Genomic DNA, 55,756 nt, shown 5'->3' with positions numbered 1-55,756 from the left:
TTCGGCCTGCGACAGTTTCGCCATGCGTAGTGACATCATCACGGGCGGCGTTTTTCCTGACTACGCGCTGCCCGACCAGACCGGCACCGTCCGCCGGCTGAGCGAACTCCAGGGCGACGACCCGATGATCCTCACGCTGGCCCGGGGCCACTATTGCCCGAAGGAACACCAGCAGCATCTCGACCTGGCGTCGTTCCAGTCGAAGGTCGACGTGGCCTACACCCAGATCGCCACGATCATCACCGACGACCACCACACGATGCAGGAGTTCCGGGCGTCGGTGGGTGCGCACTGGACGTTTCTGTCCGACCCGGGCCGCACGGTGCAGCAGGACCTCGACATCCAGGAATACACCGACCCCGAGAACAACCCGATGATCCCGCACACCCTGGTGCTCAAGCAGGGGCTGATCGTCCACAGTGTCTACAACGGCTACTGGTTCTGGGGGCGGCCGTCGCTCGACGACCTCTGGCGCGATCTGCGGCAGGCGACCAGCGAGATCCGGCCCGACTGGGACCTGGCCACGCCTGGGCTACGTGCGGCCTGGGATGCCGGCGACCGCTCCAAGTTCCACGGGTACGACCGGAAAGCGAAGAGCTAGGTCAGGCCGAACAGTGGCAGGCAGGGCGCGAGGCCCGTCATCGTGACCGGTGGCCGGTCGAGCGCCGCCCAGCGCTCGCGGGTCAGCCGCAGCCGCTGGGAGACCACGACGTCGCCGTGCAGCAGGTCGCGGGTGATGCCGTCGTCGGTGTAGCCGAGCTTGCGGGACACACCGATCGGGGCCGGGTTGTCGACGAACGACGCCGTCACCGCGTCGGTCGCGGACAGGCCGGCGAACGCCAGGTGCAGCACCGCGTGCCGCATCGCCGTGCCGATCCCGCCGCCCTGGTGGCCGAGCCCCAGCCAGGACGACGTGGCGACCTCGCGGAGCAGCGCGAACGACGACGCCCGCAGGCTCTGCACGCCGATCGGCACACCGTCGGCGAACACGCCCAGGCCGAGATACCAGTTCTCCGGGGTCCATTCACCGCGGCCCGACCACGCCGACTGGATGACCCACCGGGCCCGTTCCGCCGGCGGTAGGTCGGTCCACGGGGTCAGGAACGTGCGCGCGCCGGACTTCTGCACGCCCTCCGCGGCGACGGAAGCCAACACCGGCAGCTCGGCGTCGGTGGGCAGCCGCAGCTCGACCGCGCCTACCTGGATCCGCAGGCCGAACAGCGGCCAGTGCTCAGCGAGCACGGACCGCTCCGGCCGCCACCGCCGCCGACAGCGAATCGCGCCAGTCGGCCATGGGCGACAAACCCGCGGAAGACCATCGATCATGACCCAGCACGCTGTACGCCGGTCGCGGTGCCGGCCGGACGAAAGCGGCGCTGGTCGTCGGGCGGATCCGCGCCGGGTCGAGCCCGGACAGCTCGAAAACCGCCCGCGCGAAGCCGAACCAGGTGGTCGCACCGGAAGCCGTGCCGTGGTAGATGCCGGCGGGCGCCGACGGCGCGGCGGCCAGCGCGACCAGTTGCCGCGCCAGCTCGAGCGACCAGGTCGGCTGACCGCGCTGGTCGTCGACCACGTCGAGGGTCTCGCGGGCAGCCGCCAGCCGCAGCATCGTCGCCGGGAAGCTGTTGCCGTGCTCGCCGTAGAGCCAGGCCGTGCGGACCACGTAGCCCGACGACGGCAGCAGCGACAGGACGGCCTGCTCGCCGACCAGCTTGCTGCGACCGTAGGCGTTGACGGGGGAGGGCGGCGCCGACTCCGGGTAGGGCGCGGACGCCGACCCGGACAGCACATAGTCGGTGGACACGTGGATCAACCGGGCGCCCGAAGCGGCGCACGCCGTTGCCAGGAAAGAAACGGCCGTCCCGTTGAGGGCCGTCGCCGCATCCTCGGCGGTCTCGGCGCCGTCGACGTCGGTCCACGCGGCCGCGTTGATCACCAGGTCGTGCCCGGGCACCGCCGAGGCCACCGCCGCCGGGTCGGTCACGTCGAGATCCGCACGCCGGGCGGCGGAGACCGTGAACGCGGGCGACGCGGACAGCACCGAGACCAGATCCGACCCCAGCATGCCGCCGGCGCCGGTCACCAGGACCTTGGTCATCGGGCCGCGGCCGCCTTCAGCGGCTCCCACCACGAGCGGTTCTCCTTGTACCAGGCCACGGTCGCGGCGAGCCCGCGGTCGAGGTCGACGCTCGGCGCGTACCCGAGCTCGCTCTGGATCTTGGCAATGGACAGCGAGTAGCGGCGGTCGTGGCCCTTGCGGTCGGCCACCGGCACGACCTGGTCCCAGGACGCGCCGCACGCCTCCAACAGCCGCTCGGTGAGCTCCTTGTTGGTCAGCTCGGTGCCGCCGCCGATGTGGTAGACCTCGCCGGCCCGGCCCTTGTCCTGCACCAGCGCGATGCCGACGCAGTGGTCGTGCACGTGCAGCCAGTCGCGGACGTTGCCGCCGTCGCCGTAGAGGGGCACCGTGCCGCCGTCGAGCAGGTTGGTCACGAACAGCGGGATGACCTTCTCCGGGAACTGGTAGTGCCCGTAGTTGTTGGAGCAGCGGGTGACGACGACGTCCATGCCGTGGGTGCGGTGGTAGGCCAGCGCCAGCAGGTCGGAGCCGGCCTTCGACGCCGAATAGGGCGAGTTGGGCGCCAGCGGCCAATCCTCTGTCCAAGATCCGTCATCGATCGACCCGTAGACCTCGTCGGTCGAGACGTGGACGAACCGGCCGGTGCCGTGCCGCAGGGCCGCGTCGAGCAGCGTCTGGGTGCCGAGCACGTTGGTCGTCACGAAGACGCCGGCGCCGTCGATCGACCGGTCCACGTGGGACTCGGCCGCGAAGTGCACGATCACGTCGTGGTCGCGGACCACCTCGTCGACCAGCGCGACGTCGCAGATGTCGCCCTCGACGAAGCGCAGCCGGGGGTCGGCGGCGACCGGCGCGAGGTTGGCCCGGTTGCCCGAGTAGGTCAACTTGTCGAGCACCGTCACCGCGCTCGGTGCCAGGTCGGGCCCCGACCCCGGGGTCAGCAGCATGCGGACGTATTCCGAACCGATGAACCCGGCGCCGCCGGTCACGAGGATCCTCACGGGTTCCGGAGTCTACGCGACGGGCACCACCCAGTAGGCTGCCCGCCGTGCGAGGGATTCTTCTGGCTGGCGGCACAGGATCGCGGTTGTGGCCGATCACGATGGCCGTGTCGAAGCAGCTCATGCCGATCTTCGACAAGCCGATGATCTATTACCCGCTCTCCACGCTGGTGATGGCCGGGATCGACGAGATCCTGATCATCACCACGCCCGACGACCAGGCGCAGTTCCGCCGGCTGCTGGGTGACGGCAGCCAGTTCGGGCTCAAGCTGCGATACAAGGCGCAGGCCCGGCCGGAGGGGATCGCCCAGGCGTTCCTGCTCGGCGAGGAGTTCATCGGCGACGAGTCGGTGGCCCTGATCCTCGGCGACAACATCTTCCACGGCGGCGGCCTGGGCCGTCAGCTTGGCGACACCAGCCCGCTGGTCGGCGGCCGCGTCTTCGCCTATCCGGTGGCCAATCCCCGGGAGTACGGCGTCGTCGAGTTCGACGCCGACGGCAAGGTGCTCTCGATCGAGGAGAAACCGGTCAAACCCAAGTCGCGGTACGCCGTACCCGGCCTGTATTTCTACGACAACCGGGTCGTGGAGATCGCCAAGGGGCTCAAGCCGAGCGACCGGGGCGAGTTGGAGATCACCGCGGTCAACGAGGCCTACCGCGAGTGGGGCGAGTTGACCGTGACCGTGCTCGACCGGGGCACCGCCTGGCTCGACACCGGCACGTTCACCTCGATGATGCAGGCCGCCGACTACGTCCGCGTGATCGAAGAACGGCAGGGCCTCAAGATCGGCTGTGTCGAGGAGGTGGCCTGGCGCGCCGGGCTGATCGACGACGCCACCCTGCGCGACCTGGCCGGCCCGCTCACCAAGAGCGGCTACGGCGACTACCTGTTGAGCCTCCTGGCCGAGAAGGCGGAAAACGCATGAAGACCCGTGAGCTGGGCATCGAGGGCGCAGTGGAGGTCACCCCGCAGCAGCACGGCGACCCGCGCGGACTGTTCCTGGAGTGGTTCAAGGCCGAGACGTTCGAGGGCGTGACCGGCCACCCCTTCACCCTGGCCCAGGCCAACATGTCGGTCTCCGCCCGTGGTGTGGTCCGTGGCGTCCATTTCGCCGACGTGCCACCGGGGCAGGCCAAGTGGGTCACCTGCGTGCGCGGCGCCGTGGTCGACGTGGTGGTCGACATCCGGGTCGGCTCTCCGACCTTCGGCCAGTGGGAGGCGGTCCGCCTCGACGACGTCGATCGGCGGGCGGTCTATCTCCCCGAGGGGCTCGGCCACGGCTTCTGTGCGCTGACCGACGACGCGACGCTGGCCTATCTCTGCTCGACCGGCTACAACCCGGCGGGCGAGCACACCGTTCACCCGCTCGACCCGGAGTTGGCCATCGAGTGGCCGACCGCGGTGCCGATCCTGTCGGCCCGTGACGAGGCGGCCCCGTCGCTCGCGGAGGCCAAGGCGGCCGGGCTGTTGCCGGACTACGAGACCTGCCGGGCGTACCTCCGCTCCCGAAAACCAGACGAACCGGGCGTCTAACGTACGCCATGAATGTTTTCGGCCATCGCGAAGATGACCGGGCGTCGCGGCACTGACCACCGATGGGTTTTGCCGGCTAGTGTCTTGCTATGGAGCGGCGAATCTTCGGGCTCGAAACGGAATACGGCGTCACCTGCACCTACCGCGGGCAGCGCCGGCTGTCCCCGGATGAGGTGGCGCGCTACCTGTTCCGGCGGGTGGTGTCGTGGGGCCGATCGAGCAACGTGTTCCTGCGCAACGGCGCGCGTCTCTACCTCGATGTCGGATCCCACCCCGAATACGCCACGCCCGAGTGCGACTCGGTGGCCGACCTGGTCGCACACGACCGGGCCGGCGAGCGGATTCTCGAGGGGCTGCTGGTCGACGCCGAGAAGCGGCTGCACGACGAGGGCATCGCGGGCGAGATCTATCTCTTCAAGAACAACACCGACTCGGCCGGCAACTCCTACGGCTGCCACGAGAACTACCTCGTGTCCCGGCACGGCGAGTTCGGCCGCCTGGCCGACGTGCTGATCCCGTTCCTGGTCACCCGGCAGCTCATCTGCGGCGCCGGCAAGGTGCTCCAGACCCCGCGCGGTGCGGTCTACTGCCTGTCGCAGCGGGCCGAGCACATCTGGGAGGGCGTCTCCTCGGCGACCACCCGCTCCCGGCCGATCATCAACACCCGCGACGAGCCGCACGCCGACGCCGAGCGCTACCGCCGGCTGCACGTGATCGTCGGCGACAGCAACATGAACGAGGTCACCACGCTGCTCAAGGTCGGCACCGCCGACATCGTGCTGCGGATGATCGAGGCCGGCGTGGTCATGCGCGACCTCTCGCTGGAAAACCCGATCCGGGCGATCCGCGAGGTCTCGCACGACGTGACCGGCCGGCGCAAGGTCCGCCTCGCCAACAACAAGGAGATCAGCGGCCTCGAGATCCAGCAGGAATACCTGTCGAAGGCGACCGAGTTCGTCGAGCGCCGGGGCGGCGACCAGACCGCCAAGCGGGTCGTCGAGCTGTGGGGCCGGGTGCTCCGGGCGATCGAGACCGGTGACCTCGAGCCGGTGTCGCGCGAGATCGACTGGGTGACCAAGCTGCGGCTGATCGAGCGCTACCAGGACAAGTTCGACCTCCCCCTGTCCCACCCCCGGATCGCGCAGATGGACCTCGCCTACCACGACCTGCGGCGTGGGCGCGGGCTCTACGGGCTGATGGAGAAGCGCGGCCAGGTCGACCGGGTCGCCACCGACCTGGAGATCTTCGAGGCCAAGGAGACCCCGCCGCAGACCACCCGGGCGCGGCTGCGCGGCGAGTTCATCCGGCACGCCCAGGAGAAGCGCCGCGACTTCACCGTCGACTGGGTGCACCTCAAGCTCAACGACCAGGCCCAGCGCACGGTCCTGTGCAAGGACCCGTTCCGGGCCTACGACGAACGGGTCGAGCGGCTGATCGCGAGCATGTGACGCGTCCGGGTAGTCTCTGGGCACCATGAGCGTCCACCACCAGCAGCGCGACGACGCGCCCGACGCCACGGCCGCACGCCGGGCCGGGCTGTCCATGCCCGAGACGCGCCCCGACGTGATCAAGCAGGGCTGGCTGCAGAAGCGCCGGCAAAAGGTGATCGAGGAAGTCGAGCGCAACCGCCGGGGCGACTACCGGGTGCCCACCTGGGTGCTGGCGGTCCTACTGGGCGCCGTGCTCGCCGGCTGGCTGTTGCTGATCTTCCTCAACGACTAGCTGGGCCGCGTGCCGGCCCGCGGCGGCCGCGGTGAGGAAATAGCCGTAGTCGGCGTCGAGGCCGCGGCCCATCGTCGACAGCGGCACGGGTGAGGCCCGCAGCGCCGCGTCGAGACCCTCGGTGGCCACCCGCACGATCCGGTGCCGCACCGACAGGTCGCCGAGCTGCGCCTCCACCCGGGCCGCCAGCCCCGGCGTCAGGCCGTCGGGCAGCGGCAGGTCGCAGGGTGCGAGCGCGACCCGCCCGTACGCCGTCAGGCTGTGGTGGGAGATCCCCTGGTGCCGCTCCCGTGGATCGGCCGCGGAGATCCGCAGCGCGCCGACCGCCCGGCCGCCCAGCACGCCGGTCGCGTTGACCGCCTCGCCGACCGCGACGCCGGAGAACGCCCAGGGCAGCCCCGCGCCCAGGTTGCCCGGCCCCTGCGCCACGATCGCGATGTCGGCGCCGAGCGCGTAGCGGGCCGCGAGCAGCCCGCTGTGGGTCGTGACCGACTCCAGGTCGCCGCCGAACGCCTGACCGACCGTGACCGTGCCGGCCAGCCGGTCGCGCAAGCCGTCGAGGGTGCGGGAGAACCACGCCGGCAGCGCGCCGCCGTCGGTCATCACGTAGGCGATCCGCGTGTCGGGGTGGTCGGCGTGGATGCCGGCGACCACCGCGGGCAGGGCCGAGTGCAGGTCGGCGGTGACCACCGGCATGCCGCCCAGCGTCTCGGCGGCCGCGATCGCGGCGTGGTGCGGCGACGACGGCTCCTCGACACCGCGCACGATCGCCTGCAACGGGGTGTAGCGGGCCTTGACCACGTGGCCGTCCATGCGGTCGGTGCCGGTGCCCGGCGGGTCGGCGGGCAACCGGTCGGGCAGCGCCACGACCAGCGCGTAGCCGCCGGTGCCGAGGCCCATCAACTGGGCGTTGACGTTGAGCAGCACCCGGTCGCCCGGCTCGGGCTCGCCGACCAGCGCGGGGTAGGCCAGGGCCCGGGTCACCGACCCGTCGACGGTGACCGACAGTTCCACGGCGCCGCGCCAGCGTCGCCGCACCTCCGCGACCACACCGGAGCGCCATCTGACCATGGCAGGAAAGGTTACCGGTCGTCCTCGTCGCGTCCCGCGCGGCGCCGGGTCGGGTCGAGGAACACGTAGCGGATCGACGGGTAGATGCTGATCAAGCGGCGTTCGGCCTCGTCGGCGGCGGCCTCGATGGCCGCCCCGGTTGCCGTGTCGTCGAAGTCGACCTTGGCGGCGACCAGCACGTCGTCGGGGCCGAGTTGCATGGTCAGCAACTGGTGGACGCGGTCGACGGTGGGCACCGCGGACAGTTCCTGGCGCAACCGCAGGTGCAGGCGGCGCGGGACGGACCGGCCGACCAGCAGCGAGACGTTGGCCGCCGAGAGGGTGGCCGCCACGATCAGCAGCAGCACGCCGATGCCGATCGACGCGACGCCGTCCCAGACCGGGTCGCCGGTGGCCTCGGTCAGGCCCAGGCCGGCGGCGGCCAGCGCGAGGCCGATCAGGGCCGCGCTGTCCTCGAGGAAGACCGCCTTGACGGCGGTGTCCGGGGTCGCCCGCAGGAAGCGGAAGGGCGAGGTGCGCCAGCGGGTGGCCTCGCCGCGCACCTGGCGCAGCGCCCGGTAGAAGGAGATGCCCTCCAGGACCGCCGAGACGGCCAGCACGATGTAGCCGACGATGAAGTCGCCGATGTCTTCACCGTGCAGGATCGTCTCGGTGCCGTGGTAGATCGAGAAACCGGCACCGGCGACAAAGGTGAACAGCGCGGCGATGAACGCCCAGACGTAGCTCTCCTTGCCGTAGCCGAAGGGGTGCCGGTCGTCGGGGTCCTTCGCGCCGCGCCGCAGCGCCGTGTAGAGCAGCACCTCGGTCGTGGTGTCGGCGACCGAGTGGGCGGCCTCGGAGAGCAGCGACGCCGAGCCGGTCAGCAGGCCGGCGACGAACTTCGCCACGGCGATCGCGAGGTTGGCGAGGCCGGCGATGATCACCGTGAGGACGGACTCCGACGCCTCGTCGTCCTGGTCGGGGATCGCGGCGTGCCCAACCTCGGGCTCGCCCTCCAGCTCCACGTCGTCGTAGTCGGACGGGCGGTCGGGGTCTTCCGAGGTCACGATGGTCAGGCTATGCCCCGCACGGGTGTGCGCACACGCGTACCAACACTGCTAGCGTCTTGGGAGTGTCGCGGACCCGCACCGAGCGCCTGGTCAACCTGGTGATCTGCCTGCTGTCCACGCGACGGTTCCTGACCGCCGCGCAGATCGCCGCGACCGTTCCCGGCTACGAACACGACCCCGAGGATCCCAAGGACCACGAGGCCTTCCAGCGCAAGTTCGAGCGCGACAAGTCCGAACTGCGTGAGCTGGGCGTTCCGCTCGAAACCGGGGTCGCCAGCGCCTTCGACACCGAGCCCGGCTACCGCATCGCGCGGCGCGACTACGCGCTGCCCGACATCCCGCTGGCGCCCGACGAGGCCGCCGCCGTGGGCATCGCCGGCCGGCTCTGGCAGCACGCCGGCCTGGCCGCCGCCGCGTCGTCGGGGCTGGCCAAGCTGCGCGCCGCCGGCGTCGACGTCGACCCGCAGGCGACCCTGGGCGTCGAGCCGATCGTCCGGGTCGACCCCACCTTCGCGCCGCTGACCGCGGCCGCCCGCGACCGGCGCACGGTGGCCTTCGACTACCGGGTGCCCGAGCAGGACGGCCCGACCAGCCGCCGCCTCCAGCCGTGGGGGGTGGTGTGCTGGCGGGGCCGGTGGTATGTGGTGGGCCACGACCTCGACCGCAACGCGCCGCGCTGCTTCCGGCTCTCCCGGGTGGTCGGCGGGGTCCGGCTCACCGGCCGGCCGGGCGCCTACCAGCCGCCCCGCGACCTCGACCTGATCAGCTACGTCGCCCGGTTCAGCGGGCCGATCGAGCGCACCGGCCGCACCACCGTGCTGGTCCGCAAGGGCCGGGCGGCCGGGCTGCGGCGCTGGGCGCAGGAGACGACGCCGGGGCCCGAGGTCGACCGGGTCGTGCTGCGCTACGCCGACGTTGACTTCATCGCCACCCAACTCGTCGGCTACGGCCCCGACGTGCGAGTGGTCGAGCCGCCCGAGGTGCGCGAAGCGGTGATCCAGCGACTCAAGGAGACCGCGGCCCGCCACGACACCCCGGTGCACGCATGAGCGAGCGAAGCGAGCGCAGCCGGCTCAGTGGCCTGCGGGCACGCCCCGCCGAGCGAAGCGAGGCGCACGCATGACCGCGCCGTTCGGGCGGGGGCCCGCGGTGCGGCCCAGTGCTGACCGGCTCGGTCGGCTGCTCAACCTCGTGCCCTATCTGCTCGCCCGGCCTGGCATCGAGGTGGCCCAGGCGGCCGGCGACCTGGGCGTGACCGAGCGCCAGCTCCGCGAAGACCTCGAGCTGCTGTGGGTCTGCGGGCTGCCCGGCTACGGCCCGGGCGACCTGATCGACATGGCGTTCGACGGCGACCGGGTGACGATCACCTACGACGCCGGCATCGACCGGCCGCTGCGGCTGACCCCCGACGAGGCGCTGGCGCTCGTCGTCGCGCTGCGGATGCTCGCCGAGACGCCGGGGATGGCCAACCGCGACGCGATCGAGCGGGCCCTGGCCAAGATCGAGAATGCCGCCGGCGACCTGGCCGACGCGCCGGTCGCGGTGCGGATGCCGGGCAGCGACGATCGGCTGGCCACGCTGCGCGGCGCCGTCGAGCGGGGCCGGGCGCTGCGGATCACCTACTACGCGCAGACCCGCGACCAGACCACCGAGCGGGTGATCGACCCGATCCGGCTGCTGATGGTCGAGGGCCGGGCCTACGTCGAGGCGTGGTGCCGGCGGGTCGAGGCGGTCCGGCTGTTCCGGGCCGACCGGATCGACGCGTTGGTCGAGCTCGACGAGCCGGCCGCGCCGCCGCACACCGCCGAGCTGCACGACGTCAGCGACGGGGTCTTCACGCCCGGCGCCGAGCTGCCGCTGGTCACCCTCAAGGTGGGCCGCGGCGGTCGGTGGATCACCGAGTACTACCCGTGTGAAGACGTGCGGCCCGACCCGGCCGAGCCCGACGAGTGGGTGGTCTCGCTGCGGGTCACCGACCTGGCCTGGGCGCAGCGCTTCGTGCTCGGCCTCGGCCCCGACGCGACGGCCGTGTCACCGCCCGAGCTGGTCGAGCGGGTGCGGGGCGCCGCCACGGCGGCTCTCGACGCGTACGCGGCGCCGGTCCCCGAAACCATCTAGGCTGTCCGCCGTGGTGCTCTGGATCGTGATCGGCGTTGCGGTGCTCGGCCTGCTCGTGCTGGCCCTGGCCGCCCGCGCGGTGCTCGCCCGCCTGCCCGAGCTGGCCCGCGCGCTGCGCCGGCTCGAAGACCGTCAGGCCAGGGCCCAGGCCCTCGGCGACGAGCTGGCCGTGTTGCAGGAGCGTGCGGAGTCGGTGCGGCAACAGACCGTGGTCACGCAGCAACGCATTGAAGTGATCAAGGCGGCTCGCGGTCGGGCGTGACGCCCTAATTGTCGGCGTCCTACCCGATGTCGACCAACCTTCACCGGCTATTGAGGTCTCCCGGGCAGTGGCGCGGGCCGGTGTCACCCGTAGGATAGTCACGTCACCCCGTTAGCTGATCGACTTTGGAGTTCCCATGGGCGCCGTCAGGCCTTGGCATATCGCCGTCCTCGTGGTCCTGCTGATTCTGCTCTTCGGCGCGAAGCGGCTTCCGGACGCGTCCCGCTCCCTCGGCCGCTCCCTGCGCATCATCAAGGCAGAGACGAAGGGCCTGGTCGACGACGGCAAGAGCGACGACGACCTCAACGAGAAGGCCGACGCGCAGGCCGCTCGCCAGCCACTTCCTCCGGTGCAGGCCTCGCCGCCGCCGGTCGTCGATCCGGTGCAGCGCTCGCGCGACGTGATCTGACGAGGGAGACCTCCTCCGGTCATGGCCGCCATCTCCCTGCGCCGTAAGGGGCCGACCGAGTTTCAGCGGGCCTCCGATGGCTCGATGACGCTGATCGAGCACATCCGCGAGCTGCGCAACCGGCTGTTCAAGGCGTCGCTGGCGCTGCTGGCCGGGCTCATCGTCGGCTACCTGCTCGCCGACTTCGTCTACGGCATCCTCAAGCAGCCTTACTGCGCGCAGTTCACCGTGCCCTGTGACCAGGTCAAGTTCCTGCAACTCGGCGCGGCCGACGGCTTCCTGCTCAAGCTCAAGCTGTCGCTGTGGATCGGCCTGATCGTCGCGTCGCCGGTCTGGCTCTACCAGCTCTGGGCGTTCATCGCGCCGGGGCTGCACCGCCACGAGCGCAAATACGCCTACTTCTTCGTCGCCCTGGCGGCGCCGCTGTTCATGGCCGGCGCCGTGCTGGCCTACTTCGTCGTTGCCAAGGGCCTGCACTTCCTTTTGCAATCGGGCGTCACCGGCGTGGAGCAACAGCTCGAGGTCACCCGCTACATCTCGTTCGTCACCAACATGCTGCTCATCTTCGGGGTGGCGTTCGAGTTCCCGCTCATCGTCCTGATGCTCAACTTCGTCGGCGTGGCGAGCGCGAAGCGGCTGCTCAGCTGGTGGCGGGTCGCCGTTTTCGTGTTCTTCCTGTTCTCCGCCGTCGTCACGCCGACGCCGGACCCGTTCGGCATGACCGCGCTCGGCGCCTGCCTCAGCCTGCTCTACTTCGGCGCGGTCGGCATCGCCTTCGTCAACGACCGGAGGCGTGGGCGCGGCAAGGAGATCTACGCCGGCCTCGACGACGACCAGATCTCGCAGCTCGAAGACGACCGCGAGCCGGTCGGCGCGGGTGCGCCGGTCGAGCCGATCGGCCCGGTGGCCGCACCGCTGCCGATCGACCGCCGGTTCGACGACGACATCACCTGATCTGGATGATCCACAGGGGCCCTGCCTGCGTGTAGGGTGCCGCCGTGAAGATCGACGGGCCGCTCTCGGTGCTGGCCAACCCCACTGCGGGACGAGGTCGGCACCGGGGGCTGCTGCCCGTCGTGCTGGAGCGGCTGCGCGGCACCGGCCGCCCGGTCGAGGTGCTCGACGCGCACACCGCCGATGAGGCCCGGGCCGCCTGCGCGGCCGCGGTCGCCGGCGGTGCCGCCGCGCTCGTCGTGGTCGGCGGCGACGGCACCGTCCATCTGGCTCTACAGGCGCTCGCCGGCTCCGGGGTGCCGCTCGGCATCGTTCCGGCCGGCACCGGCAACGACTTCGCCGTCGCCGCCGGCTTCACGGCCGAACCGCACGCCGCCCTCTCGAAGATCGTCGCGGCCGTCACCTCCGCGAGTGACACCGAGGTCGACCTGGCCCGGCTCACCGCCGCCGACGGCACGGTCCGCTGGTTCGGCGGGGTGCTCGCGGCTGGCTTCGACGCGATCGTCAACGAACGCGGCAACCGGATGCGCTGGCCGCGCGGCCCGATCCGCTACGACCTGGCGATCCTGGTCGAGTTGGCCCGGCTGCGCGCCCGGCACTACCGGATCAGCCTCGACGGCGTCGTTCAGGAACGCGACGCGGTGCTGGTCGCGGTGTCCAACGGCGGCAGCTACGGCGGCGGCATGCGGATCGGCCCCGACGCCGACCCGACCGACGGACTGCTCGACGTCACCGTGGTCGGGCCGATCAGCCGCACGACGCTGGTGCGGGTCAAGCCCCGGATCTACGCCGGCACCCACGTGACCCACCCCGCGGTCAGCACCTATCGCGCCACGAGCGTCGAGATCGAAGCGGAGGGCATCATCGGGTACGCCGACGGCGAGCGCGTCGCGGCCCTGCCGGTGCGGGTGGACTGCGTACCCGGTGCGCTCCGGGTTCTGCGGGCTAACGCCGGCTGAGCGCGACCGCGGCCGCCAGTCCGTTGATGGTGCCGGGGTCACCGGCGGGCAGCACCAGGGCGGCCAGCCCGGCGCGCACGGCACCGGCGTCGGCCGGCGTGTCGCCGACCATCAGCGCCCGCTCCGGATCGACGCCGAGCGCACCGCAGGCCCGCAGGAAGATCGCCGGGTCCGGTTTGCAGCGGCCGACCTCGTAGGAGAGCACGAACGCGTCGACGAGTTCGGCCAGCCCCCAGGCCTCGAAGTGCGGCCGGATGTCGAAGCCGACGTTGCTGACGACGGCCACCGGCACCCCGGCGGCGCGCAGCGCCTTCAGAGACTCGGCCGTGTCGGCGTAGGGGAGCCAGCCGTCGGCGCCGAGCAACCGGTCGTAGAGGGCGTCGGCCAGACCCTCGATGTCGGTGTTGACGGTCTCCGCGAGCCCGACGTAGGCCGCGCGGTGCGCGTGCGGGTAGAGGTCGCGGTCGGCCCACACCTCGGCCAGGTGCACGGGCACCCGGTGCGGCAACGGCCCACCGGCCCGTCCCGCGGTGACCAGGCGGTCGGCGAGCACGGTCGCCTTACCCCGATCGAGGGTGGCACCGCAGGCCACGGCGGCGGCGGCGACCCACGCGACCGGGTCCTCCACCTGCGCGAGGGTGCCGTGGAAGTCGAAAAGCACCGCCTCCACGGGGTAGCGGCCCTGGTGGGCCGGGCCGTCGGGCGCACGTGGACTGGGCGGCTCCACATGTTCTGGCAATGGCACGCCGAGGACCTTACCTACGACCTACCTGGCGGGTCCCGCACGGCCTACCGCGTCGGCGCGGCGCGCACGCCGTAATCTTGGATACATGTCGAGCCCTGCCGAGCGCTACTCCGCCGCGCGCCGCCGGGCCGCCCGGGCCAGCGCGTTTCCGGCCCTGGAAGAATTCGCCCTCGGTCTCGGCTTTGACCTCGACGACTTCCAGCGGGAAGCCTGCGAGGCGCTGGAGCGCGGCAGCGGCGTGCTGGTGTGCGCGCCGACCGGTGCCGGCAAGACCGTCGTCGGCGAGTTCGCCGTGCACCTGGCCCTGGCCAAGGGCGGTGGCGAACCGGACACGCCGCCCAAGAAGTGCTTCTACACCACCCCGATCAAGGCCCTGTCCAACCAGAAGTTCCACGACCTGGTCGAGCGGCACGGCGCAGCGAACGTCGGCCTGCTGACCGGTGACAACGCGATCAACGGCGACGCGCCCGTGGTGGTGATGACCACCGAGGTGCTCCGCAACATGCTCTACGCGGGTTCCCCAACCCTCACCGGCCTGGCCTACGTCGTGATGGACGAGGTGCACTACCTGGCCGACCGCTTCCGCGGTGCGGTGTGGGAAGAAGTGATCATCCACCTGCCGGCCTCAGTGACATTGGTCTCACTCTCGGCCACCGTCTCCAACGCCGAAGAGTTCGCCGACTGGCTGGTCACCGTCCGCGGCCAGACCGACGTCATCGTCAGCGAGCACCGCCCGGTCCCGCTCTGGCAGCACATGCTGGTCGGCCGCCGGATGTTCGACCTGTTCCACGACGCCGACGCGGCCAAGAAGCACGACGTCCACCCCGAGTTGCTGCGCTACTCGCGGGAGATGCTGCGCCGGCTGGAGATGGGCCGCGACACCTACGGCGGCAGCCGGGGCGGCCGGTCGCCGCGCTGGAAGGGCCCGCTGCGGGCCGAGGTGATCGAGCGCCTCGACCGGGAAAACCTGCTGCCCGCCATCATGTTCATCTTCAGCCGGGCCGGCTGCGACGCCGCCGTCCAGCAGTGCCTGGCCGCCGGGCTGCGGCTGACCAGCCCCGACGAGCGGCTCGAGATCCGCCGCATCGCCGAGGAGCGGATCACCGCCATTCCCGGCGAAGACCTGTCGGTGCTGGGCTACTGGGAGTGGCTCGACGGCCTGGAGCGTGGCCTGGCCGCACACCACGCCGGCATGCTGCCCGCGTTCAAGGAGGTCGTCGAGGAGCTCTTCGTCCGCGGCCTGGTCAAGGCCGTGTTCGCGACGGAGACGCTGGCGCTGGGCATCAACATGCCGGCCCGCTGTGTCGTGCTCGAACGCCTGGTCAAGTTCAACGGCGAGGCACACGTCGACCTGACGCCCGGCGAATACACCCAGCTCACCGGCCGCGCCGGCCGCCGCGGCATCGACATCGAGGGCCACGCGGTCGTGGTCTGGACGCCGGAGGTCGACCCGCGGCACGTGGCCGGGCTGGCGTCGACCCGCACCTACCCGCTACGGTCCAGCTTCCGGCCGTCCTACAACATGGCCGTCAACCTGGTCGGCACGGTCGGCGCCGACCGCGCCCGGTCGCTGCTGGAGGCGTCGTTCGCACAGTTCCAGGCCGACCGGTCGGTGGTCGGGCTGGCCAAGCAGGTGCAGCGCAACGAGGAGACCATCGCGCAATACGGCGAAGAGGTCACCTGCAGCCGCGGCGACTTCGACGAATACTTCGACCTGCGGATGCAGATCGGCGAGCGCGAGCGCGCGCTGGCCCGGCAGGGCCAGTCGCAGCGCCGGGCCCAGGCGGTGTCGGCGTTGGAGCGCCTGCGGATCGGCGACGTGATCCGGGTGCCGTCCGGCCGCCGCGCCGGCCTCGCGGTGGTGCTCGAGCCCGGCACCGGCGGCTTCGGCGACCCGCGCCCGCTGGTGCTCACCCAGGACCGCTGGGCCGGCCGGGTGACGTCGGCCGACTTCACCACGCCGGCCGAGGTGCTGGCCCGGATCCGGGTGCCCAAGCATTTCAACCACCGCAACCCGTCGGCCCGGCGCGACCTGGCCGCCGACATCACCGGCACGGGCCTCGACCGGCACAGCCGCCGCGGCCGCCGCGCCCGCGGCACCGGGGAAGACACCCACCTGGTCGAGCTGCGCGACAAGCTGCGCAAACACCCGTGCCACGCCTGCCCCGACCGCGAGGAGCACGCCCGGTGGGCCGAGCGGCGCCGCCGGCTGCTGCTCGACACGGAAGAACTGCGCAAGCGGGTCTCGTCTCGCACGGGCTCGCTGGCCCGCACGTTCGACCGCGTCTGCGGGCTGCTGACCGCGCGCGGCTATCTGAGCGAGAACGGCGAGGTCACCGAGAACGGCCGGATGCTGTCCCGGATCTGGTCGGAGGCCGACCTGCTGGTCGCCGAGTGCCTCCGGCGCGGGGTGTGGGACGCGCTGACCCCCGACGAGCTGGCGGGTGCGGTGTCGGTCGTGCTCTACGAGGCGCGCCGCGAGAACGACGAGCGGGCGTCGGTGCCACGCGGCCCGATCACCGAAGCGATCGACGAGACCGTGAAGACCTGGGTCGAGATCGAGGCCGACGAGGCCGCCAACGGCGTAGACCGCACGCGCGAGCCCGATCTGGGCTTCGTCTGGCCGATCGTGCGGTGGGCCCGGGGCGAGGCACTGGCCAAGGTCCTGGCCAGCGGCCACAACCTCGACGGTGACATGCCGGCCGGCGACTTCGTCCGCTGGGCCCGCCAGGTGGTCGACCTGCTCGGCCAGATCGCCGACGCCGGCGGCGCGTCCACGACCGTGCGGTCTACCGCCCGCCAGGCCATCGGCGCCATCAACCGCGGCGTCCTGGCCTACATCAACGCCTAGGCACGTCGTCCGCGGCGAAGAACTCGGCCAGCGCCGGCGCGATGGCCGCGGGGTCGACGTTGTGGGGTTGGCCGTGCAGCGTGCGGTGCCGCGCATCGGGTAGGGCGTCGGTGACCGCGCGCGCGGCGTTGCTGAGCCATGGGGTCGTGCCACCGTCGAGCACCAGCGTCGGAATGGTGACCGCGGCGATGCGGCTGGTGGGCAACGAGAAGTCGCCGGTGAGCATCGCGTCGTGGACGAGGGTCGGCGCGAGGTCTTCCATCGCCGGCCAGAACGGTGACTGGCGCATCGGGCTGACGAACTCCGCGGGCAGGTTGGCGGCTCTGGTGAAGAACAGCTCGAGCATGTCGCCCCGGCGGTCGGCGGCCAGCAGCTCGGTGAGCTGCTGAAGGTAGTCCGCAGGCACCGGCGGGCGGCTGTCATCGACGATGTAGGGCGGCTCCCAGACCACCAGTCTGGTGATGGCCAGGCCGCGGGCGGCCGCCTCGAGGGCGATGATCCCGCCGCCGGACGTGCCGTAGACAGACGCGGATCCGCCGGCCGCGGTGATGAGGGCGGCCAGATCCTCGAACTCCCGGTCGACGGTGTAGGGAGCCGTGTCGCCGCTGTCGCCGTGCCCGCGACGGTCGTAGTTGAAGACGCTGAACGACGGCGCCAGCAGGTCGGCGACCGCGGTGTTGACCACCCGGGTGGTCGGGCCGCCGCCGATGAGGATGACCGCCGGGCCCTCCCCAACCTGGTCGTAGGCGATGGAGGTGCCGTCCTTCGAGGTCACTTCGCTCATGATCGGTGCCTGCCTCTCAAGGTCGCGTGGTGCCGGGCGTGAGGTTGATCGCTATGCCGTCGACGACGATCCGCAAACCGTGCTCGAAGGAGGCATCACCGTCGCCGCTGTCACGGATGGCGGCCGCCAGGATGGGCGTGGCTTCGAACAGGTCCGTGGGTGACCCATCGACGTGGCGCTGCTGCAGGGCTTGTTCTTCGAGCACGAATCCGTTGACGAAGCGGGTGAGGGTTCCGATCGCCAGCAGCGCCTGCGCCGGGGTGAACCCGCACTCCACCAGTGATCCGAGTTCGGCTTCGAATTTGCCGATGAGTTCGGGCCCGGGTCGGGTGCCGGCCACGAGTCGGGCTCCGTCCCGGTGCGACAACAGGATCGCCCGACGCTCGCGGCCACGCCGGGCGAACCAGTCCTGCCAGGACTCACCGTGGCGTGGCGGCCCGAAATGCTGACGCGACTGCAACGTCTGCGCCATCTCGTCGAGCAGTGCCCGCTTGTCGCGGAAATGCCAGTAGAGGGCGGGATTCTGCACGCCGAGGCGCGCGGCGAGCCGGCGGACGGTCACCCCGTCGAGCCCTGCCTCGTCGAGCAACTCCAACGCCGAAGTGACGATCTCTTCGCGATCCATGCGGGCACCCCAGACTTCGATCGATTGACACCTTAGCACTGCTAAGGCTACGTTGGGCCCCTCGCCACTTAGCGATGCTAAGGAGAGATCATGTCCACTGTCGCCACCACCTCCCGCACGACGCGACACCTACTGTCCGGCGGCCTGGTCGCGCCACTGTTCGTGCTGGTGATGCTCGTCGACGGCATCGTCCAACCCGGCTACCGGTCCTTGCACCACTACGGCAGCGAGCTCAGCCTGGGCCGCTTCGGATGGATCCAGATCGCCAACTTCCTCATCACCGGGCTGGCGTTGTGCGCTTTCGCGGTCGGCTTGCGCGGAGCGATACCCAGCGGACCGGGATCCCGGTCGGCGCCGGTCCTCGCCGGCATCTGCGGGGTCGGGCTCCTGGTCGCCGGGATCTTTTCCACGGATCCGACTCCGGGCTACCCCGTCGGCGGCATCGTGCCGGAACACCCCACGTTGCACGGCCAGATCCACGGCTACGCGCCCATGGCGGTGTTCCTGTCACTCGCGGCGCTCATCTTCGTGATGGCCCGGCGGTTCGCCAAGGACCCGGCGCTGCGCGTCTGGATGTGGTGCAGCATCGCCGCCGGGATCCTCGTGCCGGCAACCTTCATCGCCAGTGCCGCCCTGTATGACTTCGCGACCCAGACGGGGCACTATCACGGCCTCTTCCAGCGCATCAGCCTGGCCATCGGCTTCGGCTGGCTGGGAGCGCTCGCGCTCCACCTGCGGGGCGAGCGGCCGCTACGCGGTTAGCCGGCGTTGCTGATCGCGTCGACCAGGCGGCGGCAGGGGCCGGCCAGGTTCCACTTCTCGGCCAGGGCCAACAACTTGTCGCCGTCGGCCGGTGCCGCGGGCAGGGCTGGGTCGACGGCGGGTAGCTCGACGTCGCGGGCCACCTTGACCACCGTCGGGGCGACGGCGAGATAGTCGCGGGCGCCGTCGAGCTTGCCGCGCAGGCCGGGCGCGAATCCTGACTTCGGGTCGTCGAGGGCGGCCAGCATCGCGTCGAGGGTGCCGTAGCGGCTGATCAGGCGGGCCGCCGTCTTGTCGCCGACGCCGGCGACACCGGGCAGGCCGTCGCTCGGGTCGCCGCGCAGCGCCGCGAAGTCGGCGTAGCCGGCCGCCGGGACGCCGTATTTCGCCTCGACCGCCGCGTTGTCGCAGTCTTCGAGCTTGCCGACGCCGCGTCCGCAGTAGAGCAGGCGGACCGGCTTCTGGTCGTCGATGAGCTGGAACAGGTCGCGGTCGCCGGAGGCCACCTCGACCGGGCCGGGCTGCGTGGTGGCCAGGGTGCCGATCACGTCGTCGGCCTCGTAACCCTTGGCGCCGATCGCCGGGATGCCGACCGCGGCCAGCACCTCGAGGATCAGCGGCACCTGGGCCTCGAGGTTGTCGGGCACGACCTCGGTCGACGGGCCGCCGCCGGGTGCCAGCCGATGCGCCTTGTAGGACGGGATCAGCTTGACCCGCCACGCCGGCCGCCAGTCGTAGTCGAGGGCGCAGACGATCCGGTCGGGCCGGCGGGTCCGGATGAGCTGGGCGACCATGTCGAGGAAGCCGCGGACCGCGTTGACCGGGCTGCCGTCGGGCGCCTGGGCGGCCGACTCCGGGATGCCGAAATAGGCCCGGAAGTAAAGACTCGCCGAGTCAACGAGCAACAGCGGTCGCTTGGTCATCGTCACACTCTGCCACGCCCTCGATCGCAGGGCGGACGGGGCCCTTGGCCGGGGCGGGGTGGCGGCGGGCGTCGAACAGCGCGACCGACAGGGCTGTCAGTGCGAGCAGGCCGCCGACCAGGGCGAGCGGGCGGGCGCCGGCCGAGGGGAGCAGCGCGCCGCCGAGCAGCGAGCCGCTCGCGATGCCGGCGTTGAACGCCGAGCCCATGCCGGCCGAGGCGACGTCGGTGTTGCCGGGCGCGAGTTGCAGCGTGCGGCCCTGCACCGCGGCGGCCAGCGCGCTGAAGCCCAGGCCGGCGAGCGCGAGCAGGCCCACGGTGAGCGGCTTGACCGGGCCGAACGCGTAGAGCAGCAGGAGCGTGCCGCCGACCAGCGCGAGCGGCGCGGCGATCGCGACCACCGGGCGGCTGTCGATGAACCGGCCGACGATCATCGTGCCGAGCACGCCGGCGGCGCCGGAGACCAGCAGCAGCACCGACAGCGACGACGCCGGGAAGCCGGTCACGTCGAGCAGGAACGGGGTGATGTAGGTCTGCGCCGTCAGGTAGCCGGTGATGCCGACGGCGGTGACCACCAGCAGCGTGCGATAGCCACGCGGGTCGGGCGCGGTGCCCCGGGCGGCGCCGCCGTCGGCCGGTGCGAACGAGGGCAGCAGCGCGGTGACCACGATGCCGGTGAGCAGGCCGACCACCGCCATCACCGCGAACGCCGTGCGCCAGCCGGCCTGCTGGCCGATCCAGGTGCCGAGCGGGACGCCGAGCACCGGCGCGAGCGCGGGGCCGACCGAGAACCGGGCGACGATGCGGCCGCGCACGTCGGCCGGGAACAGACCGGTCACAGTGGACCCGATGACCGACCAGAACAGCGCCTGGGTGGCGGCCGTCGCCAGCCGGGCGCCGGCCAGCAGCCAGTAGCTGTGTGCGAACGCCGACAGGGCGGTGGCCAGGGTGAACACCACGAAGGTGCCGGCCAGCAGGCGGCGGCGGGGGATCCGCTTGGTCAGGTGGGCGAGCGGCAGCGAGGCGATGACCACGACGAACGCGTAGCCGGTGACCAGCAGCCCGACCGCCGATCTGGACCGATGTAGATCCGGCGCGATGAGCGTGAGCAGGCCGATCGGCAGCAGCTCGGTGGTCACGTAGGCGAACGCGGCCAGGGAGAGTGCGACCAGGGCGGCCGTGGCCCGGGCGGGGGAGAGCTGCGGTGCCATCGGAGCCTCCAAAGTGTCGCCACCAAAACGCGCAACGGTGGTAGCATATCGAACATGGTCGCAGAAGGCATCACCGATTTGCCATTGGTCGCCGGCCATCCGGTGTTGGACCTGGTCAACACAGTGGAGCCGCGCGGCGACGGGCCACCCGAGCGGGATCATCTGGGTTCGCCGCACGACCTATTGGTGTGGGCCGGGCGCGCTGGCATCGTCGGCACGGAAGAGGCGGCCCGGGTCGGCACGGCCTGGTCCGCCGACGCGAAGGCCGCCCAACACGCCCTGAGCGTGGTGCGCGACCTGCGCGAGACCGTCTACGGCGTGCTGGTGCGCGGCGCCGGCGCCGACCCGCTGCTGGGCTGGTGGCGCGACGCGCTGGGCCGGGCTGAGCTGGCCGCGGCGAAGGACCATCCGGTCGAGATCGTGGTCGAGGGCGACGCCACGCTGGTCACCGACCGGTTGGTGCTCGCGGCGGCCGACCTGCTGACGACCCTCGACCGTGCGGCGCTGAGCGAGTGCCCGCTGCCGGAGGGCGGCTGTGGCTGGCTGTTCCTCGACCACAGCCGCAACCACTCTCGGCGCTGGTGCGCGATGGCCGACTGCGGCGCGCGGGCCAAGGCCCGCCGGCTGACCGAGCGCCGCCGCGCCGTCAGGAGTGGCGCCGGGCCAGCGAGACGGCGGGGCGTTCCTGCTCCGGACGGGGCGGGGGAGCACCGCGCCAGCGGAGCACGCCGTGATACATGATGGTCACGCAGGCCGCCGCGTTGGCAAACGAGGCGAGCACGTCGGTCGGGTGGTGCATGCCGCGATAGAGCCGGGTCAGCGCGACGCCGACCGGGATCAGCACGAAGATGGTCCAGACCAGCGTCTCCCAGCGCCGGTCGGTGGCGCGCAGCGCGAAGAGCAGCGCCAGCCCGCAATAGAGGGTGGCGGCGGCCGACGTGTGGCCCGACGGGAAGCTGGACGTGGGTGGCGAGACGTCCATGTGCACGACGTCGGGGCGCGGCCGGTCGATCACCAGCGTGGTGCACAGGAAGATCAGCGCCTGTGCCGCGACCGCCGACGCGAGGAAGATCGGCTCGCGCCACGGGCGGCGGGTGACCAGCAGGATCGCCACGGCCAGCGTGCACACGCCGATCACCGACCAGGTGTCGGCGATGGTGCTGAACACCAGCGACGCGGCGGTCAAGGTGCCGGAGCGGGCCGCCTCGAGCGACTCGTTGACCCGGTCCTCGACGGTCAGGGGCCACCAGCCGTCGGCGACCTTGGTGATGAACAGCCCGAAGGCCACCATCAGCGCGTAGAGCGCGACGAGCGGGAGCAGCACACGGAGCAGAACCTGGCGCATGGCAGGTGTCCTTACCCGTTCGCGCCGCCCGGCACTCCCAATGCCGCCGGTGACTCCGCGCCGGGGACCAGCAGCCGGGGCGCGCCGCCGCCGCCGGCCGGCACCGACCACACGTCGGGGCGGCCGTCGGCCTGGCGCAGGGTGTAGGCGACGGTGCGGTCGTCGAGCCACGCGGGCTGATCGTCGACGCTCGCGGTTTCGGCCAGCGGGGTCACCGCCAGCGTCGCGAGGTCGAGCACCGACAGCCGCCAGCCCTTGGTCGGGTCGCCTTCGATCGCGCGCTTGAACGCGATCCGGCTGCCGTCCGGTGACAGTGACGGGCACTCGACGTTGGTGGTGACCGGGCGCAGCGTGCGCGCCGCGACGTCGCCGGCCATCAGGTAGCGCTGGCCGCCGGACGACATCGTGGCGTAGAAGGTGTTGTCGTCGGCCGCGAACGTGACGCCCCAGAAGTTGCGGTCGGCCGCGCGCGCCGGCACCGTGAACTCCTCCAGCGACGGCACCAGCGTGCCGGTGCGGGTGTCGAGGATGCCGGTGCGGGTCGAGAAGCCGCCGCTGTTGTAGGAGTCGCCGCCCACGAACGTGGTCCAGGCGACCATCCGTCCCGATGCGGAGACCCGGGCCCGGTTGGGCAGGCCGGGAATGTCGACGGACCGCACGGTGGTCAAGGTCCGATCAAGAACCTGCAGCTGGTACGCCCACGGCGTCGCCTGTCGCAGGCAGACTCCGGTGCCACCGGCGGCGTACGCCCGGACGCACTCGACCGCGGAGACGGTGCGCGGGCCGGCGGGGTCCATCATGGACACCGTCGCCAAGTGCCGGTCGGTCACCGTCAACAGCACCGGTGCGGCGTCGAGCGTGACCGGTGCCGTCGCGCCGACCGCGGGCGTGCGGGACGCGGCGGCGGTCCGGATGTAGAGCACCGCCGCCGTGGCCAGCACGACGACGACTGCCAGCAGCGTGAAGACCCGTACCCGTAAGCTCATGCGGCTTGTCCCTTGTGGAATAGCAGGCCCGCGGTGACCCCGCCGGCGACGACCGCGACGAGCGCCGCGGCGAGCACCGCCGCCGTCGGTCCCCAGGCGGCCCAGGCGAGCCCGAACAGCACCGACGACACCAGGTAGGCCAGCGCCTGCCCGGTCTGCACCAGCGCCAGGCCGGTCGCCCGCAACGTGTCCGGCAGCACCGGCCCGGCCAGTGCCATCAGCACCCCGTCGGTCGCCGCGTAGAACAGGCCGTAGGCCCCCAGCGCGGCCACCAGCAGTGCCCAGCCACCGACCGGCGCGGCCAGCAGCAGGTAGGTGAGCGCCAGCGCGGCATAGCCGGCGAGCAGCACCGGCCGCCGCCCGATCCGGTCGGCGAGCACGCCCAGCGGCGCGGCCAGCAGCAGATAGCCCAGGCTGGTGCCGACCGCGAGCAGTGGGAACCAGACCAGCCCGAGTTCGGTGCGGCGTTGCAGCATCAGGTAGACGAAGCCGTCGCCGATCGTCGCGACGCCGAGCAGCGTCGCGGCCAGCAGCAACCGGCGCAGCCCGGCCACCCGCAGCAGCGCGGCCGCGTCCCGCAACCCGGGCCGGGGCGCCGCGACCGGCGCGACGACAGCGCGTTCGCGCACGAAGAGCACGAGCACCGCCACACCGAGGACCGCCACGCAGAAACTGGTCACGAAGACCGCGTCGTAGGACTGGCCCGAACCGGCCAGCACCGCCAGCGCGACCAGCGGCCCGAGGAACGCGCCGACCGCGTCCATCGTCCGGTGCACCCCGAACGCCCGCCCGAGCGCCGACGGCGGAGTGGAGAGCGTGATCAGCGCGTCCCGCGGCGCCGTGCGCAGTCCCTTGCCCATCCGGTCGACCGCGACCACGAAGCCGATCCCGGTCAGCGACCGCCCGGCGGCCAGCAGCCCGAGCTTGGCCACGGCCGACAGCGCGTAGCCGAGCCCGGCGAGTGCCTTGCGGGCCCGGATCCGGTCCGCGACATAGCCGCCGACGATCCGCAGCACGGCGGTCGCGCCGGTGTAGACGCCGTCGACGACCCCGTACGCCAGCGGGCTCAGGTTGAGGCCCAGCACCAGGTAGAGCGGCAGCACGGCGGTGACCATCTCGGCGGAGACGTCGGTGACCAGACTGACGGTGCCGAGCGCGACGACGTTGCCCGCCACGAACGCCCGGCCGCGCGCCCGAGGACCGGCGGTACGGTCGATCGTGGAGAGGTACACGTCGAACACCCTCTATGCCGGATCGCAGCGGGACAACCGTCGGCGGGTGAACAGATCGGATGCCCGGCGTTCACCCGTACGACGAGAGCTTGTTCATTCATGACCGTAGATTCCTGTGCCATGCGCATCCGGATCCTGGCCGGCGCCGCCACGGCGACCGTTCTGGCCGGCGTCGTCATCGCCGCCGTCCTCAGCCCGACCACTCCCGCCTCGGCGGCCACCAGCACGTTCCGGCCCGTCGCCGACACCTACGTGCAGACCGACACGGCCTCGACCAACTACGGCACGTCGACCCAGATCGTCGTCGACAACGACCCGGTACGCCGGCTGTTCCTACGTTTCACGGTCAGCGGCGTCAGCGGCACCGTCTCGAGCGTGAAGCTGCGGCTGCGCACGATCAGCGGCAACGATGGCAGCAACAACGGCGGCACCTTCCGCGCGATGTCGAACACCACCTGGTCGGAGACCGGCACGACGTGGAACAACCAGCCCGCGATCGACGGCGCCACGGTCGGCTCGATCGGCAGCGTCACGGCCGACGGGTGGTACGAGGTCGACGTCACCAGCGTGGTGAAGGGCAACGGCACGTTCAGCTTCGGCGCGACGTCGAGCAGCACCGACGGCGCCTACTACGACGCGCGGGAGAGCGGCACCGACGCGCCGCAACTCGTGGTCACCACCGGCACGACCACGACACCGCCGCCGAGCGGCGACCCGGTGCTGGTCGGCGCCGGTGACATCGCCACCTCGGGCTCCGGCGACAGCGCGACCGCGGCGTTGGTCAACGGGATCTCCGGCACGGTGTTCACCACCGGCGACAACGTCTACGACAACGGCACGGCCAGCGAGTTCAACAGCTACTACCAGCCGACCTGGGGCGCCTTCAAGTCGCGGACCCGGCCCGCGCCGGGCAACCACGACTACAACACCTCGGGCGCCACCGGTTACTACGGCTACTTCGGATCGCAGGCCGGCCCGTCGGGCCAGGGTTACTACTCCTACAACCTCGGCAACTGGCACATCGTCTCGCTCAACTCCAACATCAGCATGACGTCGAGCTCGGCCCAGGTGACCTGGCTGCGCAACGACCTGGCCGCCAACACCCGGCCCTGCACGCTGGCCTACTGGCACCACCCGCTGTTCACCTCGGGCGCCAACCACGCGCCGTCGTCGTCGACCCGCCCGCTCTACCAGGCGCTCTACGACGCCAACGCCGACGTGGTCGTCTGGGGCCACAACCACCAGTACGAGCGGTTCGGCCCGATGAACCCCAGCGGCGGCGCCGACAGCGCCCGCGGCCTGCGCTCGTTCGTGGCCGGCATGGGCGGCGCCGACCACTACGGCTTCGGCACGATCCAGCCCAACAGCCAGGCCCGCAACAGCGACACGTTCGGCGTTCTCAAGTTCACCCTGCACAGCAACTCGTACGACTGGCAGTTCGTGCCCCAGTCCGGCAAGACCTACGCCGACAGCGGAACAGGTGCTTGCCATTGAGCTAGTGTCGGGAATGTCATGACTGTTCCCGAGCTGAGCAGCACCGTCCGCCTCATGGTCAACGGGGCGCCACACACGCTCGCGGTCGACAACCGCACCACCCTTCTCGACCTGCTCCGCGACCGGCTCGACCGGCCGGGCACCAAGAAGGGCTGCGACCACGGGCAGTGTGGCGCCTGCACGGTGCTGCTCGACGGCCGCCGGGTCAACTCGTGCCTGCTGCTCGCGGTCGCCGTCGACGGCCGCGAGGTGACCACCGTCGAGGGCCTGGCCGACGACGAGCCACACCCGATGCAGGCGGCGTTCCTCGCGCACGACGCCTTCCAGTGCGGCTACTGCACACCCGGCCAGATCTGCTCCGCGATCGGCATGCTCGACGAGTTGGCCGCCGGCTGGCCCAGCGTGGTCAGTGACGGCGTCGGGCACCTCGACGACGCGGAGATCCGCGAGCGGATGGCGGGCAACATCTGCCGGTGCGGCGCCTACGTCAACATCGTCGCGGCGATCCGCGAGGTCGCCGGGGGCGACTGACGATGCGGGAGTTCGCCTACGCCCGGGCCCGCGACGTCGACAGCGCCGTCGCGCTGGTCGCCGACAACCCGGGCGCCCGCTACCTGGGCGGCGGCACCAACCTGGTCGACCTGATGAAGCTCGGCGTCGAGCGCCCGGACCTGCTGGTCGACGTCACCGGGCTGCCGCTCGATGAGGTCTCCGAGGACGACGGCGGTGGCCTGCGGGTCGGCGCCGAGGTGCGCAACAGCGACCTCGCCGCGCACCCGCTGGTCCGGCACCGCTACCCGATGCTCAGCGAGGCGCTGCTGTCGGCCGCCTCCGGCCAGTTGCGCAACGTCGCGACCACCGGCGGCAACCTGATGCAGCGCACCCGCTGCGGCTATTTCACCGATCCGGCCAAAGCGTGCAACAAGCGGGTGCCCGGCTCCGGCTGCCCGGCCATCGAGGGCCTGCACCAGAATCTGGCCATCCTCGGCGCGTCCGACCACTGTGTCGCCACCCATCCGTCGGACCTGGCGGTCGCCCTGGCCGCGCTCGACGCCCGGGTGCTGGTGCACGACCTGGCCGGGCCGCGCGAGGTCCCGCTCGACGACTTCTACCGCCCGGTCGGCGACCGCCCCGACCGCGAGGTCAACATCCGCGACGGCACGCTGGTCACCGGCATCGTGCTGCCGCCGCCGGTCGCCGGCCGGTCCCACTACCGGAAGGTCCGCGAGCGGGCGTCGTACGCGTTCGCGATCGGCTCGGTCGCCGCGCTGCTGGCCATCGAGGCCGACCGGGTGAGCGAGGTGCGGATCGCCCTCGGCGCGGTGGCCTCGCACCCCTGGCGGGCCAGGGTGGCGGAGCGGTCGGTGCACGGCGGCCCGGCCACCGCGGCCGCGTTCGAGGTCGCCGCCGAAGCGGAACTCGACGCCGCGCGCCCGCTACGCGACAACGCCTACAAGGTGCCGCTGATCCGCGACCTCATCGTCGCGGTGCTCACCGAACTGGCCGGCCGATGACCCGCACCTGGCAGACCGCGCCGGCCGTCGGCCACCCGCTGACCCGGATCGAGGGCCTCGACAAGGTGACCGGGCGGGCACACTACGCCGCCGACATCGCGCTGCCCGGCCTGGTCTACGGCTGGGTCGTGCCGGCGACCATCGCCCGCGGCCGGGTCCGGGCGCTCGACGTCGACGCCGCCCTGGCGATGCCGGGCGTGCTCGCGGTGCTCGACCGGCAGAACGCGCCCCGGCTCACCGACATCGGCGAGGGAACGCTGTTCCTGTTCCAGAACGACCGGGTGGCCCACTACGGCGCACCGGTCGCGCTGGTCATCGCCGACACGCCGGAGCGGGCCCGGGAGGCGGCGGAGCGGATCCAGGTCGACTATTTCGAGGAACCGCACGACGTGGTGTTCCGCGCCGACCATCCGCAGCTCTACGCACCGGACCACGTCAACCCGCAGCTCCCCACGGTGACCGACAAGGGCGACGTGGACGCCGCGCTGGCCGATGCCGCCGTCGTGGTCGACCGCGAATACCGCACGCCGGCCCAGCACAACAACGCGATGGAGCCGCACTCGGGCACCGCGGTCTGGGCCGACGGCCGGGTCACCCTCTACAACTCGACCCAGGGGGCCTACCGCATCGCGGGAACGCTGACCAGGCTGTTCGGCTTCGAGGCGGGCACCCTCCACGTGGTCTCGGAGCACGTCGGCGGCGGCTTCGGCAACAAGGGCCTGGCCCGGCCCGAGGCGGTGCTGGCGGTGATGGCCGCGACCCTGGTCGGCCGCCCGGTGCGGGTGACCCTGACCCGGCCGCAGCTCTTCCCGCTGACCGGCTACCGCACGCCGACCGCCCAGCGGGTCCGGCTCGGCGCCGGCGCCGATGGCCGGCTGGTCGCGCTCGAACACCGGGCCGCGTCGCAGACCTCGCGGCTGCTGGAGTTCACGGAGCAGTCGGCGACCTACTCCCGCGCCATGTACGCGGCCGACAACCTGCGCACCAGCCACCGGGTGGTGGCGCTGGACATCCCGACGCCACGATGGATGCGGGCACCGGGGGAGGCGCCCGGCTCGTTCGGGCTGGAGTCCGCGATGGACGAGCTGGCCGAGGCGTGCGGCGTCGACCCGATCGAGCTGCGGCTGCGCAACGACACGACCACCGAGCCGGCGTCCGGGCACCCGTTCAGCAGCCGGCGGCTGGCCGAGTGCCTGCGCGCGGGTGCCCGGCGGTTCGGCTGGGCGGACCGCGACCCCCGCCCCGCGGTACGCCGGGACGGCCGCTGGTGGCGGGGGACCGGAATGGCCGGCGCGCACTACCCGGCCCGGACCGCGCCGACCATCGCGCACGCGACCGCGCTGCGGTCCGGCGGCTATGTGGTGCGGGTGGGCGCGGCCGACATCGGCACCGGCGCCCGCACCGCGCTCACCCAGCTCGCCGCCGACGCGCTGGAGGTGCCGGTCGAGCAGGTCCGGGTGCTGATCGGCGACAGCGACTTCGGCCTGGCGATGGTCGCCGGTGGCTCGATGGGCACCGCGTCGTGGAGCTGGCCGGTGCTGACCGCCTGCCACGACCTGGCCCGCCGGCTCGCGTCCGGGGAGGCGATCCCGCCGGACGGGCTGACCAGCACCTTCGACTCGACCGAGGCGGTCGGCGCACGCCGCGACCTGGCCCGCTACGCGTTCGGCGCCCACTTCGCCGAGGTGGCCGTCGATGTCACGACCGGCGAGGTGCGGGTGCCGCGGCTGACCGGCGTCTACGCGGTCGGCCGGGTGGTCAACCCGCTGACCGCCCGGTCACAGCTCATCGGCGGGATGACCATGGGCCTGTCCTGCGCGCTGCTCGAGGAGTCCATGATGGACGTCGGGTCCGGCGACTTCCTCAACCACAACCTCGCCGACTATCACGTGGCGACCAACGCCGACGTGGGCGCCCTCGACGTGGCGTTCGTCGACGACCCCGACGACGAGCTCAACCCGGCCGGCGTCAAGGGTCTCGGCGAGATCGGCATCGTCGGCGTGCCCGCCGCGATCGCCAACGCGATGTGGCACGCGACCGGCGTGCGCCAGCGTGAGCTGCCGATCAGCCCCGCCCGCGCCGCACTCTGACCGAACGTTGATCGATCTCACTCTGGCGTACGTGGACAGTCACCGGAACATGAGATTAGCTTGTCGATCGTCGTAACCCCCCTTTCGACGAGGTGATCCGATGACGGCACCGGCTGGTCATCCCCTTGCGCGGCTCAGCGCTGCCGAGATCGACTCCGCCCGAACGCTGTTCCAGAAGCACGACCTGCTGACCCCGACGACCCGGTTCGCGCTGCTCGCGCTCGAAGAGCCGACGAAGGACGCGGTGCTCGCCTGGCGCACCGGCGACCCGCTCGACCGGCGGGTCCGCGCCACCCTGCTCGACGTGGCCACCGGCCAGGTCCGCGCGGTGGTCGCGTCGGTGACCCGCGAGGAGATCGACCAGGTCACCGAGGTCGACACCGCCGTCGACGGGCAGCCGCCGATCCTGCTCGACGAGTTCATCGCGGTCGACGAGATCGTCAAGGCCGACCCCGAGTGGCGCGCCGCCATCGAGCGCCGCGGCATCACCGACTTCGACCTGGTCCGGCCGTGTCCGCTGTCGGCCGGCAGCTACGACATCGAGGGCGAGCGCGGCCGGCGCCTGCTGCGGGTGCTGTCGTTCGTCGCCAACCGGCCCGAAGACCACTGCTGGGCCCACCCGATCGACGGCGTGGTCGCCTACGTCGACCTGATCGAGAAGCAGGTCATCCAGCTCATCGACAGCGCGCTGCTGCCGGTGCCGGCCGAGGAGGGCAACTACGACGACCCGGTCTTCACCGGCCCGCCGCGCGAGTCGCTCAAAGCCTTGGAGATCACCCAGCCCGACGGCCCGAGCTTCCAGGTCGACGGCGACGAGGTGACCTGGGAAGGCTGGAAGTTCCGGATCGGCTTCGACCCGCGCGAGGGCCTGGTGCTGCACCAGCTCTCCATCCAGGACCGCCCGCTGGTCTACCGCGCCTCCATCGCCGAGATGGTCGTTCCCTACGCCGACCCGAGCCCGGTGCGGTTCTGGCAGAACTACTTCGACGCCGGCGAATACCTGCTCGGCCAGCAGGCCAACTCGCTGGTGCTCGGCTGTGACTGCCTCGGCGAGATCCGCTACTTCGACGCCGTGCTCGCCGACGGCGACGGCAACCCGCGCGAGGTCAGCAACGCGATCTGCCTGCACGAGGAAGACTTCGGCGTGCTGTGGAAGCACTCCGACCTGTTCACCGAGGCGGCCGAGACCCGCCGCCAGCGCCGCCTGGTGATCTCCTACTGGGCCACGGTCGGCAACTACGACTACGGCTTCTTCTGGTACCTCTACCTCGACGGCACCGTCGAGATGGAGGTCAAGGCGACCGGCGTGGTGTTCACCTCGTCCTACGCGCAGGAGTCCGACTACGCGACCGAGATCGCGCCCGGCCTCGGCGCGCCCTACCACCAGCACCTGTTCAGCGCGCGGCTCGACATGATGCTCGACGGGGTCGGCAACGCGGTCGACGAACTCGACGTGCGCCGGCTGCCGGTCGGCGAGGCCAACCCCTACGGCAACGCGTTCACCCGCACCGCGACCCGGCTGACCCGGGAGTCCGAGGCGGCCCGCTCCGCCGACAACAGCGTCGGCCGGGTCTGGCGGATCTCCAACCCGGGCAGAACCAACCGCCTCGGTCAGCCGGTCGCCTACGTGCTGCGGCCCGAGGGGCAGCCCGCGCTACTGGCCGACGAGACCTCGTCGATCGCCCGCCGCGCGGCGTTCGCCACCAAGCACCTCTGGGTCACCCGGCAGCACGCCGACGAGCGTTACCCCGCCGGCGAAAACGTCAACCAGCACCCGGGTGGTGCCGGCCTGCCGGCCTTCGTCGCCGACGACGAGTCGATCGACGGCGAAGACATCGTGCTCTGGCACACATTCGGCAGCACGCATTTCCCGCGGGTCGAAGACTGGCCCGTGATGCCCGTTGATCGTTGTGGATTCGCGCTGCGGCCCGCCGGATTCTTCGACCGCAACCCCACTCTGGACGTCCCGGCAACTACGGCTAAACACTGCCATTAATAACATTTCGGGGGTACGTCCATCGCGTGGACGTACCCCCGAAACAATTATTTAACGTTAACGGCGAGTGATGACCGCCATCGCGGCAACCGCGCCTTCGACGCCATGGATGACGTCACGCAGCGGAGCCGGCAGGCGAGCGACGATCGCGCCGATCGCGTCGGACACCTCTTGCCTGCTCCACTCGAGCATGATGCGTTGTTCGAGGCCAGCAGCCTTGACCAGCGCCGCGAGGGTGGCCGTCTGCGCATCGATCTGCGACGGTCGCTGTAGGTAGTAGGACAGTCGCACGAGCGGCCTCGTTGCCGTCAATGCGTTGACTGCGGGGTAACGCACAGTAAGCTTCCTGGACAGCCCGGAACGCTGTTCGTCGCGACGGACCATCCCCGCGGCGACGACGCGTTGCGCGACCACTTCGCCGACGTTGCTGCGTAGGTGCTCCACCCAGGCGCGGGGAACGAACTCGCTCCCTCTGCTGTGGATCTCGCGCAGCACGACGTCGGTCACCGGGTCTCCCCACGGTCGAGGGTCGTCGACGGCGAGCTTGCCCGCCACCACCGTGACCCGCCGCTGCAGGATCAGCTCCGCGAGAGCGGCACCGGCCAGGCCGGCGTCGAGCATCTCGTCGTTGATGACTGTCTTGCCGGTGTATTCGTTGTGTCCGACCATGAAGAGTTCGTCGGCAAGCCCTAAGTCGCTCATAACCTCAGGCAGAGTGTGGGAGTCGAGGGATGGGAACCGGCGATGGGAGGGTTCGCCGATTTTGTGCGTGCAAAGAGTACGCCGATCTTGATGCGCATTCAACCGTTGTGATCCTTCGATAAGGACCCTCCACAGTCTTGAGTGGGGACGGGGGTGGCCGTACGATCGGGCGTCGCGCAACCGATCAAAGACCCTCTGAATCGAGGAACCCCCCAGTGTCCGAACAGCTCGCAGGAACTCTAGCCAGGCGACGACTTGGTGTCGTACACCTGTTCTTCTTTGTCGTCGCGGCATCGGCGCCGCTGACGGTCCTCGGTGGCGGCGTCACCACCACGTTCGCGGTCACCGGCTCGAAGGGCGTGCCGCTGTCCTTCCTGGTGCTCGCGGTCATCCTCGGCATCTTCGCCGTGGGCTACGCGGCGATGAGCCGCCACGTCGCCAACGCCGGTGCCTTCTACTCCTACATCGCGCAGGGCATGGGCCGGCCCGCCGGCGTCGGTGGCTCCTTCGTGGCGCTGACCGCCTACAACGCGATCCAGATCGGCCTCTACGGCCTCTTCGGCTACATCTTCTCCGGCTTCATGCTGGAGAAGTTCGACGTCGACGCCAAGTGGTGGGTCTGGTCCATCGCCGCCTGGGTGCTGATCGGCATCCTCGGCATGCTGCGCGTCGACCTCAACGCCAGCGTTCTCGCCGTGCTGCTGATCCTGGAGATCATCGTCACCGCGGTGTTCGACATCGTCGGCCTGGGCAACCCGGCCGGCGGCAGTGTCTCGATGGCCGGCTGGGACTTCGGCAACCTGTTCGCCGGTGGTGTCGGCGCGGTGTTCGCGCTGGGCATCGCGGCCTTCACCGGCTTCGAGTCGGGCGCCATCTACAGCGAGGAGGTCAAGGACCCGCGGCACACCGTCGCCCGGGCCACCTTCCTCGCGGTGCTCTTCACCGGCCTCTTCTACGCCATCTCGGCGTGGGCGATGATGGTCGTCGTCGGCCCCGACAACGTGCAGCAGGCGTCCACCGAAAACGGCCCGGGCGTCGTGTTCGGCACGCTGGCGGAGCACACCAACACCACGATCTCCGACATCGCCGTGGTGCTGTTCTTCACCTCGGTCTTCGCCGCCCTGCTGTCGTTCCACAATGGCGTGGCCCGTTACCTCTTCGCGCTCGGCCGCGAGCGGGTGCTGCCGCAGTTCCTGGGCCGCACCAGCAAGCGCACGATGGCTCCGATCGCCGGCTCGCTGACCCAGTCGGTCATCGCGATCGTCGTGCTGCTCGGCTTCATCGCCGCCGGCAAGGACCCGGTGCTCGACCTGTTCACCTGGCTCTCGGGTGTGTCCGCGGTCGGCGTCGTGCTGCTGATGGCCGCCACCTCGGCGGCCGTGGTGGGCTACTTCCGGGTGCGCCGGGGCGACGAGTCGCTCTGGCAGGGCACGATCGCGCCCGCGGTGGCGACGATCCTGCTGGTCGCGCTGCTGGCGACGCTGGTCGGCAACTTCAGCAGCCTGCTGGCACCGACCAACCCGTCCTACCTCAAGTGGCTGCTCCCCGGCCTGATCGGCGCGGCCGCTCTCATCGGCATCCTGTGGGGCGCGATCCTCAAGTCGTCGCGGCCCTCCGTCTACGAGGGCATCGGCCGCACCGTCGGCCAGCCGCTGACGGCCGAAGAGTCCGGCTCCGACTCCGACTACGTGCCGGTGCACTGAGTCGGTCGATGTGACGCACGCCCGCGCGGCCCTTGGGCCGCGCGGGCGTCGCGGGCATCCGGAGTAGCCTCCACATCGAGTTTCCCCCCTCGGTGAACGGAGTGCCGCCATGGAATACACCCGCCTCGGCTCTTCTGGCCTGGTTGTCTCGAAGGTCGTGCTCGGCTGCATGGGCTTCGGCGACCCCGACCGCGGCAACCACGCGTGGAGCATCGGCCTCGACGCCTCGCGGCCACTGATCCGGCAGGCGCTCGACGCCGGCATCACCACGTTCGACACCGCCAACGTCTACTCGCTCGGCGCCAGCGAGGAGATCGTCGGCCAACTGCTCGGCGAGTTCGCCAGCCGCGACGAGGTGGTCATCGCCACCAAGGTCAACGGCCGGATGGGCCCGGGCCCCAACGGCGCCGGCCTGTCCCGCGGCGCGATCATGACCCAGGTCGACGCCAGCCTGCGCCGGCTGCGCACCGACTACATCGACCTCTACCAGATCCACCGCTTCGACCCGGAAACCCCGGTCGAGGAGACGATGGAGGCCCTGCACGACCTGGTCCGGGCCGGCAAGGTCCGCTACCTGGGCGCCTCGTCGATGTGGACCTGGCAGTTCGCCCAGCTGCAGCACGCCGCCGACCTCGGTGGCTGGACCCGCTTCGTCGCGATGCAGAACCAATACAACCTGCTGATGCGCGAGGAGGAGCGGGAGATGCTCCCCTACTGCCTCGACCAGGGCGTCGGCGTGATCCCGTGGAGCCCGCTGGCCCGCGGCCTGCTGACCCGCGACTGGGACACGACGACCGACCGCGGCCGCACCGACCGCTTCGGCTCGACCCTCTACCGCCAGTCGCAAGACGCCGACCGCAAAATCGTCGAGGCCGTCGCCTCGGTCGCCCAGGACCGCGGCGTCTCCCGCGCCACCATCGCCCTGGCCTGGGTCGCGGCGAAGGACGCGGTGACCGCCCCCATCGTCGGTGTGACCAAGGACCACCACCTGACCGACGCGGTGGCCGCCCTCGACGTCAAGCTCACCGACGAGGAGATCGCCCTCCTCGAGGAGAACTACACCCCGCACCACCCCGAGGGCTTTTAGCCGCGCAGCTCGGCCAGCACCTGCGCCAGGTGATGCGACGTCCCCCAGGCTCGCCACTCCTGGCCCGCACCCGGACCCGCGACACGCCGGGCTCGCTTGTCGAGCTCGGCGTCGGCCCAGCAATGTTCTGCTCCCGGCCAGTGGTCCGTTTCCACCAGAGCGGCGCACAGGTCGAGGAACCCGCGGTAGCCGGTTTCGGTTGCGGCTGGCGCTCGGTAGATCCACCAGTCCGCGTCACCGGTGTAGCGAAGGTTTGGTCTAGCCCGCCACCCGGTCGTCAGTTGGGGATTCGCGATCCCCTACCGCATCCGGCATCGAGCCCGCTGCGACCGTGATGGATCCCCATGGTTGGCGTCTGGCCCACGAAACGCACTTTCGGGCGAGCGGCTCCGCCGCGGTGACCTGGCCATCGGAGAGCACCGACGACATGTCCAGCACGAGGTCGCATTGTTCTACGGCGACACGCACGTGCTGGTCGAGGCGAACCAGGAGGTCGTCGGTGAGATCGTCGTCGGGCCGCCCACGGTCCGCGCCGAGGCGGACGATCGCCCGACCGCCGTTGTCTCGTGCTGCGTCTCCGTGGTCTCGCAGCCGTTCAGGCGGATCGGTCGGGTGAACGACTGGGAGTGCACGGATGTCGAAGCACCCGAGGTCGTCGACGATGTCCCTGATCGGCCGCCGCCAGCCGGTCTCGGGGTCGGCCAGATATCGCACATCGATCCCGACCGGGCCGGCCGGTAAGCGATCCCGCGCCCGCTCGGCGAACCTGTAGGCGTCTTTGATGGGGTCGATGGTCTTCGGCACAACCTCCAGGATGGGCAGAATGCAGCCAACCTGGGTTTCGGGCAGGTGGTCGAGAGCCGTCAACTCGCCCGCGCGCCCTTTGAGGATGGGCATATATGGCACGACCGCCACCTCGCTCGCGGCTAGCATCTACCCACTGATCGTAATCAATGCATCACGGTAAGTGAATATATTCCTGATTTAAATGTCGCCGCGTCAGGAATGCGGCGGCCCGGTGTGCGCACTTAGTGTTCCGGCCAGGACGCCGCCGAGGAGGGCGCCCAGGGCCAGGCTGTCGCGGCCGAGGATTTCCGATCTTCGCACCTGGTGGTCTTGTGGGTGGCACGATCGAACGGGTGAGTGACGCCATCGATCTGGACCGGCACGTCTACGGCGATCCCGGTGCGGCGATCACCGTCATCGAGTACGGCGACTTCGAGTGCCCCTACTGCGGCGCCGCGTTTCCCGTGTTGCGCAAGCTGGTCGACGGCTCTGACGGCCGGGTTCGGCTGATCTACCGGCACTTCCCGGTGTTCACCAAGCATCCCTATGCGCTGACCGCCGCACTCGCGTCCGAGGCGGCCGGCGACCGGTTCTGGCCCATGCACGACCTGATGTTCAAGCACCAGGCCAGGCTGACCGATCCCGACCTGGCGGCGTACGCGGCCGAGGCCGGTGTGCCCGACCCCGAGTCGGTGATCGGCGAGTCGGCGCAACGGTTCCAGCCCGCGGTGGCGGCCGACTACACCACCGGCGTCTCCGAGGGCGCCCGTGGCACGCCCACGCTGTTCATCGACGGCCGCCTCTACGAAGGGCGGGTCGAGCTCGGCGCCATGCGCAGCACCCTCGGGCTCGGCCGCTAAGAGTGTCCACCGCCTCGCTGCCGCCGCGGCCCGGACCGCGCAACCGGCTGTCGAGCGCGTTGCCGTTGGTGCCGCAACCGGTCACCCGGTTCCTCAACACCGAGGCCGGCAGTGGGCTGCTGCTGCTCGCCGCCGCGGTCGCGTCCATCGTCTGGGCCAACATCCCGGGCGGGCACTACGAGTGGGTGTGGACGACCGAGGCGTCGATCCGGCTCGGCGAGTGGGGGATCACCCTCGACCTGCGGCACTGGATCAACGACGCGGCGATGGCGATCTTCTTCCTCACCGTCGGGCTGGAGATCAACCGCGAGGTCACGGTCGGCGAACTGCGGCGCGGCCGGTATGTGTTGGCGCCCGTGTTCGGCGCGGCCGGCGGCGTCATCGTGCCGGCGCTGGTCTACTACGCGTTCAACGCCGGCACCCCGGCCGAGCACGGCTGGGGCATCCCGATCTCCACGGACACCGCGTTCCTGCTCGGCATCCTGGCGCTGTTCGGCCCGCGCTGCCCCGACCAGCTACGGCTGTTCTTCCTGACCCTCGCGATCGTCGACGACATCGTGGCGATCCTGGTGATGGCCATCTTCTACACACCGGACCTGAAGATGGTGCCGCTGATCGTCGCGATCGCGCTCGCCGCACTGCTGTTTTTGCTGCGCTGGACGGGGGTCTGGCAACTGCGGCTCTACGCGGTCGTCGGCGTCGCGTTGTGGGTCGCCGTCTACGAGTCCGGCATCCACCCGACGCTGGCCGGCGTGGTCATCGGCCTGCTGGTGCCGGCCACCCCGGTCGACCCGCGGCTGCTGGAGTTCCTGCGCTTCTACGGCCGCGGCCTGATCGAACGGGCCAACGCGGAACGGGCGCGCCTGACGGTGCAGGCCGCGCGGGCCACCGTGCCGGCCAACGACCGGATGCAGGACGCGTTGCACCCTGTCAGCGCGTACGTCATCGTGCCGATTTTCGCCCTGTCCAACGCCGGCGTGTTGATCAACCACGAGAGCCTGTCGAGGGCGGCGTCGTCGCCGATCACTATCGGCATCGTGCTCGCCCTGGTCGTCGGCAAGACCGTCGGCATCTCGCTCGGCACCTCGATCGCGCTCTGGACCAGGCTCGGCGAACTGCCGGGCCGGGTCCGCTACGGCCACCTGATCGGCGGCGCGGCGCTGGCCGGAATCGGCTTCACCATCGGGCTGTTCATCACCGACCTGGCGTTCGACGACCCGGTGCTGATCTCCGACGCCAAGCTCGGCGTGCTGGCCGGGTCGGTGATCGCGGCGGTGCTCGGTTCATTGGCGCTGCGCTATCTGGGCGAGCGGCTGCCCCTGTGCATGGTGGAAGACGACGCGGCGGTGCCGGACCTACCGTCGGGACCCTGGCGGGACCCGACGCATCCTTAGCCGAACCGGCGCCACACGCTGCGGCGGTTGCGGCCCGGTGCGGAGCGGTCGAGCCGGCGCAGGGTCGACGGCAGGTCGACGCGGCGGTCGGGGGTGACGTCGTGCAGGGTCAGCACCAGACCCTGCACCGCCGGGTGGTTGCGCAGGTCGCGGCAGTTGACCTCGACCTGGATCCAGGAGCCGTCGGACCGGCGCAGCGTCCACTCGGTGTTGACGCCGCTGCCGTCGAGCGCCGCCCGGGCCCGGTCGAGGGTGTTCTCGACCTGGCCGTGGTCGTCGCGGTGGACGATGTCGCGCCAGGTCGAGAAGATCGGCACGGAGACCTTGAGCAGGTCGGCCATCGACGGGCTGGCGTAGCGGATCCACTCGTCGGCGTCGAGCAGGATCACCACGTCGGCGGTGCGTTCGCTGACCGCGCTCAGGTAGGCGTCGCGCTCGCGCCGGTTGTTCTCCACCGTGTGGCCGAGCCGGCGCAGCGCCAGCGCGGCCTGGCTGGCCAGCACCTCGAGCGTGTCCTGGAGGCCGGCCAGCACCGCGTGGTCGCCGCCGATCGCGACCGCGTTGACGGGGGAGCGGTGCCGCCCCGGCTGCTCGGCGGCAAGCGAGGCGACCAGGGTGGCCGGCATCCCGGCCAGCGGCGCCCGCAGGTCGGGGTGCAGCAGTCGGGTGGCGCTCAGCCGGCTGCGCCGGCCGCCGGCGGTGGCGGGCGGCTGATGGTCGAGCAGCACCAGCGGTCGCCAGGCCATCGCGTCGGCGACCTCGACCCGGCCGATGATCGGCCCCGCGACCGGTGTGGAGCCGATGGACCGGGCACGCCGCCGCTCGGCCGCGGGTCGCAGGTCGGCGGTCTCCTCGCTGGCCCGGGCGCCGGCTTTCTGCCACGCGCTCGGCAGCCTCGGCGAGCCGGGCACCGCGGCCACACCGGACAGCGGCATCGTCTCGTCGGCCGTCGCCGCGGCGGCGGCGAGGCTGATGAAGATCACCCGGTGCGGCTCGGCCCGGGGTAGCAGCCGATCGATGCCGGCGACCAGTGTCGCGGCCACCGCCCGCGCGTCGGCGGCGGCGACCAGTTCGCCGCAGGCGTGCCGGAGCAGCCGTTCGCGCTCGACCGCGCGGCGCTGCGCGGTCAGCGCGTCGCTGAGCCGGGTCGCGACCAGCACGGTCATCAGCGCCGAGCCGATCGCCACCACGGTCACGTCACCGGCGTCGGAGATCAGCAGCAACGCCGGGCCGGTCAGGGCGATCGCCAGCAACGGCAGCACGCCCAGGCCACGCCCGGGGTCGACGCGCGGCTCGACCGGCAGGGTCAGCCGGGCCATCGACTGCGGCAGCGCGGCGGCACCCCACGCGCCGTAGCCGATCAGGTAGCCGAGTTCCCAGACGTTGCCGCCGGGCAGCGCGCTGTGCAACTCGGCGAACGCGTCGAGCGAGTCGGAGGTCAGCAGGCCGATCGCGCCGACGGCGAGCAGGATCGCCGAGACGTTGCGCGCCCGGGTCGCGACCACCAGGGCCGCGGTCACCACCACGACGACCATCGAGCCGAGCACGTGCGCGGCGGCGAGTGAGCGGTCGAACACCGGCCAGGGCGACGACGACGCCAGCGGGCCGGCGGTCAGGGTCCAGCCGACCAGCCCGGCGGCGACCACGAGGGAGAGCAGGTCGACCACGGTGGACCGGTCGTGCAGCGCCGCGCTGGTGCGGGTCAGCCCGAGCAGCGCGTAGGCCAGCAGCGGGAACAGCGTCAGGTAGCAGATCTCGGCGATGATCAGCCAGAGCTGGTCGTGGTCGCGCAGGCCCAGGTCGTAGGCGGTGTCACCGGCGCCCAGGGTGGCGACCGCGGCGGCCAGCACGATCCAGGGGGCGCGGCGGGCCGGCTGGTGCAGCCGGATGCCGAACAGGATGCCCACGGTGGACAGGACCCCGGCGGTGGCCCAGAAGAAGCCCTCGACGGCCGGGAAGCACAGGATCGCCGCCCCGAGCGTGAGGGTGGCCGCACCGGCGAGCGCCAGCCAGCGTCTCGCCATGGTGCTCCGTTCCGGCGCAGCGTCGGGGGTGGACACCCCATCTTCACCTGTGGGTCGGCTGTGCGGAAGGGGGCCCTTAGGCGGTCTGGCTGGTCCGGATCAGCGGAGGCAACGCGTACGAACCGTCAAGGATCTCGGATCGTGGCTGGTAGAGGCGCATCAGCGGGCGGAACGCGCCGGCCGGTGCGGGCAGCCAGTTGGCCGTGTCGCCGTCGGCCGGCGGTGCATGACTCACCCGCAGGGTGACGGATCCGTCGGCTTCCGGCCGCAGCCCGGGAGTGCGGTCGCCGATCGAGTAGCGATCGATCGCGTTCGGTACGAGGTAATAGTCCGGCATGTCATACATGGTCAGCGACCAGAAGGCGTCCACCGGCGGCGGCGCGGGAAGCCGCAGCTCATAGGCGTGCGCGCCGGACAGCGGCGCACCGTCGGCATCGACGTAGACCGGGGCGTACACCGCTTCGTATCCGTGGTTGCCCCAGAGCCCCACCCGCGCCGCCACCGCCCGCGCGAGGTAGCCCTTGGCCCGGTCGGCCAGCTTCCACCGTGGACTGTCCCGGGTGCCCGGGCCGAGGAAGTCGACGTTGTAGTCGAACGCGTGCGGCGCCACCTGCCAGCCGTTGACGGCCGGTGCCGAGCGGGACGCCTCCTCGATCCGCGTCCGGCCGCGCGCCGCGCCCTCGACGAGCGCTTCGGCCAGGTCGGCCGGCGGATCGGCGTAGGGCGGGTCGGCGTCGAGCAGGCCGATCGACCGGAACCGCTCCTGATAGGCCCGGTCCGGCACCGCGGGCGGGAAGGCCGCCATCCAGACCCGGAGGTGCTCGAAGAACATCAGATCCTCGGGTACGCCCGTCGCGGCGATCGAGGACAGCGGCGCACGGGCCGGCGGCGTGGCCGCGTGCAGCCGCAGCCCCTTCTGGAGCCGCTCGACCCGGGCCAGGTCGGCGGGGCCGGTGCAGGCCAGCCGGCCGACGATGGCCACCACTCCGGTCGAGACCGGGATGACGGCGGTGTCGTCGGGCACCTCGCCCGTGTAGCCGCGGGGCGCGATCAGGAACGTGCCGGCGCCGGTGCCGGTCGCGCGCCGGCCCACGTACGCGATGTTGTTGGTCCAGGCGTCGACGAACTGGAGCACGTAGTAGGCGCCGTCGGTGTCCGGAACGGTCAGCCGCACCGGCCCGCCGCCGACGTCGACCTGCGCGACGGAGTAGACGGTGTCGTTGTTGACGCTGACGAACGCGTCGTCGGGGCCGGCGAGGCGGTGGGCGTGGCCGAACGCGTTGAACGGCGTGGCCGGCACCGGACCCATCCCCTCGCGGGTGAACCGGCTGACCTCGGTCAGGCACGCGACCAGCGGGTACCCGTACACGTAGGCATCAGCGGCCAGCCCGGCACGGTCCATACCTGCGAGGCTAATGCCGGCAGCGCCGTGGTTTGTCGGTTTAGGCGGCCTCGCGCCGTTGTGCGGTCACGGCACCCGCGCCGCCGTCCACCAGGCGCAGCCGGGGCGGCGCGGTGGCTGCGGGCTCCGGGTCGAACGTCGCGCTCCAGCGCCGGGTGGTGCCGCGGGCGGGCGGCTCGCCCGGGTCGAGCGCCGGGCGGGAGAGGGCCAGTGTGACCAGCCAGCCGCAGATCAGGAACGCGTGGCTGGCCAGCCGCCCGGCCGCGACCCGGCCGTCGATGATGTCGCTGGCGGAGAGCAGCGTGAGCACCCCGACGAAGGCGGTCAGCGTGGGCAGCAGGCCGGTGGGCCGGGTGCGGCGCAGCGCGACGAACGCGAAGCCGGCGCCGAGGGCCAGGTTCCACGCCGCCGACTCGTGCCACAGGTGCCCGGCGCCGAGCACCGCGTCGTGCGCGTGCTCGTCGCGCCCGAGCCCGGCGACCTGGGCGGCCCCGAGCAGGAACTGGGCCAGGCCGATCGCGGCCAGCGCCACCCGCAGCCCGATCGCCAGCCGCGGTCGCCGCTTGGCCTGCACCGGCGCCAGTTCGACCGGCTTCGCGGGCGGCACGGCCGCCGTGCGGGCCAGCCGGGTCACCTCGGCCGCCGCGTCGAGCCAGGCCGCGCAGCGCGCGCACCCGGCGAGGTGCCGATCGGTCAGCTCGCGCTCGCCCGGCGCGTCTTCGCCGTCGAGCCGCGCCGACAGCATTTCCCGGATCCGCTCACACTCCACAACCTGATAGTCGCGCGGAACCCGGGTTAAGTTCCCGCCGACCGCCGGGTGAGCAGGTTAAACCGGACAAGCTAGCCTTGCCGGCATGCGTCTCCCCGGAACCCCCCGGCCCCGCGGCGGTGAACCCGCCGGCGACGACCTCGACGAGGTCACCGGCTGGGCGCTCGCGGCGAAGGCCGGCGACCGGGCGGCGGCGCACCTGTTCGTCGAGGCGACCCAGCACCAGCTCCGGCGCTTCGTGGCGCACCTGGTCGGCCCGGCCGAGGCCGACGACCTGACCCAGGAGATCTACCTGCGGGCGATGCGCGCCCTGCCGGCGTTCGACGCCCGCTCGACGGCGCGCACCTGGCTGCTGGCGATCGCCCGGCGGGCCTGCGCCGACCACATCCGCTACGTCTCCCGCCGCCCGCGGCTGGCCGCGCTCGACGACTGGCAGCCGGTCGCCGAGGCCGAGCTGGCCCGCGACCACGGCGGCGCCGGCTTCGAAACCGGGTTCGCGCTGACCGAGCTGATCCGCGCGCTCGACCCCGAGCGCCGCGAGGCGTTCGTGGCGACCCAGATCGCGGGCCTCAGCTACGCCGAGGCGGCCGAGGTCTGCGGCTGCCCGGTCGGCACGATCCGCTCCCGGGTCGCCCGCGCCCGCGACGACCTGGTGGCGGCGCTGGCCGACCGCGACGGCCGCCGCCTGCGCCCCACGTCGTGACCGGACCACGTCAGAGGTAGCGGCCGACCGGCGTGCGTTCGATGACCTGCCAGGCGAGCCAGAAGCAGACCGGGATGCCGATGCCGCCGACCGCGATCGCCTTCGCCTCGGCCGGCAGGTCGAACGGGCGCAGCATGATCGAGAGGGACAGCAGGACCGGGGCCTGGAGGACGAACGCGGCGAACGAGCCGCGGGCGCAGCGCTTCCAGAGGCGGCTGACGCCCTGGAGCCGGTCCTGCGCCAGGCTGAGCACCCAGACCGAGCCGGCGACGACCAGGATCGCCTCGACGGTCGCGAGCAGCAGCGCCTGCCAGTGCCAACCGCCCTGGTAGGGCCCCGCGTCGTCGGCGAGGTCGCTGATGCCGACGGTGAACGCGTACACCGGCAGCGCCAGCACGGTCATCACCACGACGGCGCCGGAGCCGCGCCGCAGCCGCTCGGGCACCCGCTTGGCCCAGCCGAAGCGGGCCGCGGCCACGCCGAGGCCGAACATCGCGACGCACTGGGGCCACTGCCAGACGTGCAGGTCGAGGATCTGCTTGCTCTGCGCCGGGAACCACAGCCGGACGATGAACGACGCGACCGCGACGAGCGCGACCAGCGTCACGAGCTGGCGGGCGCCGATCTCGGCGGGGCCTTCGTCTTCGAGCTGCCCGTCGGCGCGGGCCCGGTCCTTGGCCCAGACCAGCGCCGCGTACGCGAGCGAGACGTAGAGCAGGATCTCGGCGAACCACAGCGGCCCGGAGTCGAGGAACGGATGCCGGTGCGTGAACTCCCACCAGAACGAGACCTTGTAGCCGGCCGCGAGGTAGGCGAACCACATGAAAAGCGGCCAGACCAGAAGGGCAAAGAGGAGAAAGGGTACGCCGAGCCGAACCACCCGGTCGCTGGCGAACCGGCCGGGTCCTTTGCGCGCCATGGTGGCGGGCGCGAACAGGCCGGCGATGAAGAAGAACGTGCCGATCACGAAAAGGCCCGTCGGTCCGACGACGACAGCCATGGCGAGTTCCGATTTCGGATGGAACGTCGACTCTTTGACCTCGTCGTAGGGCCACCCCCCAACGGCCGAATAACCCAGCAACGCGTGGCCGCCAATGATCCACGCGACCATCACGGCCCGCAGATTGTCGACGTGCGGAAGCCTCTCGACCCGCGTAGCCGAAGCCATCGTGGCCATCCGGACCCCCTCTCCAGAACAATGCCGCACATTCAAGATTGCCACCCACCAGGCCTCATGGGGGACATCCGAAGGGTCAGCGTGCCGTTCGTCACGCTATGGCGACAACCGCTCACACAGTTTGTCCCGATACGCTCCGCGATCGATCCGCCCTATGACGGTGATCGATTGCCTGACGCAATTAGCCCGCGTTTGACAGTTCACGGCCGAGTTCGCACCCATTTGTCACCCTGCTCAACGGCGCGGCTACCGGATGGGTGGCGGTTGGGGGGCCGGGTAGGTCTCTCGGCGCCTACATGTTCTTTTATGTGCGTACATGAAAGAACATGTACGCACGAAAGAGCCACCCCTCGTCCGCCGCGACACGCCCGAGGCGGGCGCGGATATTGCCGAGGGACGCGCACTGCGTACGCCCAAATTGCGTATGGAACGGCTGCGCGGTCGGTCCGTAGCGTGCCGGTCATGGTTGTTCGTGCGGTGGTTTTCGATATTGGCGGCGTGCTCGAGGTGACCGGGCCGATGGAGTTCGAGAGTCGGTGGGAGGCCGCGCTCGGGTTGCCGGCCGGCACGTTCGACGCGAAGCTGACCGACATCTGGCAGGCCGGCGCCGTCGGCACGGTGACCGAGGCCGAGGTGCACGCGGCGATGCGCGACCGGGTCGGCCTCACCGACGAGCAGGTCGAGGCGGTGATGGCGGACATGTGGCGGGAATACCTGGGCACCCCGAACACCGAGCTCATCGAGTACGCGCGGACGCTGCGGCCGGCGTTCCGCACCGGGATCCTGAGCAACAGCTTCGTCGGGGCGCGCGAGCGGGAGCAGGCGGCCTACGGGCTGACCGACCTGGTCGACGACTGCGTCTACTCGCACGAGGTCGGCCTGAGCAAGCCCGACCCCGCTCTGTGGGCCCTGGTCTGCGAGCGGATGGGTGTCGCGCCGGGCGACCTGCTGTTCATCGATGACGTGCCGCGGCTGGTGGACAGCGCCCGGGCGTACGGCATGAACGCGATCCTGTTCGAGAGCACCGCGCAGACGATCGCCGGCATCGAGGTGTGGGCCAGGTCATGAAATGGCGGGAGCCGGCCGGGCGTTCGACAGAAGCGGAAGGTTGAATTCCGTTTCTTGTGAGGTTGGGCGATGGAACTCGGTATCTACTCCTTCGGTGACCTGCGGGGGATTCCCACGCGGGAGCGGCTGGCCGACCTGGTGGCCCAGGCCCGCTACGCCGACGAGGCCGGTCTGGACGTGATCGCGCTCGGCGAGCATCACCGCGCCGATTTCGCCCTGTCCGCGCCCGAGATGGTGCTGGCCGCGATGGCCTCGGTGACCGAGCGGATCCGGCTCAGCACCGGCGTCACGGTCCTCAGCACCGCCGACCCGGTGCGGGTCTACCAGCAGTTCGCGACGCTCGACCAGCTGTCCGGCGGCCGGGCCGAGATCATCGCTGGGCGGGGTGCGTTCACCGAGTCGTTTCCGCTCTTCGGACATGACCTGCGGGAGTACGAGATCCTCTTCGACGAGAAGATCCGGCTGCTGCTCCGCCTCGCCAAGGAGGAGCGGATCACCTGGCAGGGCCGCACCCGCCCGCCGCTCGACGACGCGCTGATCGTGCCGCGGGCGTTGCAGCCGACGTTGCCGATCTGGATCGGGGTCGGTGGCACGCCGCAGTCGGCCGTGCGGGCCGGGCGGCTCGGCGCGCCGATGTTCCTGGCGATTTTCACCGACCCGGCGCCCGCCCGCGGGCTGGTCGAGATCTATCGCCGGGCCGCGGACGCCGCCGGGCACGACGTCGACTCGCTGCGCACCGCCAGCGGTGGTCACATGTTCCTCGGGCGCACCTCGCAGGGTGCCCGGGACGCGTTCTTCCCCTACTACTCGGAATACCTGAGCCTGCTCCCGCAGTTCCCCGGTGGTATGCCACGCGAGGTCTACGACCAGTGGATCCGGGCCGGCCTCCTGGTCGGCAGCCCGCAGGAGGTCATCGACAAGATCATGGGACATCGGGAACTGCTCGGCATCAGTCGCTACGTCGGCCAGTTCGACGTCGGTGGGATGCCGGCCGGCATGGTCAACGAGAGCCTCGAGCTGTTCGCCACCGAGGTGGCGCCGGTGGTTCGCAAGGAGGCGGCGGCATGAGCGGGCGCGTCGCCGTGCTCGGTGCCGGCAAGGTCGGCACCGTCCTGGCCCGGCTGAGCGTCGCCGCCGGCCGGCCGACGGCCATCGCCGGCTCCGGCGACCCGGCCGCCCTCGGCATGATCGTCGACGTGCTGGCACCCGGGGCGGTCCCGATGACCGGCGCCGACGCCGCCCGCAGCGCCGACATCGTGGTGGTGGCGGTGCCGCTGGCTCGCTTGAGCTCGGTGCCCACGGCCGCGCTGAAGGGGCGGATCGTGGTCGACGCGATGAACTACTGGCCGCCGGTCGACGGCACCCTGGCCGCGTTCGAGGGCGCCACCCGCAGCTCGAGCGAGATCGTCCGCGAGGTCCTCGGCGCCGAGCACCTGGTGAAGTCGTTCAACCACATGGGCTACCACGAGCTCGACGCGTGGGCCCTGCCGCCCGGCGACCCGCAACGCCGCGCGCTGGCGGTGGCCGGCGACGATCCGGCGGTGGTGCAGGTGGCGGCGGAGCTGGTCGACGCGATGGGCTTCGACCCGCTGGCCCTGCATCCGCTCAGCGCGGGCCGGGTGTTGCAGCCGGGCTCGTCGGACATCTTCGGGGCCAACCTCACCCGGGCCGAACTGCTGTCCACACTGGACGCCCTCGGAGCCGCACCCGCGACCGCCCGGCCCTGACCCGCGTTGAACGGCTCGTGAAGACTCTCGCCGTCACGCTCGTCCTCGCCGCTGTTGGCGTCGCAGTCATTTTCCTAGCGCCGAGCCTCGTCGCGATCGGGATCATGCTCGTCCTCGGCGCGGTGGCGATCGGCGCGCGCGCCCTCTACCGGCACTGGCAGGCCGCCAACCGACCGTGAACGCCCGCCCGGGACCGCAGGCCCCGGGCGGGCGTTCGCCTACGGCCGGACCGACACGCGGTCGCAGCCGTAGAACGCCACCATGGCGCCGGCCACTCGCAGGCGTCCGTAGACACAGGCGCTGGTGTCACCCACCGCGAGCCCGTCGGTCTTCGGGTCGAAGTGCAGCATCGCGTCGGTGTCCTGGTCGCGCCGGTGCTCGTCCATCTCCTCGACGTTCTCCGGGTGGATGCGGCCGTGCTTCTCGCGCGCGCCGACGCCGGCCAGGATCCGGGACGGCGACCCGAGCCGCAGTGTCGACCAGTCGATCGTGGTCGCGTCGATCGCGACCGGGTTGCCGTACTCGCCGGCCGTCGTGGTCAGCACGCCGACCGGGAGGACGCCGTTGTTGAGGTTGACGACGTTCTCGGCGCTGCCGGGCTTGATGTTGATGGTGGCCGGCACCGCGCAGGTCACCCCGAGCGTCGCCGAACGCACATCGTTGGCCGGCTGGGCGTCGACGACCGACGGCAGCTTGGGCGTCACCCGGGTGGTCGCCGTGAGGTTGACCGTGCCGGGCTGCGTGCAGGTGACGGTGTACGTCCTGGTCAGCCGTTGTGGCGTGCCGAGCGCTACCGGCACGTCCGTGGTGACCGGCGCGCCGTCGGCGATGGTCAGGCCGGGGCCGGCCGACACCTCCCGGCGTACCCGCGCGTCGCTCGGCCCATCCGGGCCGTTGTTGGCGACGGCGCTGGCCACCGTCACCTGGATCGGCTGACCGAGAACGCCGAACAGCGGTGCCGACGGCTCGACCGCCGTCACCGCCAGGTCGCTCTCCCGGCAGTCCGGGTCGGCCGGGTTCCCCGCACAGAACGCCCGGATCGGCGCGGCCAGGTCGACGGTCACAATCTGCTGGTTGAGGCGTACGTCGGTGACGGTCATCGCGGCCAGCGCCGGGCTGAACGGCACGATGAAGTTGCCGGTGCCGCTGGAGCGGACCGCCTTGCTGCCGTTGGGTCCACCGTCGAGGCGCCACAGTGGACTCCAGGCGTTGATGCGGTCGATCTCGTTGCCATCCACGTCGGTCAGCCGCAGGCGCAGGATCGGCGGCTCACCGGAGTGGCCGCGCGCCCGCGAGGTGGTGACCCTGGTCGACTCGACGTGTGCCTGGGTGCGGCTGTCGAAGCGGACCCGCGCGACGAGCGCCTTGGCCGGGTCGGCGTCGAAGTCGAAGGTGGGCACGGGGATCGTCGCCGGGTCCGGCGGCGGAGTGGGGTCGGCGAAGGCGCTGCTGCCGGCGGCCCCGGCCACCAGCAGGAGTCCGGCGGCCGCCGCGAGCACGATTTTGCGTACCATCTCGGTCTCTCCTCTCAGCACTTCGCGATGCGGCAGTCGCCGAAGATCAGGTTGAAGCGTCGGATGTCGGCCGCGTTCGGCGGACCGTTGTCGTTCATGACGTCGTCGTTCATGAGTCCGGGGGTGAGGTCGCCGGGCTCGGAGGTGTAGTAGACGTCGCCGTCCTCTTCGAGCGCCCGGCACGCGTCGCGCACCCGGCCGAGGTTGGGCGCGTCGGTGTCGCAGCCCTCGTCGCCGGTCAGGTCCTCGTAGACGTTCGGCGCGACCTCGTTGTAGAAGTAGGCGGCGTCGCAGCAGTATTCGTCGGCCAGCCCGAACGGCACGTGCCCGATCTCATGCCGGACCACGCCCATCGCGTCGGACCGGGCGAGGTTGACGGCGGCGATGTGGTCGTCGGGCATCCCGAAGTCGCGCTGCGCGGCCTTGCGGTGCAGGATCACGCCGACGTCGGCGAAGGCGAAGATCTCGTCCCACAACACCGGGAGTTCATGGTCGTCGCCGGTGCCGAAGTCCATGGACTTACCGGTGTTGTCCTGGAGGATCCAGAAGTTGAACAGGTCCTGGTTGGTCAGGTAGGGATCGAACCCGTACATCCCGGTGTTGATCGCCAGGGCGACGTCGGCCTGGAACATCGGGTTGAGCCCGACCGGCCCCGGGCCGGTGTAGGTGTCCCGGTCGGCGATGAACACGACGTCGATCCGGCTGCCCTGCCCGCCGGTGTAGGAGATCGGCACCGCGGGCTTGGGGAACGTAAAGTTGGGCGTCGGATCACCCACGGTGGTGCGGCGCCAGCCGGAGAAGATCGTCGTGGCCGCCACCGTGAGCCGGCAGCCATACGTGAAACTGGGTGTCGCCGCGGTGAGGGTCCGGGTGAAGCTGCCGACGCCGGAGCGCACCTCCCGATCGGTGGGGGAGAGCCAGATCTCCAGCGCGTTGGGTACCACTGTCGGGTTGAGCGCGCCGTCGAGCGCGGTGGCGGTGATGGTGACGGTCTCGCCCGGCTGTGGCCACGCGGGCGTGTGCGTGCAGCGGATCCGCAGCCCGGGCGCGCTGGCCGGCGGATCGACCGCGACGGTCACGGTGAGCTCGGCGCGATCGTCGCCGTTGCCGGAGCGCACGATCGGCGTGCCGCAGGCGATCGGGTCGCCACCCTCCACCGACACGTCGCACGGTGCGACGCGGACGTCGGCGAGCAGTGCGGTCGTGGCGGTCGGCGAGACGTCGTACTGGTTGTCGCCGAGACAGAACCCGCCGTCCTCGTCCCAGGCCTCGACCACGATGGGCAGGAACGCCGCGCCGTCGCGCTGCGGCAGCGTGGCGACGTCGAGGTTGGGCACGGAGAACTCCCAGTCGGGAGAGATGTCGCCGATGCCCTCGCGGTCGTCCTGGTCTTCGGTGTCCTCGTTGTTGAACGCGACCCCGTTGATCCAGACCTTGACATACCAGTCGACCCGGCCGCAGAGCCCTTCGTCGTCACTGGAGATGGCGTTGATCCGGTTGACGGTGACCTTGGCGTTGACCAGTGGCACCGCGCTGGCCGGCGGGCTCAACACCACGAACAGCCCGGTCACGACGGCCAACGCGGTCAATACGGTCATGATGCGTCGTCGCACGTTTCCCCCCTTCTCGTCGGGATCCCCTGACCGGGGTCCCGTCCAGCGGAGGAGGGAGGAGCGCGATTGATACCTCTAGATCAACAACAGCGACTTGCCGACGGTCGTACGCGCCTCCAGCGAACGGTGGGCGTCGGCGGCCCGCTCCAACGGATACGTCGCGGTGATGGCCGGTCGCAGGTGGCCGTGGGCCGCCCGATCGAGGGCCGATGTCAGCAGTTCGCGCACGGTCTCCTGATCGGGCGGCCCGGCCCGGAGCGGTTCGAGCACCCGGACGTCTCGGCGCGCGGCCTCATCCGGGTCGGGGGCGGCGAACCCGTCGCCGGTGCCGTAGGTGAGGAACGTTCCGCCGTCGGCGACGGCCTCCAGCGCGGCCGTTCCGAGACGGCCGCCCGCACCGTCGTAGACCAGCGCGGCGCCGCCACCGGTCGACTTTCGCACCTGTGCGATCCAGTCCGGTCGCGTGTAGTCGACGACCACCTCGGCGCCCAGGTCGCGGGCCAGTTCACGCTTGCGGTCACTGGAGGCGGCGGCCACGACCCGGGCACCCGCGTCGACGGCCAGTTGCACCAGGAGCGATCCCGCCCCGCCCGCGGCGGCCAGCACCAGCACCCATTCGCCCTTCGCCGGCCCACCCAGCCGGTCGAAGTTCAGTGCGGTCACGCCGTCGTGCACCAGCGCCGCCGCTGTCTCGATGCTGAGCCCGTCGGGCACCGGGACAATCTCGCTCTGGTCGGCGACGACGTGTTCGGCATACCCGGTGCCGGTCCGCACCACCACCCGGCGACCGATCCAACCGGGGTCCACGCCGTCGCCGGTGGCGAGCACGGCGCCCGCACCGCCGCCGCCCGGCGTGTAGGGCAGCGTCCGCGGGAAGAACTCCTGGCCCCAGCCGCCGCGCAGCATGCTGTCGAGGAGGATGACGTCTGCCGCCGCCATGCCGACGACGACCTGGCCAGGCCCCGGGACCGGGTCCGGCACCTCGACCGGGCGCAGCACCTCCGGCCCGCCGAACTCCGCCACCTGGATCGCGCGCATGTCTCACTCCTTCGCTCGGACTCCCGCTAAGCCTTCAAGCTGAAGCCCGGTTGAGGTCAAGCGGGGATTCGTCGGCCTCGGTGTGCGCCGGTCGGAGTTCGAAGTGGACGGTATGGCCGGTCGTGCGGCGTCCGAGCCGGTGCATCATGGGCACGAGCGCCCCGTGCAGCAGCGGGTACTTGGCGCGCAGCGCGCGGGCCGCCGCGACGTGCTCCGCGCCGCTCAGCCGGTGCGCGACGGCGTTCACCGCGGGCCCGGTCGGCACGCCGCGAATGGTCGACGGCGCGACCGTGACGTCGGGGTTGTTGCGGATGCGGCGGGTCTTCCAGGCCTTCTGGAAGCTGCGCACGTAGGCCCGCTCGCCGGCCACGACGATGCTGACCGGTGTGGTGATCGGCGTGCCGTCCCGGCGGAATGTCGTCAGCGCGACCGTCTTCTGCCGGGTGAACGGTGCCCAGGCCGGTGCCGGCGCGCCGTCGACGTGGCCCAGGACCCAGCCGAGCTGGCGCCACCGTTCCACGAGGGCGACCGCGGCCAGCGCGGCCGAGACGGCGATCAGCACCGTCTGACCGGTGGCGCCGCCGATGTTGCGGTCGGCGATGTGCGAGACGGTGTGCGCGACGCTGCCGACCAGGTAGCCGCCCAGCCCCACCGTGAACCCGTCCGCCCAGACGAGCCCGAGCAGCAGCGCCGCACCGAGGCCGAGCTGGAACGCGCCGACGTCGTGCACGAAATGCTCAGCGGGCGGGAAGTTCACGAACGACGCGAAAGAGGACGGCGCGATGAGCCCCCAGAAGCCCGCGGCCAGGGTGAACATTGCGAGCAGAACGGCGATGGCCTGAATCATTCGTCTCATACCCCGGGGACGGGGCAGCGCCCGGGTGTGTGACGCCCGTGGATGTGATCAGGGCCGCAGGGCGGCCTGGCGAGGTGGTCGCACGAGGAGCCAGGCGGCGATGCCACCGACCGGGATGAGCAGCCAGCAGGAGAGCACGCGGTAGATCAGCACGTCGGCGGCGGCGACGGCGCTGCTGGCCCCGGCGGCCGTCAGACCGGCGGTCAACGCGAGCTCGACGACGCCGATGCCGCCGGGGGTCAACGGCACCTGGCGGACCACCTGCACGCTGATGTAGACGGCGGTCAGGGTCGGCAGGCTGACCGGAAGCTGGAAGGCGTGTGCGACGGCCAGGAACGACAGCAGGTCGGCGACCCACTTGGCGGTGGACCAGGCGAGGGCACCGGCCCAGGCGAGCCAGGTCAGCGCGGCCGCCGAATGCCACGCCGACCGGATCCAGCCGAGCAGCATCAGCAGGTAGCGGCGGGCGGCGCCGGCGCTGCCTCTGTCGGCCACCGCGATCGGTGCGCGGCCCCAGTACCGGCGCCCGACCAGGACCATCGCCACCGTCACGACCAGCAGGCCCGCGACCACGGCCAGTGGCCGCCAGCCGACCGACTTGCCCGGGCCGTCGAACGCGAAGACGAGACCGACACCGGCATACAGGGCGGCGACCCCGCCGATGGAGGCCAGCCCGGACACGACCATCACGCCCGTGGCCGCCTCCGGCGTCGCACCGGCCCGCTGGAACCTGCGCACCGCGTACGCCGCCGAGACCACCGGCCCGGCCGGCAGGCTGATCGACATCGCCGTGCTGGCCAGCACGATCGCGAAGGTGTGGCCGCGTCCGATCCGCACGCCCAGGGCGCCGAGCAGGCCCCGCTGTTGCAGCGTGAACGCGCCGATGGAGACGACCTGGAGCAGCGCGGCGACGAGGAACCACCACAGGTCAGCGGCGGCGACGGCGTGGCTGACATCGCCCCAGGCCGGCAGGCGGCCGCGCAGCCCGAACGCCGCGAGGCCGACGACGACCAGGACGCCGAGCACGCGCAGCGACCGCTTGCGCCACCGCTTCCGCCCGCCCCCTGGATCTGCCTCCGGCGGGGCGGTGGTCGCGCCACCAGGAGGGCCGCGGTGAACTTCGAGCATCGGGGCTCATCCTGCCAGCCGCGCCACCCTCAGCAGCCTGCGACTCCAGGTGACGTGCCTTATGGTGACGGCATTCGATGAGTGGGGGATGGCGTGATCCGAGCCCGAGCGCTGCTCCGGCTGCCCCGATACCTTCTCTGGCTGACGGCGTTGTCGATGGCGGGCGTCTTCGTCGCGATGCTGGGAGGCGACCCGGACCACCGGCTCGGCGGCCCGGTGCTCTACTTCGCGGGGCTGAGCGTGTGTGGCGGCCTGCTCGTGCTGTCGATCCTCCTGCTGCTGGTGCGGCGACGCGGTGCTGATTAGCGCTGCCCTCTGATAGAGAGCACAGCATGGAGTTCGACAGCGTGCGGCGACTGCTCGATCGGCACTGGCCGTCGCTCGACGTGCACACAGTGCGACCGTTGGGCAGTGGTTTCGACCATCTGGCGTACGAGGTGAACACCGATCTCGTCGTTCGCGTGGCTCGCTCGCCCGACATTTCCGAAATGTCGGGCGAGGCGGAGATCCTCGCCGCGGTACGCGCGGCGACGACCGTCCCGGTGCCGGAGCCGATCCTGGTCGACGCGAGCGCCGGGCTGATGGTCTACCGCAAGCTCCCCGGCACCCCCGCCGCCGGTCTGCCCGAGCCGAGCCGGGTGGCCGCGACCGTGGTCGGCGCCCTCCGGCAGCTCATGCGCGACATCGCGGCGATCCCGGTCGGCCCGGTCGACGACGCCCCACCGAGCGAGTGGCTGGACGAGGCCCGCTCGGAGTTCGCCGACATCCGGGCGGAGATCCCGGCCGCCCACCAGCGGGCCGTCGAGCTGTTCCTGAGTCAGGAACCTCCTCCTCCGTACACCGGCCAACCGGTCTTCTGTCATAACGACCTGGGCATCGAGCACGTCCTGGTCGATCCCGAGACCCGGACCCTCACCGGCGTCATCGACTGGACCGATGCCGCCCGCACCGAGCCGGCGCACGACCTGGGCCGCCTCTTTCGGGACCTCGGGCCGCAGGTCGGGCCCGTCGACGACCGGGCGCTGTTCTTCGCCCGCTGCGGCACGCTCGAAGACCTGCACTACGGCCTGACCGAGGGTCGCGACCGGTATGCGATCAACGCCCGCGCCGCCTTCGACCACGTGTTCGCCGCGGAGCGATGAGTCGGCGGCGCGGAAAGCGTCATACCGCCGTGGATGATTATCGTGTGAAGGAAGCAGGCGAGGGTGACCAGGTCGCCTTCGAGCAGTTGACCGAGCCGCACCGCCGTGAGCTCAACGTGCACTGCTACCGCATGCTCGGCTCGATCGAAGACGCCGAAGACGCGGTCCAGGAGACGTTCCTGCGCGCCTGGGCCCGCCTCGACACCTTCGCGGGCCGCGCGTCGTTCCGGGCCTGGCTCTACGGCATCGCGACCAACGCCTGCCTCGACATGCTGCGGCGCCGCAAGTCGCGGCTCTGGCCGACCGACGTCGCGGGTCCGGCCGACCTCGGCAGCGAGCCCACCCGGCCGCCGACCGAGGTCGCCTGGTTGCAGCCCTACCCCGACCGGCTGCTCGCCGTCCCGGCACCCGCCGAGGCCGAGCCCGAGGTCGCCGTGGCGGCCAAGGAGACGATCGAGCTGGCGTTCCTGGCCGCCATCCAGCGGCTCCCGGCGCGCCAACGGGCCGTGTTGATCCTGCGCGACGTGCTCGACTGGTCGGCGAAAGACACCGCGACCACGCTGGAGATGACGACGGCCGCCGTCAACAGCGCGCTGCAACGCGCCCACGCCGGGCTCGCCGCGCACGTGCCACCCGATCGCGACGACTGGCTGGCGCGTGACCGGGTGACGGCCGCCGCCACCGAGAAGGCGCTGCTGCACCGGCTGGTCGAGGCCTGGGAGCGCACCGACACGACCGCGCTGGTCACCCTGCTGCGCGACGACGCCCGACTGGTCATGCCGCCGCGGCTCACCTGGTTCGCTGGCATCGAGGCCATCGAGCATTTCTTCCGCACCCACGTCTTCGACGCCCGCGGCCGCGGCTGGCGCCTGCTGCCCACCTGGGCCAACCGTCAGCCCGCGTTCGCGCTCTACCAGCGCGCCGCCGACGCCGACGAGTTCCAGCCCTTCGGGATCGGCGTGCTCACGGTCGACCGCGGGGCGATCGGCGAGCTGGCCCTGTTCGCCGATTCCTCGTTGTTCGAGCGCTTCGGCATGCCCAAGTCGCTCTGATGGTCTCGTTTCTCGGCCGCCGGTCGGTTGGCGCCGTCGTCGTGCCGCCCGCGGAGGCCCTCGACTACCGGCCCGCGGAGTGGGCCGGCGCGCTCGTGGTGGTCGAGCACGGCACCCTCGAGGTCGAGTGCGCCAACGGTGTCGGCGCCCGGTTCGAGGCGGGCGCCGTTCTCACGTTCGCCAACGTGCGACCGCGGCGCCTGCTCAACCCGGGCGCCGTTCCGCTCGTCCTGAGCATGGTGAGACCTACGCCTCACCGCCGATGAGCGCCTGAACCCCGCGCCGTCACACCGGT

At 71.4% G+C, this 55,756-nt stretch carries 55 protein-coding genes and 1 pseudogene; 32 read left to right on the top strand and 24 right to left on the bottom strand.

All coding sequences use genetic code 11. From position 1 onward, the window contains the following. Positions 1-22 precede the first annotated feature (22 nt). On the top strand, positions 23-601 hold the full coding sequence (locus DFJ67_RS37535) for a redoxin domain-containing protein (RefSeq protein ID WP_116073790.1): 579 nt from the start codon (positions 23-25) through the stop codon (positions 599-601). On the opposite strand, the gene DFJ67_RS37530 is transcribed toward DFJ67_RS37535, so the two are convergent. Genes DFJ67_RS37530 through rfbB form a run of 3 tightly spaced genes read right to left on the bottom strand, consistent with a single transcriptional unit; the run spans position 598 to position 3,081 of the window. After that, on the bottom strand, positions 598-1,242 hold the full coding sequence (locus DFJ67_RS37530; RefSeq protein ID WP_116073788.1) for a GNAT family N-acetyltransferase: 645 nt from the start codon (positions 1,240-1,242) through the stop codon (positions 598-600). The genes DFJ67_RS37535 and DFJ67_RS37530 overlap by 4 nt on opposite strands. Then, complete coding sequence (rfbD, locus tag DFJ67_RS37525) at positions 1,232-2,098, bottom strand: dTDP-4-dehydrorhamnose reductase (RefSeq protein WP_116073786.1); 867 nt, start codon at positions 2,096-2,098, stop codon at positions 1,232-1,234. Before rfbD ends, DFJ67_RS37530 begins: the two co-directional genes overlap by 11 nt. Continuing rightward, a complete protein-coding gene (gene rfbB / locus DFJ67_RS37520) occupies positions 2,095-3,081 on the bottom strand; it encodes a dTDP-glucose 4,6-dehydratase (protein WP_116073784.1) in 987 nt (328 codons plus the stop codon). The genes rfbD and rfbB overlap by 4 nt, the downstream gene beginning before the upstream one ends. Positions 3,082-3,128: 47 nt before the next feature. Between rfbB and rfbA the strand changes: the two genes are divergently transcribed. The 4 genes from rfbA to DFJ67_RS37500 all read left to right on the top strand — a co-directional run bounded on the left by rfbA (position 3,129) and on the right by DFJ67_RS37500 (position 6,337). Next, a complete protein-coding gene (gene rfbA, locus DFJ67_RS37515) occupies positions 3,129-4,007 on the top strand; it encodes a glucose-1-phosphate thymidylyltransferase RfbA (RefSeq protein ID WP_116073782.1) in 879 nt (292 codons plus the stop codon). Continuing rightward, on the top strand, positions 4,004-4,615 hold the full coding sequence (gene rfbC / locus DFJ67_RS37510) for a dTDP-4-dehydrorhamnose 3,5-epimerase (RefSeq protein ID WP_116073780.1): 612 nt from the start codon (positions 4,004-4,006) through the stop codon (positions 4,613-4,615). The genes rfbA and rfbC overlap by 4 nt, the downstream gene beginning before the upstream one ends. Positions 4,616-4,704: 89 nt before the next feature. Beyond that, the gene (pafA, locus tag DFJ67_RS37505) at positions 4,705-6,063 is read left to right on the top strand and encodes a Pup--protein ligase (protein WP_116073778.1); all 1,359 of its coding nucleotides are present in this window, start codon (positions 4,705-4,707) and stop codon (positions 6,061-6,063) included. Positions 6,064-6,157: 94 nt separating this feature from the next. Beyond that, positions 6,158-6,337, top strand: coding sequence for a hypothetical protein (locus tag DFJ67_RS37500; RefSeq protein WP_116077111.1), 180 nt, complete (start codon positions 6,158-6,160; stop codon positions 6,335-6,337). Here DFJ67_RS37500 and DFJ67_RS37495 read toward each other — a convergent pair. Beyond that, a complete protein-coding gene (locus DFJ67_RS37495) occupies positions 6,284-7,408 on the bottom strand; it encodes a DUF3866 family protein (protein WP_116073776.1) in 1,125 nt (374 codons plus the stop codon). The two genes, DFJ67_RS37500 and DFJ67_RS37495, sit on opposite strands and share 54 nt — an antisense overlap. Before the next feature lie 11 nt (positions 7,409-7,419). Beyond that, positions 7,420-8,373 (bottom strand): cation diffusion facilitator family transporter, encoded by a 954-nt coding sequence (locus DFJ67_RS37490; RefSeq protein WP_239097140.1) that lies wholly within the window; start codon positions 8,371-8,373, stop codon positions 7,420-7,422. Positions 8,374-8,519: 146 nt separating this feature from the next. Here DFJ67_RS37490 and DFJ67_RS37485 point away from each other — a divergent pair, with 146 nt between their 5' ends. The 6 genes from DFJ67_RS37485 to DFJ67_RS37460 all read left to right on the top strand — a co-directional run bounded on the left by DFJ67_RS37485 (position 8,520) and on the right by DFJ67_RS37460 (position 13,159). Beyond that, positions 8,520-9,506, top strand: coding sequence for a helix-turn-helix transcriptional regulator (locus DFJ67_RS37485; RefSeq protein WP_116073774.1), 987 nt, complete (start codon positions 8,520-8,522; stop codon positions 9,504-9,506). Between the two features lie 70 nt (positions 9,507-9,576). Next, positions 9,577-10,575: a helix-turn-helix transcriptional regulator gene (locus DFJ67_RS37480; RefSeq protein ID WP_116073772.1), complete on the top strand. Its 999-nt coding sequence runs from the start codon at positions 9,577-9,579 to the stop codon at positions 10,573-10,575. A gap of 10 nt (positions 10,576-10,585) precedes the next feature. Further along, on the top strand, positions 10,586-10,837 hold the full coding sequence (locus tag DFJ67_RS37475) for a hypothetical protein (RefSeq protein ID WP_116073770.1): 252 nt from the start codon (positions 10,586-10,588) through the stop codon (positions 10,835-10,837). 136 nt (positions 10,838-10,973) lie between these two features. Next, positions 10,974-11,246, top strand: a complete 273-nt coding sequence (gene tatA, locus DFJ67_RS37470) for a Sec-independent protein translocase subunit TatA (protein WP_116073768.1) — start codon at positions 10,974-10,976, stop codon at positions 11,244-11,246. 21 nt (positions 11,247-11,267) lie between these two features. Beyond that, positions 11,268-12,200 (top strand): twin-arginine translocase subunit TatC, encoded by a 933-nt coding sequence (tatC, locus tag DFJ67_RS37465; protein ID WP_239097128.1) that lies wholly within the window; start codon positions 11,268-11,270, stop codon positions 12,198-12,200. Between the two features lie 44 nt (positions 12,201-12,244). Further along, entirely contained in the window at positions 12,245-13,159 is a 915-nt protein-coding gene (locus DFJ67_RS37460; RefSeq protein ID WP_239097129.1) for a diacylglycerol kinase, read from the top strand. Here the strand turns inward: DFJ67_RS37460 and DFJ67_RS37455 are convergent. Next, positions 13,146-13,898 (bottom strand): HAD family hydrolase, encoded by a 753-nt coding sequence (locus tag DFJ67_RS37455; protein ID WP_239097141.1) that lies wholly within the window; start codon positions 13,896-13,898, stop codon positions 13,146-13,148. The two genes, DFJ67_RS37460 and DFJ67_RS37455, sit on opposite strands and share 14 nt — an antisense overlap. 91 nt (positions 13,899-13,989) lie before the next feature. On the opposite strand from DFJ67_RS37455, the gene DFJ67_RS37450 reads away from it, so the two are divergent. After that, positions 13,990-16,755, top strand: coding sequence for a DEAD/DEAH box helicase (locus DFJ67_RS37450; RefSeq protein WP_116073766.1), 2,766 nt, complete (start codon positions 13,990-13,992; stop codon positions 16,753-16,755). Here DFJ67_RS37450 and DFJ67_RS37445 read toward each other — a convergent pair. Together DFJ67_RS37445 and DFJ67_RS37440 are read right to left on the bottom strand one after the other, a co-directional pair. After that, entirely contained in the window at positions 16,745-17,539 is a 795-nt protein-coding gene (locus DFJ67_RS37445) for an alpha/beta fold hydrolase (RefSeq protein WP_116073764.1), read from the bottom strand. The two genes, DFJ67_RS37450 and DFJ67_RS37445, sit on opposite strands and share 11 nt — an antisense overlap. A gap of 16 nt (positions 17,540-17,555) precedes the next feature. Further along, on the bottom strand, positions 17,556-18,164 hold the full coding sequence (locus tag DFJ67_RS37440; protein ID WP_116073762.1) for a TetR/AcrR family transcriptional regulator C-terminal domain-containing protein: 609 nt from the start codon (positions 18,162-18,164) through the stop codon (positions 17,556-17,558). 90 nt (positions 18,165-18,254) lie between these two features. On the opposite strand from DFJ67_RS37440, the gene DFJ67_RS37435 reads away from it, so the two are divergent. Continuing rightward, positions 18,255-18,926 carry a DUF998 domain-containing protein gene (locus DFJ67_RS37435; RefSeq protein WP_116073760.1) on the top strand — a complete coding sequence of 224 codons (672 nt, stop codon included), beginning with the start codon at positions 18,255-18,257 and terminating at the stop codon, positions 18,924-18,926. Here DFJ67_RS37435 and DFJ67_RS37430 read toward each other — a convergent pair. Continuing rightward, on the bottom strand, positions 18,923-19,849 hold the full coding sequence (locus DFJ67_RS37430) for a 5'-3' exonuclease (RefSeq protein ID WP_116073758.1): 927 nt from the start codon (positions 19,847-19,849) through the stop codon (positions 18,923-18,925). The genes DFJ67_RS37435 and DFJ67_RS37430 overlap by 4 nt on opposite strands. Next, positions 19,821-21,059 (bottom strand): MFS transporter, encoded by a 1,239-nt coding sequence (locus tag DFJ67_RS37425; protein WP_116073756.1) that lies wholly within the window; start codon positions 21,057-21,059, stop codon positions 19,821-19,823. Before DFJ67_RS37425 ends, DFJ67_RS37430 begins: the two co-directional genes overlap by 29 nt. A 54-nt stretch (positions 21,060-21,113) precedes the next feature. Between DFJ67_RS37425 and DFJ67_RS44215 the strand changes: the two genes are divergently transcribed. Then, the gene (locus DFJ67_RS44215; protein WP_239097130.1) at positions 21,114-21,800 is read left to right on the top strand and encodes a CGNR zinc finger domain-containing protein; all 687 of its coding nucleotides are present in this window, start codon (positions 21,114-21,116) and stop codon (positions 21,798-21,800) included. Here the strand turns inward: DFJ67_RS44215 and DFJ67_RS37415 are convergent. The 3 genes from DFJ67_RS37415 to DFJ67_RS37405 are packed head-to-tail and all read right to left on the bottom strand — an operon-like array spanning position 21,706 to position 24,622. Continuing rightward, entirely contained in the window at positions 21,706-22,404 is a 699-nt protein-coding gene (locus DFJ67_RS37415) for a phosphatase PAP2 family protein (protein WP_116073754.1), read from the bottom strand. The genes DFJ67_RS44215 and DFJ67_RS37415 overlap by 95 nt on opposite strands. An 11-nt stretch (positions 22,405-22,415) precedes the next feature. After that, on the bottom strand, positions 22,416-23,390 hold the full coding sequence (locus DFJ67_RS37410) for a TolB family protein (RefSeq protein ID WP_116073752.1): 975 nt from the start codon (positions 23,388-23,390) through the stop codon (positions 22,416-22,418). Beyond that, the gene (locus tag DFJ67_RS37405; RefSeq protein WP_116073750.1) at positions 23,387-24,622 is read right to left on the bottom strand and encodes an MFS transporter; all 1,236 of its coding nucleotides are present in this window, start codon (positions 24,620-24,622) and stop codon (positions 23,387-23,389) included. The genes DFJ67_RS37410 and DFJ67_RS37405 overlap by 4 nt, the downstream gene beginning before the upstream one ends. Before the next feature lie 120 nt (positions 24,623-24,742). Between DFJ67_RS37405 and DFJ67_RS37400 the strand changes: the two genes are divergently transcribed. From DFJ67_RS37400 to DFJ67_RS37380, 5 genes are all read left to right on the top strand, one after another. Next, positions 24,743-26,116, top strand: a complete 1,374-nt coding sequence (locus DFJ67_RS37400; protein WP_116073748.1) for a CBM96 family carbohydrate-binding protein — start codon at positions 24,743-24,745, stop codon at positions 26,114-26,116. 18 nt (positions 26,117-26,134) lie between these two features. Next, positions 26,135-26,647, top strand: a complete 513-nt coding sequence (locus DFJ67_RS37395) for a 2Fe-2S iron-sulfur cluster-binding protein (protein ID WP_203783513.1) — start codon at positions 26,135-26,137, stop codon at positions 26,645-26,647. A gap of 2 nt (positions 26,648-26,649) precedes the next feature. Further along, entirely contained in the window at positions 26,650-27,630 is a 981-nt protein-coding gene (locus DFJ67_RS37390) for an FAD binding domain-containing protein (protein ID WP_116073746.1), read from the top strand. After that, entirely contained in the window at positions 27,627-29,720 is a 2,094-nt protein-coding gene (locus DFJ67_RS37385) for a xanthine dehydrogenase family protein molybdopterin-binding subunit (protein WP_116073744.1), read from the top strand. Before DFJ67_RS37390 ends, DFJ67_RS37385 begins: the two co-directional genes overlap by 4 nt. A 100-nt stretch (positions 29,721-29,820) precedes the next feature. Continuing rightward, a complete protein-coding gene (locus DFJ67_RS37380) occupies positions 29,821-31,716 on the top strand; it encodes a primary-amine oxidase (RefSeq protein ID WP_116073742.1) in 1,896 nt (631 codons plus the stop codon). A 57-nt stretch (positions 31,717-31,773) separates the two neighbouring features. Here the strand turns inward: DFJ67_RS37380 and DFJ67_RS37375 are convergent, their stop codons facing one another. Next, on the bottom strand, positions 31,774-32,418 hold the full coding sequence (locus DFJ67_RS37375) for a GOLPH3/VPS74 family protein (RefSeq protein ID WP_170216153.1): 645 nt from the start codon (positions 32,416-32,418) through the stop codon (positions 31,774-31,776). A gap of 215 nt (positions 32,419-32,633) precedes the next feature. On the opposite strand from DFJ67_RS37375, the gene DFJ67_RS37370 reads away from it, so the two are divergent. After that, entirely contained in the window at positions 32,634-34,121 is a 1,488-nt protein-coding gene (locus tag DFJ67_RS37370) for an APC family permease (RefSeq protein WP_116073740.1), read from the top strand. Positions 34,122-34,230: 109 nt separating this feature from the next. Continuing rightward, the gene (locus tag DFJ67_RS37365; RefSeq protein ID WP_116073738.1) at positions 34,231-35,208 is read left to right on the top strand and encodes an aldo/keto reductase; all 978 of its coding nucleotides are present in this window, start codon (positions 34,231-34,233) and stop codon (positions 35,206-35,208) included. On the opposite strand, the pseudogene DFJ67_RS37355 reads toward DFJ67_RS37365, so the two are convergent. Further along, positions 35,205-36,105, bottom strand: a pseudogene (locus DFJ67_RS37355) (beta family protein). The gene DFJ67_RS37365 and the pseudogene DFJ67_RS37355 overlap by 4 nt on opposite strands. A 242-nt stretch (positions 36,106-36,347) precedes the next feature. Here DFJ67_RS37355 and DFJ67_RS37350 point away from each other — a divergent pair. Both DFJ67_RS37350 and nhaA read left to right on the top strand, forming a co-directional pair. Then, positions 36,348-36,854, top strand: coding sequence for a DsbA family protein (locus DFJ67_RS37350; protein WP_116077098.1), 507 nt, complete (start codon positions 36,348-36,350; stop codon positions 36,852-36,854). 2 nt (positions 36,855-36,856) lie between these two features. Beyond that, positions 36,857-38,248, top strand: a complete 1,392-nt coding sequence (gene nhaA, locus DFJ67_RS37345; protein WP_116073732.1) for a Na+/H+ antiporter NhaA — start codon at positions 36,857-36,859, stop codon at positions 38,246-38,248. Here the strand turns inward: nhaA and DFJ67_RS37340 are convergent. The 3 genes from DFJ67_RS37340 to DFJ67_RS37330 form a co-directional block, all read right to left on the bottom strand. Beyond that, complete coding sequence (locus DFJ67_RS37340; RefSeq protein ID WP_147315765.1) at positions 38,245-40,272, bottom strand: PAS domain-containing protein; 2,028 nt, start codon at positions 40,270-40,272, stop codon at positions 38,245-38,247. The two genes, nhaA and DFJ67_RS37340, sit on opposite strands and share 4 nt — an antisense overlap. 76 nt (positions 40,273-40,348) lie before the next feature. Further along, positions 40,349-41,674: a DUF1254 domain-containing protein gene (locus DFJ67_RS37335; protein ID WP_116073728.1), complete on the bottom strand. Its 1,326-nt coding sequence runs from the start codon at positions 41,672-41,674 to the stop codon at positions 40,349-40,351. Between the two features lie 40 nt (positions 41,675-41,714). Further along, positions 41,715-42,443 (bottom strand): zf-HC2 domain-containing protein, encoded by a 729-nt coding sequence (locus tag DFJ67_RS37330; protein WP_147315764.1) that lies wholly within the window; start codon positions 42,441-42,443, stop codon positions 41,715-41,717. A gap of 85 nt (positions 42,444-42,528) precedes the next feature. On the opposite strand from DFJ67_RS37330, the gene DFJ67_RS37325 reads away from it, so the two are divergent. Then, a complete protein-coding gene (locus DFJ67_RS37325) occupies positions 42,529-43,146 on the top strand; it encodes a sigma-70 family RNA polymerase sigma factor (protein WP_116073724.1) in 618 nt (205 codons plus the stop codon). Positions 43,147-43,156: 10 nt separating this feature from the next. On the opposite strand, the gene DFJ67_RS37320 is transcribed toward DFJ67_RS37325, so the two are convergent. Beyond that, the gene (locus tag DFJ67_RS37320; RefSeq protein ID WP_170216151.1) at positions 43,157-44,314 is read right to left on the bottom strand and encodes an acyltransferase family protein; all 1,158 of its coding nucleotides are present in this window, start codon (positions 44,312-44,314) and stop codon (positions 43,157-43,159) included. 471 nt (positions 44,315-44,785) lie between these two features. Here DFJ67_RS37320 and DFJ67_RS37315 point away from each other — a divergent pair, with 471 nt between their 5' ends. From DFJ67_RS37315 to DFJ67_RS43075, 4 genes are all read left to right on the top strand, one after another. Further along, positions 44,786-45,391 (top strand): HAD family hydrolase, encoded by a 606-nt coding sequence (locus DFJ67_RS37315; RefSeq protein WP_116077096.1) that lies wholly within the window; start codon positions 44,786-44,788, stop codon positions 45,389-45,391. Between the two features lie 69 nt (positions 45,392-45,460). Then, complete coding sequence (locus DFJ67_RS37310) at positions 45,461-46,459, top strand: LLM class flavin-dependent oxidoreductase (RefSeq protein WP_116073720.1); 999 nt, start codon at positions 45,461-45,463, stop codon at positions 46,457-46,459. Continuing rightward, complete coding sequence (locus tag DFJ67_RS37305) at positions 46,456-47,118, top strand: NADPH-dependent F420 reductase (RefSeq protein WP_116073718.1); 663 nt, start codon at positions 46,456-46,458, stop codon at positions 47,116-47,118. The genes DFJ67_RS37310 and DFJ67_RS37305 overlap by 4 nt, the downstream gene beginning before the upstream one ends. Positions 47,119-47,135: 17 nt before the next feature. Beyond that, the gene (locus DFJ67_RS43075; protein ID WP_170216150.1) at positions 47,136-47,297 is read left to right on the top strand and encodes a hypothetical protein; all 162 of its coding nucleotides are present in this window, start codon (positions 47,136-47,138) and stop codon (positions 47,295-47,297) included. Positions 47,298-47,336: 39 nt separating this feature from the next. On the opposite strand, the gene DFJ67_RS37300 is transcribed toward DFJ67_RS43075, so the two are convergent. From DFJ67_RS37300 to DFJ67_RS37280, 5 genes are all read right to left on the bottom strand, one after another. Further along, positions 47,337-48,632 carry a hypothetical protein gene (locus tag DFJ67_RS37300; RefSeq protein ID WP_116073716.1) on the bottom strand — a complete coding sequence of 432 codons (1,296 nt, stop codon included), beginning with the start codon at positions 48,630-48,632 and terminating at the stop codon, positions 47,337-47,339. Between the two features lie 14 nt (positions 48,633-48,646). Continuing rightward, positions 48,647-50,230 (bottom strand): hypothetical protein, encoded by a 1,584-nt coding sequence (locus DFJ67_RS37295; RefSeq protein WP_147315763.1) that lies wholly within the window; start codon positions 50,228-50,230, stop codon positions 48,647-48,649. Positions 50,231-50,320: 90 nt separating this feature from the next. Then, positions 50,321-51,283, bottom strand: coding sequence for a zinc-binding dehydrogenase (locus DFJ67_RS37290; RefSeq protein ID WP_116073712.1), 963 nt, complete (start codon positions 51,281-51,283; stop codon positions 50,321-50,323). Positions 51,284-51,317: 34 nt separating this feature from the next. Next, positions 51,318-52,130, bottom strand: a complete 813-nt coding sequence (locus DFJ67_RS37285) for a PPOX class F420-dependent oxidoreductase (RefSeq protein WP_203783514.1) — start codon at positions 52,128-52,130, stop codon at positions 51,318-51,320. 57 nt (positions 52,131-52,187) lie between these two features. Then, positions 52,188-53,267 (bottom strand): lysylphosphatidylglycerol synthase transmembrane domain-containing protein, encoded by a 1,080-nt coding sequence (locus DFJ67_RS37280; RefSeq protein ID WP_116073708.1) that lies wholly within the window; start codon positions 53,265-53,267, stop codon positions 52,188-52,190. Between the two features lie 93 nt (positions 53,268-53,360). On the opposite strand from DFJ67_RS37280, the gene DFJ67_RS37275 reads away from it, so the two are divergent. The 4 genes from DFJ67_RS37275 to DFJ67_RS37260 are packed head-to-tail and all read left to right on the top strand — an operon-like array spanning position 53,361 to position 55,727. Then, positions 53,361-53,573 (top strand): hypothetical protein, encoded by a 213-nt coding sequence (locus tag DFJ67_RS37275; RefSeq protein WP_116073706.1) that lies wholly within the window; start codon positions 53,361-53,363, stop codon positions 53,571-53,573. Positions 53,574-53,599: 26 nt separating this feature from the next. Next, the gene (locus DFJ67_RS37270) at positions 53,600-54,409 is read left to right on the top strand and encodes a phosphotransferase family protein (RefSeq protein WP_116073704.1); all 810 of its coding nucleotides are present in this window, start codon (positions 53,600-53,602) and stop codon (positions 54,407-54,409) included. A gap of 44 nt (positions 54,410-54,453) precedes the next feature. After that, positions 54,454-55,461, top strand: a complete 1,008-nt coding sequence (locus DFJ67_RS37265) for a sigma-70 family RNA polymerase sigma factor (RefSeq protein WP_239097131.1) — start codon at positions 54,454-54,456, stop codon at positions 55,459-55,461. After that, on the top strand, positions 55,461-55,727 hold the full coding sequence (locus DFJ67_RS37260) for a hypothetical protein (RefSeq protein ID WP_116073700.1): 267 nt from the start codon (positions 55,461-55,463) through the stop codon (positions 55,725-55,727). Before DFJ67_RS37265 ends, DFJ67_RS37260 begins: the two co-directional genes overlap by 1 nt. Positions 55,728-55,756 lie beyond the last annotated feature (29 nt).

It is taken from the genome of Asanoa ferruginea, assembly GCF_003387075.1.
Classification (GTDB): Bacteria; Actinomycetota; Actinomycetes; order Mycobacteriales; family Micromonosporaceae; genus Asanoa; species Asanoa ferruginea.
This window is presented reverse-complemented; position numbering and strand designations above follow the sequence as displayed.

Coding starts and splice junctions, on each gene's coding strand:
- DFJ67_RS37535 (WP_116073790.1), top strand. CDS start 23: ATGCGTAGTGACATCATCACGGGCGGCGTTTTTCCTGACTACGCGCTG.
- rfbD (WP_116073786.1), bottom strand. CDS start 2,098: ATGACCAAGGTCCTGGTGACCGGCGCCGGCGGCATGCTGGGGTCGGAT.
- rfbC (WP_116073780.1), top strand. CDS start 4,004: ATGAAGACCCGTGAGCTGGGCATCGAGGGCGCAGTGGAGGTCACCCCG.
- pafA (WP_116073778.1), top strand. CDS start 4,705: ATGGAGCGGCGAATCTTCGGGCTCGAAACGGAATACGGCGTCACCTGC.
- DFJ67_RS37500 (WP_116077111.1), top strand. CDS start 6,158: ATGCCCGAGACGCGCCCCGACGTGATCAAGCAGGGCTGGCTGCAGAAG.
- DFJ67_RS37495 (WP_116073776.1), bottom strand. CDS start 7,408: ATGGTCAGATGGCGCTCCGGTGTGGTCGCGGAGGTGCGGCGACGCTGG.
- DFJ67_RS37480 (WP_116073772.1), top strand. CDS start 9,577: ATGACCGCGCCGTTCGGGCGGGGGCCCGCGGTGCGGCCCAGTGCTGAC.
- tatA (WP_116073768.1), top strand. CDS start 10,974: ATGGGCGCCGTCAGGCCTTGGCATATCGCCGTCCTCGTGGTCCTGCTG.
- tatC (WP_239097128.1), top strand. CDS start 11,268: ATGGCCGCCATCTCCCTGCGCCGTAAGGGGCCGACCGAGTTTCAGCGG.
- DFJ67_RS37450 (WP_116073766.1), top strand. CDS start 13,990: ATGTCGAGCCCTGCCGAGCGCTACTCCGCCGCGCGCCGCCGGGCCGCC.
- DFJ67_RS37445 (WP_116073764.1), bottom strand. CDS start 17,539: ATGAGCGAAGTGACCTCGAAGGACGGCACCTCCATCGCCTACGACCAG.
- DFJ67_RS37440 (WP_116073762.1), bottom strand. CDS start 18,164: ATGGATCGCGAAGAGATCGTCACTTCGGCGTTGGAGTTGCTCGACGAG.
- DFJ67_RS37435 (WP_116073760.1), top strand. CDS start 18,255: ATGTCCACTGTCGCCACCACCTCCCGCACGACGCGACACCTACTGTCC.
- DFJ67_RS37430 (WP_116073758.1), bottom strand. CDS start 19,849: ATGACCAAGCGACCGCTGTTGCTCGTTGACTCGGCGAGTCTTTACTTC.
- DFJ67_RS37425 (WP_116073756.1), bottom strand. CDS start 21,059: ATGGCACCGCAGCTCTCCCCCGCCCGGGCCACGGCCGCCCTGGTCGCA.
- DFJ67_RS44215 (WP_239097130.1), top strand. CDS start 21,114: ATGGTCGCAGAAGGCATCACCGATTTGCCATTGGTCGCCGGCCATCCG.
- DFJ67_RS37415 (WP_116073754.1), bottom strand. CDS start 22,404: ATGCGCCAGGTTCTGCTCCGTGTGCTGCTCCCGCTCGTCGCGCTCTAC.
- DFJ67_RS37410 (WP_116073752.1), bottom strand. CDS start 23,390: ATGAGCTTACGGGTACGGGTCTTCACGCTGCTGGCAGTCGTCGTCGTG.
- DFJ67_RS37400 (WP_116073748.1), top strand. CDS start 24,743: ATGCGCATCCGGATCCTGGCCGGCGCCGCCACGGCGACCGTTCTGGCC.
- DFJ67_RS37395 (WP_203783513.1), top strand. CDS start 26,135: ATGACTGTTCCCGAGCTGAGCAGCACCGTCCGCCTCATGGTCAACGGG.
- DFJ67_RS37390 (WP_116073746.1), top strand. CDS start 26,650: ATGCGGGAGTTCGCCTACGCCCGGGCCCGCGACGTCGACAGCGCCGTC.
- DFJ67_RS37385 (WP_116073744.1), top strand. CDS start 27,627: ATGACCCGCACCTGGCAGACCGCGCCGGCCGTCGGCCACCCGCTGACC.
- DFJ67_RS37380 (WP_116073742.1), top strand. CDS start 29,821: ATGACGGCACCGGCTGGTCATCCCCTTGCGCGGCTCAGCGCTGCCGAG.
- DFJ67_RS37375 (WP_170216153.1), bottom strand. CDS start 32,418: ATGAGCGACTTAGGGCTTGCCGACGAACTCTTCATGGTCGGACACAAC.
- DFJ67_RS37365 (WP_116073738.1), top strand. CDS start 34,231: ATGGAATACACCCGCCTCGGCTCTTCTGGCCTGGTTGTCTCGAAGGTC.
- DFJ67_RS37340 (WP_147315765.1), bottom strand. CDS start 40,272: ATGGCGAGACGCTGGCTGGCGCTCGCCGGTGCGGCCACCCTCACGCTC.
- DFJ67_RS37335 (WP_116073728.1), bottom strand. CDS start 41,674: ATGGACCGTGCCGGGCTGGCCGCTGATGCCTACGTGTACGGGTACCCG.
- DFJ67_RS37325 (WP_116073724.1), top strand. CDS start 42,529: ATGCGTCTCCCCGGAACCCCCCGGCCCCGCGGCGGTGAACCCGCCGGC.
- DFJ67_RS37320 (WP_170216151.1), bottom strand. CDS start 44,314: ATGGCTTCGGCTACGCGGGTCGAGAGGCTTCCGCACGTCGACAATCTG.
- DFJ67_RS37315 (WP_116077096.1), top strand. CDS start 44,786: ATGGTTGTTCGTGCGGTGGTTTTCGATATTGGCGGCGTGCTCGAGGTG.
- DFJ67_RS37310 (WP_116073720.1), top strand. CDS start 45,461: ATGGAACTCGGTATCTACTCCTTCGGTGACCTGCGGGGGATTCCCACG.
- DFJ67_RS37305 (WP_116073718.1), top strand. CDS start 46,456: ATGAGCGGGCGCGTCGCCGTGCTCGGTGCCGGCAAGGTCGGCACCGTC.
- DFJ67_RS37300 (WP_116073716.1), bottom strand. CDS start 48,632: ATGGTACGCAAAATCGTGCTCGCGGCGGCCGCCGGACTCCTGCTGGTG.
- DFJ67_RS37295 (WP_147315763.1), bottom strand. CDS start 50,230: ATGACCGTATTGACCGCGTTGGCCGTCGTGACCGGGCTGTTCGTGGTG.
- DFJ67_RS37290 (WP_116073712.1), bottom strand. CDS start 51,283: ATGCGCGCGATCCAGGTGGCGGAGTTCGGCGGGCCGGAGGTGCTGCGC.
- DFJ67_RS37285 (WP_203783514.1), bottom strand. CDS start 52,130: ATGATTCAGGCCATCGCCGTTCTGCTCGCAATGTTCACCCTGGCCGCG.
- DFJ67_RS37280 (WP_116073708.1), bottom strand. CDS start 53,267: ATGCTCGAAGTTCACCGCGGCCCTCCTGGTGGCGCGACCACCGCCCCG.
- DFJ67_RS37270 (WP_116073704.1), top strand. CDS start 53,600: ATGGAGTTCGACAGCGTGCGGCGACTGCTCGATCGGCACTGGCCGTCG.
- DFJ67_RS37260 (WP_116073700.1), top strand. CDS start 55,461: ATGGTCTCGTTTCTCGGCCGCCGGTCGGTTGGCGCCGTCGTCGTGCCG.